The sequence below is a fragment of the Enterobacter sp. SGAir0187 genome, assembly GCF_002952735.2.
Taxonomy (GTDB): Bacteria; Pseudomonadota; Gammaproteobacteria; order Enterobacterales; family Enterobacteriaceae; genus Enterobacter; species Enterobacter quasiroggenkampii.
Genome location: NZ_CP025034.2, coordinates 1,594,386 through 1,651,169, shown reverse-complemented (window position 1 = coordinate 1,651,169; position 56,784 = coordinate 1,594,386). Strand labels below are relative to the sequence as shown.

The window sequence follows — 56,784 nt, the reverse complement described above, 5'->3', positions numbered from 1 at the left end:
CGATTGCTGAGCTGGAAGCGAAAATCGATTCTCTGACAGCGGTAAGCCGTCAGGATGAAAAACTGGATATTAACATCGACGAAGAAGTGCATCGTCTGCGCGAGAAAAGCGTAGAACTGACGCGCAAAATCTTTGCCGATCTCGGCGCATGGCAGGTGGCCCAGCTGGCTCGCCACCCACAGCGTCCGTACACCCTGGATTATGTCCGCCTGGCGTTTGACGAATTTGACGAACTGGCAGGCGATCGCGCATACGCTGACGATAAAGCTATCGTGGGCGGTATCGCGCGTCTGGACGGGCGCCCGGTGATGATCATTGGTCATCAGAAAGGTCGTGAAACCAAAGAGAAAATCCGTCGTAACTTCGGTATGCCAGCCCCAGAAGGCTACCGTAAAGCCCTGCGTCTGATGGAGATGGCTGAGCGTTTCAACATGCCAATCATCACCTTCATCGACACCCCGGGTGCCTACCCTGGCGTGGGCGCGGAAGAGCGCGGTCAGTCTGAAGCCATCGCGCGCAACCTGCGCGAGATGTCTCGTCTGAAGGTGCCGGTCATCTGTACCGTTATCGGTGAAGGGGGTTCCGGTGGCGCGCTGGCGATTGGCGTGGGTGATAAAGTGAATATGCTGCAGTACAGCACCTATTCCGTTATCTCCCCGGAAGGCTGTGCGTCCATTCTGTGGAAAAGTGCCGACAAAGCACCTCTGGCTGCCGAAGCGATGGGCATCATTGCACCACGTCTGAAAGAGCTTAAGCTGATCGATTCCATCATCCCGGAACCGCTGGGTGGTGCACATCGTAAGCCGGAAGTGATGGCCGCGTCCCTGAAAGCGCAGCTGCTGGCCGATCTGGCCGACCTGGACGTGCTGAGCAAAGAAGATCTGCTCAACCGCCGTTACCAGCGTCTGATGACTTACGGCTACGCGTAAGCTTCACAATTATCTGAAAAGCCGCACAATGTTGCGGCTTTTTTTATACCTGCGGTTTAGCCGGACTATGCTTAGCTAATGTTTTTTAAGGAGGAAGCCCATGAATATCATTGCCGTTATGGGGCCACACGGCGTCTTTTATAAAGATGAGCCGATTAAGGAGCTGGAGCAAGCCCTGCAGTCGCGCGGGTATCAGCTAATCTGGCCGCACAACAGCGCCGATCTGCTGAAGTTCATCGAGCATAACCCGCGTATCTGTGGCGTGATCTTCGACTGGGATGAATATGACCTCGAACTGTGCAGCGACATCAACAAGCTGAACGAATATCTCCCGTTGTACGCCTTTATTAATACCCACTCAACCATGGACGTCAGCGCCAATGATATGCGTATGGCGCTGTGGTTCTTTGAATATTCCCTCGGCGTGGCGGAAGACATTGCGACCCGCATTCAGCAGTACACGAATGAATATCTCGATAACATTACGCCACCGTTTACCCGGGCGCTCTTCACCTACGTGAAAGAGGGAAAATATACCTTCTGTACGCCGGGCCATATGGCGGGAACGGCCTACCAAAAAAGCCCGGTGGGCTGTCTGTTCTATGATTTCTTTGGTGGCAACACGCTGAAAGCGGACGTGTCCATTTCAGTCACCGAATTAGGCTCGCTGCTGGATCATACCGGCCCGCATCTGGAAGCCGAAGAGTATATCGCCCGCACCTTTGGCGCCGAGCAGAGCTATATGGTGACCAACGGCACCTCGACCTCGAACAAAATCGTCGGAATGTACGCTGCGCCTGCGGGCAGCACCCTGCTGATTGACCGTAACTGCCATAAGTCGCTGGCGCACCTGCTGATGATGAGCGACGTCGTACCGCTCTGGCTGTCACCCACGCGTAACGCGCTCGGTATTCTTGGTGGTATTCCGCGCCGGGAGTTCATGCATGAAGCCATTGAAAGCAAGGTCGCGGCAGTGCCTGGCGCAAGCTGGCCTGTCCATGCGGTGATCACCAACTCGACCTATGACGGTCTGCTGTACAACACGAACTGGATCAAAAAGACGCTGGACGTGCCGTCGATCCACTTCGATTCCGCATGGGTACCGTACACCAATTTCCACCCGATTTACGCGGGTAAGAGCGGCATGAGCGGTGAGCGCGTGCCGGGTAAAGTATTCTTCGAAACGCAGTCGACGCACAAAATGCTGGCAGCATTTTCCCAGGCTTCGCTTATCCACATCAAAGGTGAGTACGACGAAGACACGTTCAACGAAGCCTTTATGATGCACACTACCACTTCACCGAGCTACCCGCTGGTGGCGTCTATCGAAACGGCCGCGGCGATGCTGCGCGGCAATCCGGGCAAACGTCTCATCAACCGTTCGGTGGAGCGCGCGCTGCATTTCCGCAAAGAGGTTCAGCGGCTGAAAGAGGAAGCCGACGGCTGGTTCTTTGATATCTGGCAGCCGGAAGAGATTGATGAGGCGGAGTGCTGGCCCGTCTCGCCCGGCGAAGACTGGCATGGTTTCCGGGATGCCGATTGCGACCATATGTTCCTCGACCCGGTAAAAGTAACGATCCTGACGCCAGGCATGGATGAGCAGGGAAAGATGAGCGAGGAAGGTATTCCGGCCGCGTTGGTCGCGAAATTCCTTGATGAACGTGGCGTGGTGGTGGAGAAGACCGGGCCCTATAACCTGCTGTTCCTGTTCAGTATTGGTATTGATAAAACCCGGGCGATGGGGCTGTTGCGCGGTCTGATGGAGTTCAAGCGCGCCTACGATCTCAACCTGCGGGTGAAGAACATGCTGCCGGATCTCTATGCGGAGGATCCCGACTTCTACCGTAATATGCGCATTCAGGATCTGGCCCAGGGGATCCACAGGCTGATCCGTCAGCACGATCTGCCGCGTCTGATGCTTCAGGCGTTTGATGTGTTGCCGGAGATGAAGTTTACCCCGCACAAGGCGTGGCAACGCCAGGTGAGAGGGGAGGTCGAAACCGTCGAGCTGGAAAATCTGGTCGGGCGCGTATCGGCCAACATGATCCTGCCTTACCCGCCGGGCGTACCGCTCCTGATGCCAGGAGAGATGATTACCGAGGAGAGTCGGGCCGTGCTCGATTTCCTGCTGATGCTCTGTTCGGTAGGGCGTCACTACCCCGGTTTTGAGACGGATATCCACGGTGCGAAGCGCGACGAAAACGGCGTTTACTGGGTGCGAGTCCTAAAATAAGGGTGACCGCTTGCATGGTGCGGGTTTTCGGTTGTAACGTTCAGGCATCATAAAAAGGAGAAGCTATGCTGGGTTTAAAAGCTGTTCATCATATTGCGATCATTGCGACCGATTACGCGAAAAGTAAGGCCTTCTACTGCGACATTCTCGGCTTTACGCTGTTGAGCGAGGCGTACCGTGAGGAGCGCGACTCCTGGAAGGGCGACCTGGCGTTAAACGGGCAGTATGTGATTGAACTGTTCTCTTTTCCTTTTCCGCCTGCGCGTCCGTCCCGCCCGGAAGCCTGCGGCCTGCGCCATCTCGCCTTCAGCGTCGATGACCTGGATAGCGCAGTAAAACATCTGGAAGCGCACGGCGTGACGTGTGAAGCAATCCGCGTCGATCCGTTCACCGACAAGCGCTTTACCTTTTTCAACGACCCGGACGGCCTGCCGCTGGAGCTTTATCAGCAGTAATCTTCGTCCTGTGTGATAATGCCCGCTCAGTTCGGGCATTTTTTATGTGTAATTCCCTATGACCTTACCCGCTATCGCACACGCCGTTTCACCGTACCGCCAGCTGCTGGTGGGGTTTAGCGGCGGCCTGGATTCCACCGTTCTGCTCCATCGTCTTAAACGCTGGCGCGACCAGGAGCCTGACGTCCAGCTGCGGGCGATACATATTCATCACGGATTAAGTCCTCACGCAGAGGAGTGGGTGGCGCACTGCGAAGCCTTGTGTACGGCATGGGCGATCCCGCTCCTCGTCGAGCGCGTCACGCTTGAGGAGGAAGGGCTGGGCATTGAGGCACAGGCGCGTAAAGCCCGCTATGCCGCGTTTGCCGGGGCATTACGTACAGGAGAAGTACTGGTTACGGCCCAGCATCTGGACGATCAGTGTGAAACCTTTCTGCTGGCGCTTAAGCGGGGAAGCGGACCGGCGGGGCTTTCTGCCATGCCGGCGCGTTCGGCATTTGCCGGCACAACGTTACTGCGTCCGCTGCTTGGCGAGACGCGCGCCTCGCTTGAAGCCTGGGCGCGAGAACATCAGCTGAGCTGGATCGAAGATGAGAGTAACCAGGATGACGGCTATGATCGTAACTTTCTGCGTCTGCGCGTCCTCCCGCTATTGAGCGAGCGCTGGCCGCATTTTGCCGACGCGACGGCAAGAAGCGCTATGCTGTGCGCCGAACAGGAATCGCTGCTTGACGAGCTGTTGAGTGACGAGCTGGCTGAACTGATTTCTGAAGACGGAGCGCTGGCGATTGCACCGCTGACAGCGATGAGCCCGGTACGTCGCGCAGCGCTGCTACGACGCTGGCTGGCCTCTCATCACGCTGCGATGCCGTCGCGGGCGATGCTGAGTCGTATCTGGGACGAGGTTGCCCTTGCGCGGGATGATGCTTCCCCGCGCGTCCATCTGAACGGTTTTGACGTAAGACGCTATAAAGGGGAGCTCTGGTGGGTAAAATCAACGCCCTGCCTGACCGGTATGGTGCTCGACTGGCTTTCTCCTGAGCTTCCGCTGATATTGCCCGCTGAGGCAGGACGTGTCTCTCTTATATCGTCTGGTCATGTGCGGCTGCCGAAGCCAGGTGAAGCGGTCACCGTGCGCTTTAAGGCCGGCGGCATGCTGCATATTGTCGGGCGTAACGGAGGTCGGAAGCTGAAGAAAATCTGGCAGGAGTGCAACGTGCCGCCGTGGCTGCGCGACACCACGCCGCTGTTGTTCTATGGTGAAACGTTGATTGCTGCAGCAGGGGTTTTCATCACGGAAGCGGGATGGGCGGAAGACGGGGTCAGGTTTGAGTGGCAGAAAGCGTAACGGGCAGCCTGGCTGCCCGTTAGTGTCATCAGGATTCGCTCACCACGACGGTGCCGATTTGCGGGTGGCTGAAGCTGGCTATTTTATCCAGACGCAGCTCACGCGTCGCACCGGCATCTTCCACTATCAGGTATTCCACGTTCTTACGTGAAACCAGATCGTTGGCTTTCGCCTTCAACACTTCGCCATCTTTTAGCTCCAGCGTCAGTAATAAATGATGCTGGCAGGCGAGTTCGAGGTTGTCATAGTCATCACAATTGATGGGTTGATAAGTATCATTCATCGACATAATCGCTCACCAGTAAATTCGCCGCAGCATACGCTGCTTTTTCCCTGACCGACTCTGAAAGGCTCTCATCAGAGGCCACTTCATTAAGCACTTTCAATACACAGCCCAACGCATCCGGGACATACCCCAGATCTCCGCTGGCGATTTCCGCATACCGTTTGCGAATTAACTCACAATAATTATTCACATCCCCTCCCGCCAGCGCACTGACTTACTGTGAGATATCATTAAGCCTACGAAGATAAACTCGGTTTAGCAAGGTGACTATACCATACTCATTTAAGCAATATCAGCGCCTTGATAGCGGTGTATTTATCACCCTACAACAGCCTTTTGCCGCGGTTTTCGCTACAATGAGCGCCTGATTCGAATGGAGTTCTCTCATGGCGCTGAAAGCGACAATCTATAAAGCAGTGGTTAATGTGGCCGATCTTGATCGCAACCAGTTCCTGGACGCCTCGCTGACGCTGGCACGCCACCCCTCCGAAACCCAGGAGCGCATGATGCTGCGCCTGCTGGCGTGGATTAAATACGCTGACGAGCGTTTGCAGTTTACCCGTGGGTTAAGCGCAGAAGACGAGCCTGAAGCCTGGCTGCGCAACGATCATCTGGGTATCGATTTGTGGATCGAACTCGGACTGCCGGACGAGCGCAGAATTAAGAAGGCCTGCACCCAGTCCGCTGAAGTGGCCTTATTCGCGTATAATCAGCGTGCTGCAGAGATTTGGTGGCAGCAAAACAAGAGCAAGTGCGGACAGTTTAAAAATCTCACCGTCTGGTATCTGGATGATGAGCAACTGGCGCAGCTGAGCGACTTTGCCAGCCGGACGATGGTGTTACAGGCGACGATTCAGGATGGCGCCATCTGGCTTTCTGATTCTCAGAATAATCTGGAAATTCATTTAACGGCGTGGCAACCGGCCTCATGATCGTCTTGTCCCGAAACGTCAGCATTCCGGACAACGAGCTGGAGATCACCGCCATCCGTGCTCAGGGGGCCGGTGGGCAGCACGTCAACAAGGCCTCAACAGCTATCCATTTGCGTTTTGACATTCGGGCCTCAAGCCTGCCAGAGTATTATAAAGAAAGTCTGTTTGCTGCCAGCCATCACCTCATCACCAGCGATGGCGTGATGGTGATCAAAGCCCAGGAGTACCGCAGCCAGGAGCTCAACCGGGAAGCGGCCATCGCCAGGCTGGTGGCGGTCATCAAAGAATTAACGGCAGTACAAAAAAGCCGCCGGGCAACGCGGCCAACCCGCGCATCGAAAGAGCGTCGGCTGTCCTCGAAGGCCCAAAAATCCACAGTGAAAGCATTACGCGGTAAAGTTCGTCGCCCGACAGAGTGACGAAAGGGAACACAAATTTCATAAGGAATTCATTGTGAAAAAAGCATTATGGTCAGCGCTGGCAGTGAGTACGCTGTTTGCGCTTTTCGGGTGTAACAACCGTTCAGAAACGCAGGTTTTGCAACCCACGCAAACGGAAGAATTAAAACCAATGCAGCAGAGCTGGCGCGGCGTATTGCCTTGCGCGGACTGTGAAGGCATTGAAACGTCCCTGTTCCTGCAAAAAGACGGCACCTGGGTGATGAACCAGCGCTATCAGGGCGGGAAAGAGCCTTCTTCTTTTGCGACTTATGGAACATGGGCGCGAACGGCGGAGAAGCTTGTCCTCACCGATACCACCGGCGAGAAAACCTGGTTCCGCCCTAAAGGTGACAGCATGGAGATGCTCGACCGCGAAGGTAATCCTATTGAATCCCAGTTCAACTACACGCTGGCGCCGGTGAAAGCGGCTCTGCCCGCGACGCCGATGGCAATGCGCGGGATGTACTTCTATATGGCGGATGCGGCGATCTTTACCGACTGCGCAACCGGCAAGAAGGTTAGCGTGGCAAACAATGCCCAGCTTGAGCGTGATTACGCTGTGGCGCGCGGCAATGACAGCAAGCCGATATTGCTGACGGTGGACGGTCACTTTACGCTGGAGCCAAACCCGGATAGCGGAGAGATGGTGAAAACGCTGGTGGCGGACAAAGACGCGAAATTTATTGCGGGCAAAGACTGTAACAGCAAATAAGCTGACGTAGCGCCATTAAAAAACCCCGCCTGAGCGGGGTTTTTTGTTTAGCCTTTGATGGCTTTCACCAGGTAATCAAGAATGTCGCCGGTCTTGATCATCTGTTTTTCGCCGCTGCGACGGTATTTGTATTCAATCTCGTCGCTATCGAGGTTACGGTCGCCGATCACGACGGTGTGTGGGATACCGATCAGTTCCATATCGGCAAACATCACGCCCGGACGCTCTTTACGGTCATCCATCAGCACTTCGATACCCTGCGCACGCAGCTCGGCATACAGCTTCTCGGCCAGCTCCTGCACGCGGTAAGACTTGTGCATGTTCATTGGCAGAATAGCGACCTGGAACGGTGCGATGTTGTCCGGCCAGACGATGCCGCGCTCGTCGTAGTTCTGCTCAATCGCCGCAGCTACCACGCGCGTCACCCCGATACCGTAGCAACCCATGGTCAGGATCTGGTTACGGCCATCTTCACCCTGAACGGCGGCGTTCAGCGCGCGCGAGTATTTATCGCCCAGCTGGAAGATGTGACCCACTTCGATACCGCGCTTGATCATCAGGCTACCCTGACCGTCCGGGCTTGGGTCGCCTGCGACCACGTTACGGATGTCAGCCACTTCCGGCGTCGCCACGTCGCGATCCCAGTTGATGCCGAAGTAGTGTTTACCGTCGATGTTCGCACCAGCGGAGAAGTCGCTCATCGCGGCTACCGTGCGGTCAATAACAACAGGCACCGGCATATTCACCGGACCGAGAGAACCTGGCCCAGCATTGACCACGGCGCGGATTTCCGCTTCCGTGGCGAACGTCAGCGGGCTGGCGACCTGCGGCAGCTTCTCGGCTTTCACTTCGTTGAGCTCGTGATCGCCACGCACCAGCAGGGCAACCAGCGGGTAAGCGCTCCCTTCGGTGGATTTCACCAGCAGGGTCTTAACGGTTTTTTCGATCGGCAGATTGAACTGCTCAACCAGCTCGGCAATGGTTTTCGCGTTTGGCGTATCAACCAGCGTCATCTCTTGCGTTGCCGCAGCACGCGGTTCTTTTGGTGCCAGCGCTTCTGCAAATTCGATGTTCGCCGCGTAATCAGAGGAGTCAGAGAAGATCACATCGTCTTCACCGCTCTGCGCCAGAACCTGGAACTCATGGGATGCGCTACCGCCGATGGAGCCGGTATCAGCCTGCACAGCGCGGAAATCCAGACCCATGCGGGAGAAGATTTTGCTGTATGCCGCGTACATTGCGTCGTACGTCTCTTGCAGGGATTCCTGAGAGGTATGGAAAGAGTAGGCATCTTTCATCAGGAATTCGCGAGAGCGCATAACGCCGAAACGTGGGCGAACTTCGTCACGGAACTTGGTCTGGATCTGGAAGAAGTTCAGCGGCAGCTGTTTGTAAGAGCTCAGCTCATTACGAATCAGGTCGGTAATGACTTCTTCATGCGTTGGGCCGAGAACAAACGGACGCTCGCCGCGATCGACGAAGCGCAGCAGTTCAGGGCCATATTGTTCCCAACGGCCACTCTCCTGCCACAGGTCAGCGGGCTGAACCACAGGCATGGACACCTCGATAGCACCGGCGTTGTTCATCTCTTCACGCACGATGTTTTCGACTTTTTTCAGGACGCGCACGCCGGTCGGCAGCCAGGTGTATAACCCGGAGGCCAGCTTGCGGATCATCCCGGCGCGCAGCATCAGCTGATGGCTGATCACTTCGGCGTCGGCAGGCGTCTCCTTCAGAGTGGAGAGCAGATATTGGCTAGTACGCATGTTGTTACGGTTCCATTTCGACGATTGGAACAGGCTGAAACACCAGCCTGACACAAAAAAAGTGGTTTAGTTTACCAGTGTGGCAAAGATGCCAAAAGAGAGGAGAACAAAATTACCTGGGTTCCAGGGCAAACACTTCAAAACCTGCCCCGGTGACGCGCCAGCGAACGTTAAAATCTAGCAGCCAGACGGCGTACGTTTTTCCCGCTTCCTCTTCTTTACGGTAGGCCGGACGCGGATCCTGTGCCAGCACTTCGGTGATGAAATCCCGTAAGCGAGGATAGCGCTTTTCCAGCTGAACAAGCTGTGCGGTTATCTCAGGCGTAAAATACACCGGCATGTCCGCCTGCGGGGCGTCCTGAGCATAGCTTGCACGCGCGTCCGGGAGGGCTTCGGCGAAGGGCAAATAGGGTTTGATGTCGATAACCGGCGTGCCGTCGACCAGGTCCAGGCTACCTAACTCGAGTATCACCTGATCTTTCTGGCAGCGTATGCCTTTCAGTTCAACCAGCGACATGCCAACCGGATTGGGGCGGAAGGTCGAGCGCGTCGCAAACACGCCCATTCTCGCATTGCCGCCAAGACGAGGAGGGCGCACGGTCGGACGCCAGCCGCCTTCCATCGTCTGGTGAAACACGAACACCACCCAAAGATGGCTGAACGCCTCAAGCCCGCGTACCGCATCGGCCTGATTGTAGGGCGCAATCAGGTGAAGCTCACCGCGTCCGCTGGTGACAAGACCGGGCTGGCGGGGGACGGCGAACTTCTCTTTATAAGGAGAGTGGATAACGCCTATCTGCTCGAACTGAAATGCACTCATTTCGCCGTAATGTTCAGCGCAGAACCGATGCACACCGCCTGACGGTAGCAGCCCGGCGTGCCGCTGGTGACTTCACAACTGTGCAGCAGGACCGCGTTGGCTTTCATTTTTGCGGCATTAATCTGCATGCGTTTACGCGCAGTCGGAATATTCGGTGGTGAGTCCTGATTGGTCGCCTGACAGGATTCGCCGCTCACTTCGCCCAGTTCACGGAACGGTTTACCGACGAGTTCGTCCGCTTTCGTGATAATGCGAACCGGCGAAGGGCGAACCACTTTCGGTTTCGCAGGCTCGGTCTTTGGCGGGGTTGCCGTGCTTTGAACAGGTTCAACGGGAGATCTGCTTAGCATAGAACAGCCGCTCAGCATGAGTGCTAAAAGACAGATCGGTAAAGCACGCATAATATTTCCTCAATGGATAATCAAAACGTCAGATATTGAATCAGTTGACTGCACAAATGACAAGACGGGCATAAGCCCGTCCTGATGATATTACACTGAGGTGAGATTACCAGCCTTTAACAGCGCCGCCGTTAAACACTTTGTTGGCTTCCTGGTAAACTTCATCAGACTGATAAGCCTGAACGAATTTCTTCACGTTTTCCGCGTCTTTGTTGTCTTCGCGAGTCACGATCAGGTTAACGTACGGGGAGTCTTTATCTTCAACGAAGATACCGTCTTTGGCTGGCGTCAGGCCAATCTGGCTGGCGTACGTGGTGTTGATAACGGCCAGAGCAATCTGCGCATCGTCCAGAGAACGTGGCAGCTGCGGTGCTTCCAGTTCAACAATTTTCAGATTTTTCGGGTTCTCGGTGACATCCAGAACGGTTGGCAGCAGGCCGACACCGTCTTTCAGTTTGATCAGGCCCACTTTCTGCAGCAGCAGCAGGGAACGACCAAGGTTAGTTGGGTCGTTAGGCACGGCAACCTGAGAGCCCGGCTGCAGTTCGTCCAGTGATTTAATTTTCTTAGAGTAACCGGCAATCGGATAAACGAAGGTGTTACCGACACCCACCAGTTTATAGCCACGATCTTTGATCTGCTGGTCCAGATATGGCTTATGCTGGAAGGCGTTCGCGTCGATATCGCCTTTGCTCAGCGCTTCGTTCGGCAGAACGTAATCGTTGAAGGTCACCAGCTCCACGTCGAGGCCATACTTCTCTTTTGCCACTTTCTGAGCAACTTCCGCAACCTGCTGTTCTGCACCTACGATAACGCCCACTTTAATGTGGTTTGGATCCTTTTCGTCCTGACCGCAACCCACCAGTGCCAGAGAGCCGATCAGCGCGCCTACTGCTGCGAAGGTCTTTAATTTAAACGCCATGTTTTATCCTTAACTCGTAGAGTTTGTGTTGTGTGTAACGTTATTTATGCGTAACAGCCCGGACGATGCGATCGCCAGAGAACTGGATTAAGTAAACCAGCACAACCAGCAATACCAGAACGGTATTCATCACGGTCGCGTTATATCCAATATAGCCGTACTGGTAACCAATCTGACCTAAACCGCCCGCGCCTACGGCACCGCCCATCGCGGAATAACCGACCAGGGTGATAAGCGTAATGGTTGCCGCATTCACCAGCCCTGGCAGTGCCTCCGGCAGCAGAACCTTGCGGACGATCTGCATCGGCGTGGCACCCATCGCACGGGAAGCTTCGATCAAACCGGTTGGGATTTCCAGCAGGGCGTTTTCCACCATACGGGCGATAAACGGCGCAGCGCCAACGGTCAGCGGAACGATCGCCGCCTGCAGACCGATAGACGTTCCGACGATCACGCGGGTAAACGGAATCATCCACACCAGTAAAATAATGAACGGGATAGAACGGAAGATGTTCACCAGCGCAGAGAGCGTACGGTACAGCTTCGCGTTCTCAATGATTTGACCCGGACGCGTCACGTACAGCAACACGCCGACCGGCAGGCCAATCACAAAACCAAAGAAGCCAGAGACAAAGGTCATTGCCAGCGTTTCCCAAACGCCGCGAACCAGCAGCCACATCATCGGCTCAGACATAACCCAGTACCTCTACTTTTACGTGATGTTCTTGCAGCCAGGCAATCGCAGCCTGGGTTTCTTCTTGTGTGCCGTGCATTTCTGTCAGCATGATGCCGAACTTTACGCCACCGGCGTAATCCATCTGCGCGCTGATGATGTTGTTGTTCACGTTAAAACGACGTGCGGTTTCGGAAAGCAGGGGAGCATCAACGGACTGACCGGTGAACTCCATGCGCAGCATCGGGACGCTGTCTGCCGTTGGTTCGGTTTTCAGGCGTTCCAGATAATCTTCCGGAATATCCAGATGCAGCGTGGACTGGATGAACTGCTGCGCCAGCGGGGTTTTCGGGTGCGAGAACACTTCACTTACCGTGTCCTGCTCGATCAGCTCACCGTTGCTGATGACCGCCACACAGTCGCAGATGCGTTTCACCACATCCATCTCGTGCGTAATGAGGAGGATCGTCAGGCCCAGGCGACGATTAATGTCCTTCAGCAGTTCCAGAATCGAACGCGTGGTTGCCGGATCCAGTGCGCTGGTGGCTTCATCGCACAGCAGTACCTTAGGATTGCTTGCCAGCGCGCGGGCAATGGCCACACGTTGTTTTTGCCCACCGGACAAGTTTGCCGGGTAGCTATCGTGTTTGTCGCCCAGACCCACAAGGTCGAGCAGCTCGGTGACGCGACGCTTCACTTCTTCTTTTGGCGTGTTATCCAGCTCAAGCGGTAAGGCAACGTTGCCGAACACGGTGCGGGAGGCCAGCAGGTTAAAGTGCTGGAAAATCATGCCAATCTGACGACGCGCTTTGGTGAGTTCTTTCTCTGAAAGGGCGGTAAGTTCCTGGCCGCCAACTTCTACGCTGCCCTGGGTTGGGCGCTCAAGCAGGTTAACACAACGGATCAGCGTGCTTTTACCTGCACCTGATGCGCCAATGACGCCATAAATTTGACCAGCAGGAACATGCAGGCTGACGTTGTTCAGCGCCTGAATGGTTCGGTTCCCCTGCTGGAACACTTTGGTGATATTGGAAAGTTTAATCATTAGATTATTTTTATCGTATGTAAGTTAGCCGTGGCATTTTCTTCTGCCAGATACGGGTGATGACCGTAAACAAAACGGATGTTAAGGCATCCAGACGTCTAAATCAATCCAACTCTGTACGATGAGCACTTTATTGCGCTGCGATTCATGAGATACTAGTCGAACATGCCTTTTTCAGGAGCAAACCGGTGGCAAAATCAGTACCCGCAATTTTCCTCGATCGTGACGGCACTATTAATGTGGATCACGGTTATGTCCATGAGATTGATGAGTTCGAGTTTATCGAGGGCGTAATAGATGCCATGCGCCAGTTGAAAGAGATGGGCTATGCGCTGGTGGTTGTGACGAACCAGTCCGGTATTGCACGCGGTAAATTCACTGAAGCGCAGTTTGAGACGCTGACGGAATGGATGGACTGGTCGCTGGCTGACCGCGGTGTGGATCTCGATGGCATCTACTATTGTCCGCATCACCCACAGGGAACCGTAGAAGAATATCGTCAGACCTGTGATTGCCGTAAGCCGCATCCTGGGATGTTCATCTCTGCACAGGAGTTTCTGCACATTGATATGGCTGCTTCTTATATGGTGGGCGATAAACTGGAAGATATGCAGGCTGCAGCAGAAGCGGGTGTAGGGACCAAAATATTAGTGCGCACCGGCAAGCCTGTGACGCCAGAAGCTGAGAATGCGGCGGATTGGGTAATTAATAGTCTGGCCGAACTGCCAAAAGAGATTAAAAAGCACCAAAAATAGCCTTTCTGGTGAAAAGATGAGCGATTGAAATAAAAATGCATTTTTCCGCTTGTCATTCCTCGGCGGCCCCCTATAATGCGCCTCCATCGACACGGCGGATGTGAATCACTTCACACAACAAGCGGTTCGGTTGAAGAGAAAAAATCCTGAAATAACGGGTTGACTCTGAAAGAGGAAAGCGTAATATACGCCACCTCGCAACGGTGAGCGAAAGCCGCGTTGCACTGCTCTTTAACAATTTATCAGACAATCTGTGTGGGCACTCAAAGTGACATGGATTCTTAATGTCTTCGGACAATAAATGAATACCAAGTCTCTGAGTGAACATGCGTAATTCATTACGAAGTTTAATTCACGAGCATCAAACTTAAATTGAAGAGTTTGATCATGGCTCAGATTGAACGCTGGCGGCAGGCCTAACACATGCAAGTCGAGCGGCAGCGGAAAGTAGCTTGCTACTTTGCCGGCGAGCGGCGGACGGGTGAGTAATGTCTGGGAAACTGCCTGATGGAGGGGGATAACTACTGGAAACGGTAGCTAATACCGCATAACGTCGCAAGACCAAAGAGGGGGACCTTCGGGCCTCTTGCCATCAGATGTGCCCAGATGGGATTAGCTAGTAGGTGGGGTAACGGCTCACCTAGGCGACGATCCCTAGCTGGTCTGAGAGGATGACCAGCCACACTGGAACTGAGACACGGTCCAGACTCCTACGGGAGGCAGCAGTGGGGAATATTGCACAATGGGCGCAAGCCTGATGCAGCCATGCCGCGTGTATGAAGAAGGCCTTCGGGTTGTAAAGTACTTTCAGCGGGGAGGAAGGCGGTGAGGTTAATAACCTCACCGATTGACGTTACCCGCAGAAGAAGCACCGGCTAACTCCGTGCCAGCAGCCGCGGTAATACGGAGGGTGCAAGCGTTAATCGGAATTACTGGGCGTAAAGCGCACGCAGGCGGTCTGTCAAGTCGGATGTGAAATCCCCGGGCTCAACCTGGGAACTGCATTCGAAACTGGCAGGCTAGAGTCTTGTAGAGGGGGGTAGAATTCCAGGTGTAGCGGTGAAATGCGTAGAGATCTGGAGGAATACCGGTGGCGAAGGCGGCCCCCTGGACAAAGACTGACGCTCAGGTGCGAAAGCGTGGGGAGCAAACAGGATTAGATACCCTGGTAGTCCACGCCGTAAACGATGTCGACTTGGAGGTTGTGCCCTTGAGGCGTGGCTTCCGGAGCTAACGCGTTAAGTCGACCGCCTGGGGAGTACGGCCGCAAGGTTAAAACTCAAATGAATTGACGGGGGCCCGCACAAGCGGTGGAGCATGTGGTTTAATTCGATGCAACGCGAAGAACCTTACCTACTCTTGACATCCAGAGAACTTTCCAGAGATGGATTGGTGCCTTCGGGAACTCTGAGACAGGTGCTGCATGGCTGTCGTCAGCTCGTGTTGTGAAATGTTGGGTTAAGTCCCGCAACGAGCGCAACCCTTATCCTTTGTTGCCAGCGGTTAGGCCGGGAACTCAAAGGAGACTGCCAGTGATAAACTGGAGGAAGGTGGGGATGACGTCAAGTCATCATGGCCCTTACGAGTAGGGCTACACACGTGCTACAATGGCGCATACAAAGAGAAGCGACCTCGCGAGAGCAAGCGGACCTCATAAAGTGCGTCGTAGTCCGGATTGGAGTCTGCAACTCGACTCCATGAAGTCGGAATCGCTAGTAATCGTAGATCAGAATGCTACGGTGAATACGTTCCCGGGCCTTGTACACACCGCCCGTCACACCATGGGAGTGGGTTGCAAAAGAAGTAGGTAGCTTAACCTTCGGGAGGGCGCTTACCACTTTGTGATTCATGACTGGGGTGAAGTCGTAACAAGGTAACCGTAGGGGAACCTGCGGTTGGATCACCTCCTTACCTTAAAGAACCTGCCTTTGCAGTGCTCACACAGATTGTCTGATGAAAAAACAGCAGTAAAAATCTCTGCAGGCTTGTAGCTCAGGTGGTTAGAGCGCACCCCTGATAAGGGTGAGGTCGGTGGTTCAAGTCCACTCAGGCCTACCAAATTTTCCCTGATACTGCGTTGCGGCAACGCTCACATACTGATGTATGCTTCGCGTTACCACGCCTTGTCTCAGGAAAAATTACCGGTACAGAGATTGCAAAACGATGGGGCTATAGCTCAGCTGGGAGAGCGCCTGCTTTGCACGCAGGAGGTCTGCGGTTCGATCCCGCATAGCTCCACCATCTTTTACTGCGAACCCAAGAAAACTTCAGAGTGAACCTGAAAAGGTGCACTGCGAAGTTTTGCTCTTTAAAAATCTGGATCAAGCTGAAAATTGAAACGACACATCTTAATGGTGTGTTCGAGTCTCTCAAATTTTCGCAATCATGAAGTGAAACATCTTCGGGTTGTGAGGTTAAGCGACTAAGCGTACACGGTGGATGCCCTGGCAGTCAGAGGCGATGAAGGACGTGCTAATCTGCGAAAAGCGCCGGCGAGGTGATATGAACCTTTGACCCGGCGATGTCCGAATGGGGAAACCCAGTGTGATTCGTCACACTATCGTTAACTGAATACATAGGTTAACGAGGCGAACCGGGGGAACTGAAACATCTAAGTACCCGAGGAAAAGAAATCAACCGAGATTCCCCCAGTAGCGGCGAGCGAACGGGGAGCAGCCCAGAGTCTGAATCAGCTTGTGTGTTAGTGGAAGCGTCTGGAAAGTCGCACGGTACAGGGTGACAGTCCCGTACACGAAAACACACAGGTTGTGAACTCGAAGAGTAGGGCGGGACACGTGGTATCCTGTCTGAATATGGGGGGACCATCCTCCAAGGCTAAATACTCCTGACTGACCGATAGTGAACCAGTACCGTGAGGGAAAGGCGAAAAGAACCCCGGCGAGGGGAGTGAAAAAGAACCTGAAACCGTGTACGTACAAGCAGTGGGAGCACCTTCGTGGTGTGACTGCGTACCTTTTGTATAATGGGTCAGCGACTTATATTCTGTAGCAAGGTTAACCGTATAGGGGAGCCGAAGGGAAACCGAGTCTTAACTGGGCGTTAAGTTGCAGGGTATAGACCCGAAACCCGGTGATCTAGCCATGGGCAGGTTGAAGGTTGGGTAACACTAACTGGAGGACCGAACCGACTAATGTTGAAAAATTAGCGGATGACTTGTGGCTGGGGGTGAAAGGCCAATCAAACCGGGAGATAGCTGGTTCTCCCCGAAAGCTATTTAGGTAGCGCCTCGTGAATTCATCTTCGGGGGTAGAGCACTGTTTCGGCTAGGGGGCCATCCCGGCTTACCAACCCGATGCAAACTACGAATACCGAAGAATGTTATCACGGGAGACACACGGCGGGTGCTAACGTCCGTCGTGAAGAGGGAAACAACCCAGACCGCCAGCTAAGGTCCCAAAGTCATGGTTAAGTGGGAAACGATGTGGGAAGGCACAGACAGCCAGGATGTTGGCTTAGAAGCAGCCATCATTTAAAGAAAGCGTAATAGCTCACTGGTCGAGTCGGCCTGCGCGGAAGATGTAACGGGGCTAAACCATGCACCGAAGCTGCGGCAGCGACGCTTATGCGTTGTTGGGTAGGGGAGCGTTCTGTAAGCCGTTGAAGGTGTGCTGTGAGGCATGCTGGAGGTATCAGAAGTGCGAATGCTGACATAAGTAACGATAAAGCGGGTGAAAAGCCCGCTCGCCGGAAGACCAAGGGTTCCTGTCCAACGTTAATCGGGGCAGGGTGAGTCGACCCCTAAGGCGAGGCCGAAAGGCGTAGTCGATGGGAAACAGGTTAATATTCCTGTACTTGGTGTTACTGCGAAGGGGGGACGGAGAAGGCTATGTTAGCCGGGCGACGGTTGTCCCGGTTTAAGCATGTAGGCGGAGGTTCCAGGTAAATCCGGTACCTTTTAACGCTGAGGTGTGATGACGAGGCACTACGGTGCTGAAGTAACAAATGCCCTGCTTCCAGGAAAAGCCTCTAAGCATCAGGTAACATTAAATCGTACCCCAAACCGACACAGGTGGTCAGGTAGAGAATACCAAGGCGCTTGAGAGAACTCGGGTGAAGGAACTAGGCAAAATGGTGCCGTAACTTCGGGAGAAGGCACGCTGATATGTAGGTGAAGCCCCTGCGGGTGGAGCTGAAATCAGTCGAAGATACCAGCTGGCTGCAACTGTTTATTAAAAACACAGCACTGTGCAAACACGAAAGTGGACGTATACGGTGTGACGCCTGCCCGGTGCCGGAAGGTTAATTGATGGGGTTAGCGGCAACGCGAAGCTCTTGATCGAAGCCCCGGTAAACGGCGGCCGTAACTATAACGGTCCTAAGGTAGCGAAATTCCTTGTCGGGTAAGTTCCGACCTGCACGAATGGCGTAATGATGGCCAGGCTGTCTCCACCCGAGACTCAGTGAAATTGAACTCGCTGTGAAGATGCAGTGTACCCGCGGCAAGACGGAAAGACCCCGTGAACCTTTACTATAGCTTGACACTGAACACTGGTCCTTGATGTGTAGGATAGGTGGGAGGCTTTGAAGCGTGGACGCCAGTCTGCGTGGAGCCGTCCTTGAAATACCACCCTTTAATGGCTGGTGTTCTAACGTAGACCCGTGATCCGGGTTGCGGACAGTGTCTGGTGGGTAGTTTGACTGGGGCGGTCTCCTCCCAAAGAGTAACGGAGGAGCACGAAGGTTAGCTAATCCTGGTCGGACATCAGGAGGTTAGTGCAATGGCATAAGCTAGCTTGACTGCGAGAGTGACGGCTCGAGCAGGTGCGAAAGCAGGTCATAGTGATCCGGTGGTTCTGAATGGAAGGGCCATCGCTCAACGGATAAAAGGTACTCCGGGGATAACAGGCTGATACCGCCCAAGAGTTCATATCGACGGCGGTGTTTGGCACCTCGATGTCGGCTCATCACATCCTGGGGCTGAAGTAGGTCCCAAGGGTATGGCTGTTCGCCATTTAAAGTGGTACGCGAGCTGGGTTTAGAACGTCGTGAGACAGTTCGGTCCCTATCTGCCGTGGGCGCTGGAGAATTGAGGGGGGCTGCTCCTAGTACGAGAGGACCGGAGTGGACGCATCACTGGTGTTCGGGTTGTCATGCCAATGGCACTGCCCGGTAGCTAAATGCGGAAAAGATAAGTGCTGAAAGCATCTAAGCACGAAACTTGCCCCGAGATGAGTTCTCCCTGAGACTTTAAGTCTCCTGAAGGAACGTTAAAGACTATGACGTTGATAGGTCGGGTGTGTAAGCGCAGCGATGCGTTGAGCTAACCGATACTAATGAACCGTGAGGCTTAACCTTACAACGCCGAAGATGTTTTGGCGACGAGACGAACAATCAAAATTCAGCCTTGATACAGATTAAACAGAATTTGCCTGGCGGCTTTAGCGCGGTGGTCCCACCTGACCCCATGCCGAACTCAGAAGTGAAACGCCGTAGCGCCGATGGTAGTGTGGGGTCTCCCCATGTGAGAGTAGGGAACTGCCAGGCATCAAATTAAGTAGTAAGCCGGTGCATTAATCCGGTGGTTACAAGCAGTCTTCGGTGGAGCGGTAGTTCAGTCGGTTAGAATACCTGCCTGTCACGCAGGGGGTCGCGGGTTCGAGTCCCGTCCGTTCCGCCACTTATTAAAAGCCCTGAGTTAACGCTCAGGGCTTTTTTCTTATCTGACGTTTAATTATTGCGAAATCAGCAAAAATCCTCTGCGTTTTACGATCTTTTTCTCTATAACACCGCCAGCGATAATCGTCCTCAGTTTACGAACATAATGATTGAGGAAAATTATGACTCTCCCTGCATTTGGTCTGGGCACTTTCCGCCTGAAAGACGACGTTGTTATCGCATCAGTTAAAACCGCACTCGAACTGGGCTATCGCGCAGTTGATACGGCGCAGATCTATGAAAACGAAGCTGCCGTTGGACAAGCTCTCGAAGAGAGCGGTGTACCGCGTAATGAGCTGTTCATTACCACGAAAATCTGGATTGATAATCTCAGCAAAGACAAGCTGATCCCAAGCCTGAAAGAAAGCCTGAAAAAACTGCGTACTGACTACGTCGATCTGACGCTGATCCACTGGCCATCACCAAACGATGCCGTCTCCGTGGAAGAATTCATGCAGGCGCTGCTGGAAGCGAAAAAGCAGGGCTTAACCCGCGAAATTGGGATCTCCAACTTCACGATCCCACTGATGGAAAAAGCCATTGCGGCTGTAGGTGCAGAAAATATTGCGACCAACCAGATTGAACTGTCTCCTTACCTGCAGAACCGCAAAGTCGTGGACTGGGCAAAACAGCACGGGATCCACATCACCTCATACATGACGCTGGCCTATGGTAAAGCGCTGAAAGATGAAGTGATTACGCGTATCGCTGAGAAACATAACGCGACTGCCGCGCAGGTCATTCTGGCATGGGCAATGGGTGAAGGTTATGCCGTGATCCCATCTTCAACTAAACGTGAAAACCTGGCGAGCAACCTGTTAGCAACGGATCTTCACCTGGATGCTGACGATAAAAAAGCGATCGCAGCCCTTGAGTGCAACGATCGCCTGGTCAGTCCGGAAGGCTTAGCCCCTCACTGGGATTAAGTTTGACCCACCCTCTGTAACCTGAACCCTCACACAGCTCCTCCGGGAGCTGTTTTTATATGTTCACTCAGAAAATCAATAAAGGCACGAATGCGCGTACTCACCGCTCTGTCACTGTAATACACCGCGCTAAAAGGCATTTCGACCGGCAGGCGTTTATCGGCCATCAATTCCACCAGTTCACCCCGCGCAATCTCCTTATCGATCATATAGTCTGACAGGCAGGCGATACCATTGCCTTCCAGGCACAACTGCTTCAACGTTTCCCCGCTGTTAGACGACAATCCGCTAGTGATTTCATGAAGTTGCCCATCATGACAGGCGACAGGCCAGGTGTTCAGCGATACCGGCTCCGTAAAGCCCAGGCACAGATGCTGCTTCAGTTCTTCAACCGTCTCCGGTTTACCATGTTCAGCAATATACTGTGGCGACGCGATAATTTTTCGGTAGCTGGCAAACAGAGGGCGGGCACGCAAGCTTGAATCGGTCAGCGTTCCCGCGCGGATAGCTACATCTACCTTTCGCTCGATGAGGTTGATAAACGTCTCTGAGGAGACCAGAGAGAGCGTCATCTCAGGATAACGTTCGCGGAAAGGTTTAATCAGCGGCATCAGAAAGTGAAGCACAACCGGCGTGGCCGCATCAATGCGCAGTAACCCGCGCGGCGTGCTGCGGGTTTCCATAATCTCGGTCTCCGCTGCGGCCATCTCCTGCAGTACCGACTGCACGCGGCGAAAATAACGCTCTCCTTCTTCCGTCAGGCTCAGCTGCCGCGTCGTTCGGTTGAGCAGGCTCACCCCAAGCTTCATCTCCAGCTTTTTTACCGAGCGGCTAATGGCTGAGTTAGCCTGTCCCAGCTGTTCGGCCGCGCGGCTAAAGCTGCCGCTTTCGACGACGGCGACAAAGATTGTCAGCTCTTCCGACGTTGCTTTCATTGTTGCACCATCCGAAAAATTCTATTGATATTTTGACCATTTTTGTTATTTAAGCACTGGCGCATACTGCCTGTCATCTTAATCCTGATGATACGGAGTATTTTATGCCACTGGCGCTTCTTGCCCTGACGATCAGTGCCTTTGCAATTGGCACGACCGAATTTGTTATCGTGGGACTGGTTCCCACCATTGCTAACCAGCTTGCGATCTCATTGCCCTCCGCCGGATTACTGGTGTCCATCTATGCCCTGGGCGTTGCCGTCGGTGCCCCCGTGCTGACGGCGCTGACCGGACGCTTTCCGCGTAAGCAGCTGTTAGTTGCATTAATGGTGCTGTTCACCGCCGGCAACGTGCTGGCCTGGCAGGCACCGGACTACACCACGCTGGTTATCGCTCGTCTGTTGACCGGCCTTGCACACGGGGTGTTCTTCTCGATTGGTTCCACTATTGCAACCAGCCTGGTACCCAAAGAGAAAGCGGCCTCCGCCATTGCGATCATGTTCGGTGGGCTGACCGTTGCACTCGTCACGGGCGTACCATTGGGCACGTTTATTGGACAACACTTCGGCTGGCGTGAAACGTTCCTGGCCGTCTCCTTACTGGGCGTCATTGCCCTGGTGACCAGCCTGCTCCTGGTGCCGTCGAATATTCCTGGCCGGGCCAGCGCCAGCCTGAGCGATCAGCTGAAGGTGCTCACGCATCCGCGTTTGCTGATCATCTACGCGGTTACGGCGCTGGGCTATGGTGGCGTATTCACCGCCTTCACCTTCCTCGCACCGATGATGCAGGACCTGGCAGGTTTCTCCCCCAATGCCGTGAGCTGGATTTTGCTGGGATACGGTATTTCCGTTGCGATTGGCAATATCTGGGGCGGCAAGCTTGCGGATAAGCATGGGGCGGTACCGGCGCTGAAATTTATCTTCGCCGCGCTGGTCGTTCTGTTGATGATTTTCCAGTTTACGGCTTCGATACAGTACGCCGCGCTGGTCACGGTGCTGGTCATGGGGATCTTTGCCTTTGGTAATGTGCCTGGGCTTCAGGTTTATGTTGTACAGAAAGCCGAGCTCTATACGCCCAATGCGGTGGATGTGGCATCGGGTCTGAACATTGCCGCTTTTAATATTGGTATTGCGCTGGGCTCCATCATTGGCGGGCAAACCGTAGCACATGTTGGATTAACCCAGACCCCGTGGATTGGCGCGGTGATTGTCCTGGTGGCCTTCCTGCTGATTGGCCTGAGTGGGCGCCTTGATAAACCCGCCCGCGTCGCGCTGGGTTAACATCAGTAAGCGCTTGCTTACAAAACTGGAAAGCGGTTTCTCAGAAATTGCGTTGAAAGTGTGACCTAAAGTCCCTATAACATTAGAACCAGTCCGTTTTCCGGACTGGTTCATGTTACAGAGGCTGTTTCCAAAAGTGCGAAAAAATACCTATGCCATGCGTTATGTAGCCGGACTGCCCGCGGAGAGGATCTTGCCTCCGGGGTCATTTGCGAGCATAAGCCAGGCATTACCCGCCGGCACACCGTTAAGCAGCGATGAGAAAATCCGTGTACTGGTGTGGAATATCTTTAAGCAGCAGCGTGCCGAATGGTTATCGGTACTCAAGAATTTTGGAAAAGATGCCCACCTGGTTCTGCTCCAGGAGGCGCAAACCACCCCTGAGTTGGTAAGGTTTGCCACCACAAACTATCTTGCCGCCGACCAGGTGCCTGCATTTGTTCTGCCACAACATCCCTCAGGTGTGATGACGCTTTCAGCAGCACATCCGGTCTACTGTTGCCCGCTCCGCGAGCGCGAACCTATTCTGCGCCTGGCGAAATCGGCGCTGGTGACGGTCTATCCGCTGCCGGATACCCGTATGCTGATGGTCGTGAATATCCACGCGGTGAACTTCAGCCTGGGCGTGGATGTGTACAGTAAGCAGTTACTTCCGATTGGCGATCAGATAGCGCATCACAGCGGACCCATCATTATGGCCGGCGATTTCAATGCCTGGAGCCGTCCACGCATGAATGCGCTGTATCGCTTTGCGCGCGAAATGTCGCTGCGTGAAGTTCGTTTTAGCGATGACCAGCGCAAAAAAGCCTTTGGTCGTCCTCTCGACTTTGTCTTCTATCGTGGTTTGAGCGTGCATGACGCCTCCGTGCTGGTGACGCGCGCCTCGGATCATAACCCTCTACTCGTCGAATTCAGTCCCGGCAAACCTGATAAATAATGGTGTGTCAGGTCTGCCGTGGGGCAGGCCTGTGCAGGTGCTGCCCTTTAATTTTTAACCCACAAAGGACAGTACGATGACAACAACACACTCCCATCATGACAACGTAGAAAAACAGTTTGGTTCTCAGGCAAATGCGTATCTGAGCAGCGCCGTACACGCTTCAGGCCGCGATCTGGTGCGTCTCGGTGAGCGCCTGTCGGCATTTCCGCAGGCGCACGTGCTGGATTTAGGCTGTGGTGCAGGGCATGCCAGCTTTACGGCTGCACAGCATGTCGCGCACGTTACCGCGTATGATTTATCCAGCCAGATGCTGGACGTCGTTGCTGAGGCGGCGAAAGCGAAGGGGCTGGACAACATTGATACGCACCAGGGCTATGCCGAATCCTTACCTTTTGATGATGCGTCGTTTGAGGTGGTGATCAGCCGTTACTCCGCGCACCACTGGCATGATGTTGGCCAGGCATTACGCGAAGTCAAACGTGTTCTGAAGCCGGGCGGCATCCTCATTATTATGGATGTGATGTCGCCTGGGCATCCTGTGCGCAATATCTGGCTGCAAACGGTGGAAGCGCTGCGCGACACCTCGCATGTGCAAAACTACGCCAGCGGAGAGTGGTTATCGCTTATCACGGAAGCGGGACTGATTACACGCTCGTTAATCACAGACCGTTTGCCGCTGGAGTTTAGCTCGTGGATAGCGCGTATGCGCACCCCGGAAGCATTAAGCCAGGCAATCAGGCTGTATCAGGAGAGTGCGTCGGCAGAGGTGAAGGCGTACTTTGAACTGCAGGACGATGGTTCATTTACCAGCGATACCATCATGGCGGAAGCGCAAAAAGCGGGATAAACAAAAAAGGCACCGAGGGGAATCGGTGCCTTTTTATCTTTCGGTCGTGTTATCAGGAGTCTGGCGTCGCGCTGTTCTTCACAAACAGCGTCAGCTGGTCGCCTGGTTTCAGATTGTCAGTATCATTGTTCCAGCGCATCACATCTTTTATGTTCACGCCGTGACGTTTTGCGATACTGGACAGCGAATCACCCTTACGCACGCGATAGGTAATGCTATCGCTGTTGTTGGCAAGACGCTGCGCGCTGCTACCTGCGCCAACCGTCAGATTCTGACCCACTTTCAAGCCCGATCCGCGCAGATTGTTCCACTGCTGGAGATCTTTTGCGCTCACGCCAAGACGTGATGCAATGCCTGAAAGCGTATCACCTGAACGAACCTTATAACTGCGGCTGTTGACGGGTGAGGCATCCGCGATCAGCGTTGACTGAACGGCGGCGATTTCACCCGAAGCTAAAGACTCACGTAACTGCTCAGCATGTTTCTGCGGAACCATTACATACTGCGGACCACTCGCCCCCAGCGTTGAGCCTTTAACACCAGCATTAAAGGTTTTTAGTTTACTTACCGACATACCCGTCATATCAGCAACCTGTTGAATATCAACCGGATTGCTGAGGCGAACACGCGCCAGTGCACGACTTTCGTCTGGTGTTGGCAGTTGCACACCGTAACGCTTGCTGTTCTTGAGAATATCGCTCAAAGCCAGCATTTTCGGTACGTAAATCTTTGTTTCCTGTGGCAGTGAGAGCGACCAAAAATCGGTGGATTTACCCCGTGCTTTATTCGCTTTCATTGCCTTCAGTACACGACCTTCGCCGCTATTGTACGCTGCGACTGTTAATAGCCAGTCGCCGTCAAACATCTTGTTCAGACGTTGCATCATGTCGAGAGCGGCTGTCGTTGAAGCGACAACATCACGACGCGCATCATAGTTGCGGGTCTGTTTCAGACCATAGTTTCGCCCGGTGCTCGGAATGATCTGCCAAATGCCTGCGGCATTGGCGCCAGACGTCGCGTGTGGGTCAAAAGCGCTCTCCACTATGGGTAGGAGTACCAGCTCCATAGGCATGTTACGTTTCTTAACTTGCCCGGCTATCCAGTACATATACGGCTCTGCCCGTAACGTTACATCGTGGAGATAGCTCTTATTACTTAAATACTTCTGTTTCTGTTCGCGAATCCGGGTATTTTCCGGAATTCCCATCTTTAGCTCGTCGCCAATAGAGGTCCACAAGTCTTGATCCTGCGCGAAAGATGTTCCATCGTCCATCCAGCGCGCCGAACTTGTAAACTTCCCTGCTTCCCCTTGACCAGCTGCAGAAAGGCTCTGTGCGTGCTGTTGTACGTTGCTGCCGTTCTGGGACTGGCAACCTACAAGCAGGACAGAGGCGAGTAATATCGCTTTTGCCTTCATGTGTGTGTCAATAGTTGCTTAAAAGACGAGCGATGATAACGGCGAAATTTTGAAAAGGCAACCCGCAATTATCTGAAGTTATCTTTCTTTGACCTTAACCATGCAAATCGCTGTTCTGGTTGTTGCAAATTTGTTTCTTGGTTAATTTTATTAATTAAATCAATATCATCTGTTCGTAAAAATAAATTAATTTGGCGCTCGTTTTTCAGAATTACGGGGAGTGTTTTTTGGTTTTTTGCACGTAACTCCTTCACTTTGTGATAATAATCCTGAATCGCCCGATCCTCAGGTAACAGGCTGACGGCAAACTTCATATTTCCTAATGTATACTCATGCGCGCAACAAATAACGGTATCATCGGGTAATGCGTTAATCTTCTGTAAAGACTGATACATTTGTGCTGGTGTGCCTTCAAACAGTCTTCCGCAGCCTCCGGAGAACAGCGTGTCGCCGCAAAAAAGATAAGGCTTACTGTAGAAACACAGATGTCCCAAAGTGTGACCCGGTGTGGCAAATACGGAAAACTCCCACTCACGTATGAGGATTTTTTCGCCTTCTTCGACTACTTGCGTGAGTCCCTTATCTTGTGCCTCTGCCGGTCCGTAAACCACAACATGCGGAAAGTGGGCGCGTAGTTCAGGCACGCCGCCCGTATGATCGTGATGGTGATGCGTCAACAGAATGGCTTCCGGCTGCCAGCCGTTCTCTTTTATTGCGCGCAGTACGGGGGCGGATTCTCCGGGATCGACAATGACGCATCGACGTTCATCGTCCACCAAAACCCAGATGTAATTGTCCTCAAAAGCGGAAATACTGATAAGATTCATACATTACCTCTAATAGCGTGGCGGGTGTGTTGATGAAACCGGCAAGGATACCTCAGACTGTCGCAGCACCGGAACGTTGGGCGGAATTGCCCTGGGGTGAATACTATCGCGAAGCGTTAGAGCAACAGCTGAAGCCCTGGCTGGCGAAAATGTATGGCTTTCACCTGCTTAAGATTGGCAATCTCAGCGCGGAAATCAATACCGAAAGCTGCGCTATCTCGCATCAGGTCAACGTCTCTCTCGGCGGATCGCCGGTTCAGGTGAAAGCAGACCCGTTACATCTGCCGTTTGCGGAAAAATCCGTTGATGCGTGCTTGCTCGCACATACGTTACCCTGGTGCAGCGATCCGCACCGTCTGCTTCGCGAAGCCGATCGCGTGCTGATTGATGACGGCTGGCTGGTACTGAGCGGATTCAATCCGCTGAGCCTGATGGGCCTGCGTAAGCTGGTACCGGTGCTGCGTCGGACGCCGCCTTACAACAGCCGGATGTTCACCATGATGCGCCAGCTCGACTGGCTGTCACTGCTGAACTTCGAAGTGCTCTGCTACGGCGGTTTTCAGGTGCTGCCCTGGGCGCGGCAGGGGGGCGTCTTGTTGAGCACGCATTTGCCTGCGTTAGGCTGCATGCAGTTTATCGTCGCGCGTAAGCGAACCATTCCCCTTACGCTTAATCCCATGAAGCAGAGCAAATCGAAAACGCCAATCCGTCAGACCGTTGGCGCCACGCGGCAATACAAAAAGCCGTGATCAGGATTCAGGCTGATAGCCCGCGTCCTCATGCGCTGGGTTAGCGGCCGCCGCACGCGCCAGCTCGTCACAGCGTTCGTTTTCCGGATGGCCGGCGTGCCCTTTAACCCACTCCCATTTAATCTGGTGCTGGCCCAGCGCAGCATCAAGACGTTTCCAGAGATCGACGTTCTTGACCGGTTTCTTATCGGCAGTCTTCCAGCCGCGTTTTTTCCAGTTATGGATCCACTGGGTAATTCCCTGGCGGACGTACTGACTGTCGGTACTTAACACCACGTCACAATGTTCTTTTAACGCCTCCAGCGCCACAATGGCCGCCATGAGCTCCATCCGGTTATTGGTGGTCAGAAAATAGCCTTCGCTAAAAGTTTTTTCGTGCTGGCGATAGCGCATAATCGCGCCGTAGCCGCCGGGACCTGGGTTGCCGAGACAAGATCCATCGGTGAAAATTTCTACCTGTTTACGCATCTCTGGTAGACTTCCTGTATTTGAAACGTTCAGTTAAACGATAAGTCTGACATAAATGACCGCTATGAGCACTGCAATTACTCGCCAGATCGTCCTCGATACCGAAACCACCGGTATGAACCAGATCGGCGCGCACTACGAAGGGCATAAGATCATCGAGATCGGCGCCGTTGAAGTGGTGAACCGTCGTCTTACGGGGAACAACTTCCACGTCTACCTTAAGCCCGATCGGCTGGTGGACCCCGAAGCGTTTGGCGTTCACGGTATTGCCGATGAGTTCTTGCTGGATAAGCCGACGTTTGCGGATGTGGCTGACGAATTTCTGGAATACATCAAGGGCGCCGAGCTTGTCATCCATAACGCCTCGTTCGATATCGGCTTTATGGACTATGAATTCAGCAAGCTTAATCGTGATATCCCGAAGACGAACACCTTCTGTAAGGTAACAGACAGTCTGGCGCTGGCGAGGAAGATGTTTCCCGGCAAGCGTAACAGCCTGGATGCACTTTGTTCGCGCTACGAGATAGACAATACCAAACGAACGCTCCACGGGGCGTTGCTCGATGCCCAGATCCTCGCCGATGTCTATCTGACGATGACCGGCGGGCAGACGTCAATGAAGTTCAGTATGGAAAATGAGTCTCAGCAGACGCAGGGCGAAGCGGGTATTCAGCGTGTTGTCCGTCAGGCAAGCCGGCTACGGGTTGTTTTAGCCAGTGATGAAGAGCTGCTTAACCACGAATCCCGTCTTGATCTGGTGCAGAAGAAGGGCGGCAGCTGTCTCTGGCGTGCCTGAAAAAACGCCGGAATGCCTGTAAAATCATCGTTTGGGCGATTTTTGCAGCAAACGATTCAAAACGCGAGAAAAAGCGTTGACGAGATCGGAGGCGCACCGTAATATGCGCCTCGTTCCCCAAACGGGAACAGTGGAGCGGTAGTTCAGTCGGTTAGAATACCTGCCTGTCACGCAGGGGGTCGCGGGTTCGAGTCCCGTCCGTTCCGCCACTATTCAGAAGGCCTGAATCAGAAATGATTCAGGCCTTCGTCGTTTCAGCGTTCTGTAATTCCATCCTCTCACTTATCGTTAACAAAAAGTTAATATAAATGGTGCAATTAATTAACAATTGCACGGTTGTAGTGCGTTATTTGCACTGTTGTTGTGCATTTTGCCATCATGCCTCTCTTCAGACCTCATTCAGAATGTGTCTTTCTGTAAAAATAATTCACTCAGAATCATTTGGTTATCTCCCGCTTGCCAAAAAAATACCGAACCAATTACGTATTGGTTTGGTTATTGCTTAATCATTAGCACGATAAGCTTCATTCCATATCAATAACTTATCGTTAATAAAAATAAAGCAATGATGAAAGCGAGCGAACCAATATGGAAAAACTGTCACGGTTTCTGGCCAATTCCAGCACCGCGCTTGAGCAGTTGCGCGGGCTAATCAACCAGCATGAGTCAACACCAGGCATTCCGCTGCCCACGGAACGTGAGCTGTCGGACACTCTCGGCGTAGGGCGACGTGAAGTCCGTCGTGCGCTGGACGTGCTGGAAGAAGAGGGGCGTATCTGGCGTAAGCAGGGCAAAGGGACCTTTATCGGCCCGTCAGCACCTGTTGAACCGCTGGCCCTTCAGGGACTGGTGCAGCAAACCAACCTGCTGGAAGTGATGGAGGCTCGTCTTCAGCTCGAACCCGGCCTGGCCCGGCTTGCGGCACTGCGTGCCACCAGGGAAAACCTCGCGCTTATGCAGCGCATGCTGGAACGCATCGATAAGGTCAGCCCGGACGACCGCGATCTCAATGAACTGTGGGATAGCGCCTTTCACCGGGCGATTGCCGAGGCTGCGGGCAACCGTCTGATGCTCGGCCTGTTTGATGCGATTGATGCCGTCAGACGTGAACCGGGCTGGCAGCATCTGCGCGAATTAGCCCGCACGCCCGAACGTGTCGACAGCTATAACGACCACCACCACAAAATCATGGCGGCGATTATCCATCGCCAGCCTAATGAAGCTGCGGCCGCCATGCGCGAACATCTGCTCAGCCTGCAAACCGCCCTGATTCAGGCGATCCACCTTGAGGACGACTTCACGCCATGACGACAATCCCCTTTAAAGACGCCACGCCCGTTCTGCAAGTACAAAACCTCAACGTTACGTTCGCGGGCTCGCCGGTTAGCGTGCTTGACGGTATCTCATTGACCGTCAGGGCGGGCGAAACGCTGGCGCTGGTGGGAGAGTCCGGCTGCGGGAAAAGTATCACCTCACTGGCGCTGATGGGGTTACTGCCCGCCAGCGCACGGATCGTCAGCGGGGAGATGCAGTTTCGCCGCCACGATCTGCGCAAGCTCTCGCCGCGGGAGTATGCCGATCTGCGCGGCAGCGATCTGGCGATGATTTTCCAGGAGCCGATGACCTCGCTCAATCCGGCGTTTACGCTGGGCGATCAACTGAGTGAAGCGGTCATGCGGCACCAGAACGTCTCGCGCGCAGAGGCGATGAAGGTCGCGCGGCAGATCCTCGAGAAAGTGCAGATCCCGGCGGCAGAGATGCGCCTTAAGGCTTATCCGCATCAGCTTTCCGGCGGCATGCGCCAGCGGGTGATGATTGCCATGGCGCTGATTAATCATCCTAAATTATTGATTGCCGACGAACCGACCACTGCGCTTGACGTCACCATCCAGGCGCAAATCCTCGCCTTGCTCAATACCTTGAAAGAGGAAACCGGCACGGCGGTGCTGATGATCACCCACGATTTAGGCGTGGTGGCCGAAGTGGCGCAGCAGGTGGCGGTGATGTATGCCGGACAGGTGGTAGAGCAGGGCAGCGTCGAGGCGATATTTGCCGACCCGCAGCACCCGTACACTATCGGCCTGATGGGCTCGATCCCCTCCCTTGGCGTACGTAAAGGCCCGCTTTCCACCATTCCCGGTTCGGTACCTCTGCCTGAATCCATGCCGAAGGGCTGTCGTTTTGCCACCCGCTGTCCGTTTGCGCAGGCGCGCTGCCATGATGAAAAACCGCAGCTCGCCACGCTCGGCGCGGGCCATCAGGTTGCCTGCTTCCGCGTGCCGCTCGAACACCACATCGCCCTGGGAGAAATCGCATGACTACGCCCATTCTTGAAGCACGGGACCTCAGCAAGCTGTTCCCCGGCCCTAAAAAACTCTTTACCCCGGCCCGGTTTGTGACGGCGGTCGATCGCGTGTCGCTTGCGGTCATGCCGGGCGAAACGCTGGCGATTGTCGGCGAGTCCGGTTCCGGAAAATCCACGCTTGGCCGCCTGCTGCTGCGCCTGCTGGCCGCCAGCGAAGGGCGCGTGTTTTATCAGGGGGAGGAGATTACCCACGCCACAGGCGCCCGTCTGAACCAGCTCCGGCGCGAGTTGCAGATCATTTTTCAGGATCCCTTCGCCTCCCTGAACCCGCGCATGACGGTGGCGCAGATTGTCGGCGAGCCGCTGTGGCTGCACCAGAACATGAAGAAAGCGGACCGCCAGTACCGCGTTGCCGAGCTGCTTAAAACCGTAGGCCTGCCCGCCGCCTGGGCCGGGCGCTACCCGCACGAGTTTTCCGGCGGGCAGCGCCAGCGTATCGGCATTGCGCGCGCGCTGGCCTCGGGACCGAAGCTGCTGCTGGGCGATGAGCCGGTATCCGCGCTGGACGTCTCCGTCCAGGCGCAGGTGGTCAATTTGCTGGAAAGCCTGAAGCACCAGCTGGGGCTGACGATGGTGATTGTCGCCCACGGTCTGGCGGTGATCCGCCACATGAGCGACCGCGTGGCGGTCATGTATCTCGGGCAAATCGTCGAGCTCGCCACCGTGGATGAGATCTTTGACGCACCGCTGCATCCTTATACGCAGGCGCTTATCGCCTCGGCGCCGCAGATGCAGCCGGGCGCTGAACGCGACGCGCCGCTGCTGCAGGGGGACTTACCGAACCCTGCCAGCCCGCCGTCCGGCTGTCGTTTCCACACCCGCTGCCCGTACGTTACCGACGAATGCCGCCAGGTCGAGCCGATTAATCAGGTGCTCGATGGCGGGCGTCAGGTTGCCTGCCACCGCTGGCAGGAGATCAACCGCGATCGCAGCGTTATCCAGATCGCACCGCCATCCGCCGCTTTTCTGCGCCGCCGCGCGCTGTTTGAACACGCGGCCACCCACTCATCCCTTCCTTCAAGGAACTCATGATAATGACAATGCGTAATTCTCTTTTGACCGTACTGGGAAGTGTTATGTTGCTTGGCGCGGCGCTGCCCGCCCATTCTGAAAGCGTGCTGCGTATTGGCCTGGGGGCAGATCCGGACATGCTCGACCCGCACCTGGCGCGCACCTACTATGGCCGCTTCGTCTTCGCCTCCCTGTGCGACAGGCTGGTGGACGTGGATGAAAACCTGAAGGTTGTCCCCGGTCTGGCCAAAGACTGGGCGTGGAGTGACGACGGTAAAACCCTGACGCTCAATCTGCGCGAAGGCGTCACCTTCCACGACGGTGAGAAATTCGATGCCGCCGCGGCAAAATACAACCTCGACCGCGCCCTGACCCTGAAAGGCTCCCTGCGTAAGAGCGAGATCTCCTCCGTTGAATCGGTCGAGGTCACCGGCCCGATGCAGATTGCGCTGCACCTGAAGACGCCCGATGCCGCGCTGCTGATGCAGCTCACCGACCGTGCGGGCGCGATGATGGCCCCCGAGGCGGCGAAAAAGCCTGACTTTGCTGCCCATCCGGTCTGTTCCGGCCCGTATAAATTCGACAGCCGCGTATCTCAGGACCGCATTGTTCTGACCCGCTTCGACAACTACTGGAACAAAGACGCCTACCACTTCGACAAAATTATTTATCTGCCGATCCCGGATGCCTCCGTGCGTCTGGCGAACCTGCGCGCGGGCGATCTCGATCTGACCGAAGGCATCGCCGCCAGCGACGTGAAAACCGTCGAGGCCGACAGCAAGCTGGCGCTGGCGAAGGTAACGGGCCTGGGCTATCAGGGCATCACCTTCAACATCAACAACGGCAAGGTGCCGGCCAACGACCCGTTCAAAGATGCCCGCGTACGCGAGGCCTTCTCGCAGGCTATCGACCGCGATGCGCTAAACCAGGTGGTCTTTGAAGGACTGTATACGCCAGCCAATCAGGCGTTTTCGACGGTCAGCCCGTATCACGTCAACCTGCCGGTCCCGCCGCGTGACGTCGACAAGGCCAAAGCGCTGCTCAAAGCGGCAGGCGTCAGCGCGCCGCTGACCGTCAACCTGCTGGTGCCGAACAACCCCACCTCACAGCAGGTGGGGCAGGTGCTGCAGGCGATGGTCGCCGAGGCGGGCTTTAACCTCAACCTGCAGATGACCGAATTCGCCACGCTGCTGGACCGCCAGCAGAGCGGGGACTATCAGCTGAGCTTCTCCGGCTGGTCGGGGCGCCCGGATCCGGACGGCAGCATCTACGGCTTTATCAACAGCAAAGGCACCCTGAACGACGGCCGCTACAGCAATGCGCAGGTTGATGAGTGGCTGACCCAGGCGCGTCAAAGCACCGACCAGGCTGCGCGCCAGCCGCTGTACGACAAGGTGGTGAAGCAGCTGCAAACCGACATGCCTATTGCCTACCTCTACTTCGAGCCGCGTATTTTTGGCCTGAACAAAAGCGTGCAGGGCTTCAAGCCTTACCCGGACGGCATCGTGCGTCTGGCGGGTTTGACGCTGGCGAAATAACCGTCCTGAGGAGAGCCCATGCTGGAACTGATTTGCAAACGTCTGCTGCTGGCCGTCCCGACGCTACTGCTGGTGAGCATGATGGTGTTTGGGCTGCAAAAGCTGCTGCCCGGCGACCCGCTGATCGCCATGGCCGGCGAGGAGCGCGACCCGGCAGTTATCGCTCAGCTGCGCGCGGAGCTGAACCTTGATGCGCCCATTCCCGTACAGTATTTCCACTGGCTGACGCGGGCGCTGCAGGGCGATCTGGGCGTCTCCTTACGCACGCATGAGCCGGTGACGCAGCTGATTGCCAGCAAGCTGCCGGTTACGCTGGAGCTGTCGCTGCTGGCGATGATTATCGCGCTGGTGTTTGGCATCAGCATGGGGATCCTCGCGGCGGTGAATAAAAACAGCTGGGTCGATCACGGGGCGAACTTTGTGGCGATCTCGGGGATCTCGATCCCGCACTTCTGGCTGGGGATCCTGCTGATTCTGGTCTTTTCGGTGAACCTGCAGTGGCTCCCCGCATCCGGGTATGTGCCGTTCAGCGAAGATCCGCTCCAGAACCTGCGCACGCTGCTGCTGCCCGCGTCCGTGCTCGGAACGGGCCTCGCGGCAACGCTGATGCGCCATACCCGCGCCTCGATGATTGCCGTTCTGAAAGCGGATTACATCCGCACCGCGCGGGCGAAAGGGCTACTGCCGAAAGCGGTGATCCTGAAGCACGCGTTTCGCAACGCGCTGGTGCCGGTGATTACCCTCACCACGCTGCTGTTTGGCGAGCTGCTGGGCGGCGCGGTGCTGACCGAGCAGGTTTTCACCATTCCGGGCTTTGGCAAGATGATCGTCGATTCGGTATTCAACCGTGACTACGCGGTGGTGCAGGGCGTGGTGCTGATCGTGGCGATCGGTTTCCTGATGCTGAACCTTCTGGCCGACGTGCTCTACGTCCTCATCAACCCGAAAATGCGAGGTTAACCATGGCAGAACTGACGACGCAAACCGTTGTGCCTGCGCTGCCGGGGGCACAAAACCGGGTACTGAAGAAATTCCTCGGCAATAAAAGCGCGGTCATTGGCGCGGTGGTGGTGGGGTTCTTTGTGCTGGTGGCGCTGCTGGCGCCGTGGATCGCCCCGTTCGATCCGGTTAAAGCCAACTTCCTGGCGGTGCGCAAAGCGCCGTCGGCGATGTACTGGTTCGGCACCGACGAGCTGGGGCGCGATATCCTGTCCCGCATTATCTGGGGGGCGCGCACCTCGCTGATGGCGGGCTGCATGTCTGTGGTAATTGCGGTGGTTATCGGCGTTCCGCTGGGGCTGGTGGCGGGCTACTTCCAGAAGATGTGGGACGGGGTGATCTCGCGCGTGATCGAGGCGCTGCTGGCCTGTCCGTTCCTGATCATGGCGATCGCGCTGGGGGCATTTTTGGGCCCGAGCCTGACCAACGCGATGATCGCCATCGGTCTTTCGGCGATGCCGATCTTCGCCCGCCTGACGCGCGGGCAGGTGATCGCCATTCGCAACGAAGAGTATATCGACGGCGCGCGGGCGATTGGCCTGCCGGATCGCTGGATCATCATCAAGTACGTCCTGCCCAACGTGATGTCGCCGATCCTGGTGCAGGCCACGCTGGCCATTGCCTCGGCGATTATCGCTGAAGCCAGCCTGTCGTTTTTGGGGCTGGGACAGCAGCCGCCCAATCCGTCCTGGGGCTCCATGCTCAACACCGCCAAAGGTTTTCTTGAGCAGGCCCCGTGGATGTCCATTTTCCCCGGCGTGGCGATTTTCCTTGCCGTGCAGGGCTTTAATTTACTCGGCGACGGGCTGCGCGATGCGCTCGATCCGCGCCATGACTAAGGAGTCATGATGACCAAAGCGCTTGATTTTACGTCCGGTTACGATTCACGCCGCCCGCCGATGCTGGGCCATAACGCCGTTGCAACGTCTCAGCCGTTGGCGGCGCAGGCGGGTATGAAGATGCTGCAGCTGGGCGGAAATGCCGTGGATGCGGCCATTGCCACCGCGATGGCGCTGACGGTGGTCGAGCCGACCGGCAACGGGATCGGCAGCGACGCCTTTGCCATCGTCTGGGACGGTGAAAAGCTGCACGGCCTGAACGCCTCCGGTCGTTCGCCGGCGAGCTGGCATGCGGATCTGTTTGCCGGAAAAACCGCGGTGCCGGAAATCGGCTGGGACGCGGTGACCGTGCCGGGCGCGGTATCCGGCTGGGTCGCCCTGGCGGAACGCTTCGGCACGCTGCCGCTGACCACGCTGGCGCAGCCCGCCATTGACTACGCGCGCAACGGCTTCCCGGTCTCCCCGCTGATTGGGCATCTCTGGCAGCGCGGCTATCACAAGCTGAAAGATCAGCCGGGCTTCAGCGCCTGCTTCGCGCCGGAAGGCCGCGCCCCGCGCGTGGGGGAGATCTTCCGTAACCCGGCGCAGGCGAACTCGCTGGAGCTGATTGCGAAAACTAACGGCGACGCCTTTTACCGCGGCGAGCTGGCGCAGAAAATTGCCGCCTTCGCCAAAGAACATGGCGCGCACCTGACGGCTGAGGATCTGGCCAACCATCGCGTGGACTGGGTAGAACTGCTGTCGCGCGACTTCGCGGGCGGTTCGGTGCAGGAGCTCCCGCCTAACGGTCAGGGGATCGCCACGCTGATTGCGCTCGGCATCCTTGAGCAGTGCGGCATTGAGAAGCATCATCCGGATTCCGTGCAGTCCCTGCACCTGTCCATTGAGGCGATGAAGCTGGCGCTGGCGGATCTCGACCGCTACGTGGCCGATGAAGAGCACATGGCGTTCGCGGCAAAAGAGCTGCTGAGCGACCATTATCTGAAGTCGCGTGCGGCGCTGATCAACCACGACAGCGCCTCTGATTTTGTCTACGGTTCCCCGACGCAGAGCGGCACGGTCTACATCAGCACCGCGGATGCCAGCGGGATGATGGTCTCGTTTATTCAGTCCAACTATATGGGCTTCGGTTCAGGCATTGTGGTGCCGGAGACCGGGATCAGCCTGCAAAACCGGGGCTGCGGATTTGTGCTGGATCCAAAGCACCCGAACGCGCTGGCGGGCAGCAAGCGCCCGTTCCACACCATCATTCCGGGCTTTGCGATGGACGGCAACGGCCAGCCGCTGATGTCCTTCGGCGTGATGGGCGGCCCGATGCAGGCGCAGGGGCACATGCAGATGGCGCTGCGCATCATGCTGCACGGGCAAAACCCGCAGGCGGCAATCGACGCCCCGCGCTGGCGCGTGGTGCAGGGCAGGGAGGTGATCGTTGAATCGACGTTCGATCGCAACACGATTGCCGCGCTGCGCGAGCGCGGGCATCAGATCGTGGTGGAAGATCCGCTTCAGGATTACAACTTCGGTGGCGCGCAGGTGATTTACCGCCTGCCGGAAGGACACTACGTGGCCGCGACGGAAAGCCGCAAGGACGGGCAGGCGCTGGTGAGTTAAAAGAAGCGAGCAACATTGGTAGGCCGGGTAAGGCGTAGCCGCCACCCGGCTTTTTTTTCACTCAATGCTAAAAGGATCCGCATCCTGCCACGCCGGAAACTTCTCCCGGTACTCCTTCAGCGCCGTTAATGATAATTCGGCATCAATACGCGTTGCCTGATGCGGCTCGGCGGTGGCGATGATCTCCCCCTGCGGATTCACCACCCGGCTGTCGCCGCGATAGTGATGCCCGTTGCCGTCCGTCCCCACGCGGTTACAGCCCACCACGTACGCCTGGTTCTCAATCGCGCGCGCCACCAGCAGCGACTGCCAGTGCAGGGAGCGCGGTGCAGGCCAGTTGGCAACATACAGCGCCAGGTCGTAATCGTTGCGGTTACGCGACCACACCGGGAAACGCAGGTCGTAGCAGACCAGCGGCAAAATACGCCAGCCGCGCCATTCAAACACCACGCGCTCGTTACCGGCCTCATAGTGATGATGCTCATCCGCCATGCGGAACAGGTGGCGTTTATCGTAAAAATGCACGTTCCCTTCCGGCTCCACCAGCAGGAAGCGGTTCACCGGCCCGCGTTCGGTCTGCAGGGCGGCGCTGCCGGCGATCAGCGCATTAGTCTGCTGCGCTTTGGCGTACATCCAGGCGACCACCTCATCCTGAGGCATTGACTGTTTTGCCGCTTCCATGGCAAAGCCGGTGGTGAACATTTCCGGCAGGACAATCACATCACGCCCGGTAATGTCTTCCAGTTGACGATCAAAGTGGCGCAGGTTGGCGGGGCCATCCATCCACACTAAAGGTTGTTGCAAAATAGAAATCTTCAGACCAGGCACGATACAGACTCCTCAAACGACCACTTTTTGACACTGTAGCACGACATAACGAGAAAATGTGGCAATAAAAAACCCCGCGCGAGGCGGGGTTTGTATAAGCGAAACGCGTTATGCCGCTTCAGGTTTGCGGTGCTTCTCCGGCAGCTTTACCGGCTGCGTCGCCAGCTCGTCCGGTTCGAAATCATCCACGTTAATGCTGCGCAGACGGCTCTCTTCGGCTTTCACCAGCAGAGCAGCTTCATCTTTACTGATAATGCCACCGGCCAGCGCCTGTTTTGCCAGTTCGTCCAGACGGGTAAACGGCAGGTTTTTGCCCAGCTGTTTACAGATCTTCTGGTGAATCGGATCGGCGGCCATCACGTCCAGCAGCGCCTCTTCCAGCAGACCCACCGGGTTATGCGGCGTCGGTGCCAGGTACTGACCGCGACCGATGCGGGAGCGGGTTGCGCTCGGAACCTGCAGGATCTTCGCCACTTTGTGGTCCAGCTTGTCGGACGGCGCCAGATGGTGACGACCGGTCGGGAAGATCAACACGCGCAGGGCGCCTGCCACGAAGCGGTTCGGGAAGTTCGCCAGCAGATCGTCAATCGCCTGTTCAGCCTGATACAACGCATCCTGTACGCCCCAGTGCACCAGCGGCAGATCCGCTTCCTGACGGCCTTCGTCGTCGTAACGTTTCAGGACCGCAGAGGCCAGGAAGATCTGGCTCAGCACATCGCCCAGACGGGCAGAGATACGTTCGCGACGCTTCAGGCTGCCGCCCAGCACCGCCATGGAAACGTCAGACAGCAGGGCCAGGTTGGCGCTCAGACGGTTCAGATGCTGATAATAACGTTTAGTTGCATCGCCGGTCGGCGTGGCGCTGGTAAGGCCGCGCGTCAGGCCCAGCCAGAAGCTGCGCACCTTGTTGCTGCCTACGTGACCGATATGTTTGAACAGCAGCTTATCGAAGGCATCCACGTCGTTGTTCTGTGCAGCGGCCATCTCTTCCAGCACGTAAGGATGGCAGCGAATTGCGCCCTGACCGAAGATCATCATGCTGCGGGTCAGGATGTTTGCCCCTTCCACGGTGATGGCAATCGGTGCGCCCTGATAGCCGCGCGCCAGGAAGTTGCCTTCGCCGAGCATAATGCCTTTACCGCCTGCAATATCCATCGCGTCAATGATTGACTGCTGCGCGCGGTGGGTACAGTGGTACTTCACAATAGCGGACAGTACGGCCGGTTTTTCGCCCAGCATAATGCCGTAGGTAATCAGCGTGGCGGCGGCGTCCATCACGTAGGCGTTGCCCGCGATACGCGCCAGTGGCTCTTCGATACCTTCCATCTTGCCGATGGAGATTTTGAACTGACGGCGGATGTGTGCGTAGGCACCAATCCCCATCGCGACCGACTTCAGACCGCCGGTTGAGTTCGACGGCAGGGTAATGCCGCGGCCCACCGACAGACATTCCACCAGCATACGCCAGCCCTGACCGGCCATTTTCGGGCCACCGATGATGTAGTCAATCGGCACAAAGATATCCTTGCCGCGGGTTGGACCGTTCTGGAACGGCACGTTCAGCGGGAAGTGACGACGACCAATTTCGACGCCTGGTGTAGAGGTTGGGATCAGTGCACAGGTAATGCCCAGATCTTCTTCACCGCCCAGCAGTTTTTCCGGGTCAGAGAGCTTAAAGGCCAGACCCAGCACGGTGGCGATAGGTGCCAGCGTGATATAACGCTTGTTCCAGGTCAGGCGCATGCCCAGCACCTGCTCGCCCTGCCACTCGCCCATGCAGACCACGCCGGTATCCGGAATCGCGCCCGCATCGGAGCCTGCTTCCGGGCTGGTCAGCGCGAAGCAAGGGATTTCCTGACCGCGTGCCAGACGCGGCAGGTAGTGATCTTTTTGCTCTTCTGTACCGTAATGCTGCAGCAGTTCGCCCGGGCCTAAGGAGTTAGGCACGCCAACGGTAATCGCCAGGATCCCGGAAACGCCTGCCAGCTTTTGCAGCACGCGAGCCTGAGCGTAAGCGGAGAACTCCAGACCGCCGTACTCTTTCTTAATGATCATCGCGAAGAAGCGATGCTCTTTCAGGTACGCCCACAGCTCTGGCGGCAGATCGGCCATTTCATGGGTGATAGCAAAGTCGTTCGCCATACGACAGGCTTCTTCTACCGGACCGTCAATAAACGCCTGTTCTTCCGCGGTCAGACGCGGCTGCGGGTAGTTATGCAGCTTTTTCCAGTCTGGATTGCCCCGGAACAGGTCGCCTTCCCACCAGGTGGTGCCCGCATCAATCGCCTCTTTTTCAGTGCGCGACATTGGCGGCATCACTTTGCGGAAGCCTTTGAACACCGGTGCAGAGATCATTGATTTACGCATCGGGGCAAAGTTAAACGGCAGAAGGATGATGGCAAGAGGGACTAAAAGCCAGATATTCCAGAGACCTGCGACGCCAAGCGCAGCCGTCCAGGCCAGAAGAATCAGGCTGCTCAGGAATAAACTTACGCGGTGATAGAACAACACACCGAGCAGAACAACGGTTGCGAGAATGCTCAAAATCATCATAAAGAAAAGCTCCCTTGCTTGTAGGAGGTCTGACCACTTGTGATGATATGGTTGTAGTTGATGTTATTTCCTTTAGCAATGTGTTTACAAAATAATTACAACCTGGTTCACATTGTTCGCGTTTTACTCGGCACGAAAAAGCAAAACGCCGGACGTTTCGCATGGCTTTAGCTTCTCGCTTTTCCCGCTATCCGGTACACTCCACTGTGTTATTTCATCAATACTGAAGGATTATCCTCATGTACCAGGATCTTATTCGTAACGAACTGAACGAAGCGGCGGAAACGCTGGCGAATTTTCTGAAAGATGATGCCAATATTCACGCTATTCAGCGCGCGGCGGTCCTGCTGGCCGACAGCTTCAAAGCGGGTGGCAAAGTGCTCTCCTGCGGTAACGGCGGCTCTCACTGCGACGCGATGCACTTCGCAGAAGAGCTGACCGGTCGCTATCGCGAAAACCGCCCGGGCTACCCGGCGATTGCGATTTCCGACGTGAGCCACATCTCCTGCGTAGGCAACGACTTCGGTTACGACCACATCTTCTCTCGCTACGTTGAAGCGGTAGGCCGTGAAGGCGACGTGCTGCTGGGGATTTCTACCTCTGGCAACTCCGGCAACGTGATCAAAGCGATTGCTGCTGCACGTGAAAAGGGAATGAAAGTCATCACCCTGACGGGTAAAGATGGCGGTAAGATGGACGGTACGGCGGATATCGAAATTCGCGTTCCGCACTTCGGTTATGCTGACCGCATTCAGGAAATTCACATCAAAGTGATCCACATCCTGATCCAGCTGATCGAAAAAGAGATGGCTAAGTAAGACTTCGCGGGGGGCATATCCATTGGGGCGCTGCCCCCGCTGTTGTGGAGGTGATGTATGTGCGAACTGCTCGGGATGAGCGCGAATGTGCCAACCGATATCTGCTTTAGTTTCACCGGGCTGGTGCAGCGCGGTGGAGGAACCGGGCCGCATAAAGACGGCTGGGGCATCACCTTCTACGAAGGTAAAGGGTGTCGCACGTTCAAAGATCCACAGCCCAGCTTTAACTCACCGATTGCCAAACTGGTGCAGGACTATCCCATCAAGTCCCGCTCGGTGATCGCCCACATCCGTCAGGCTAACCGTGGCGAAGTAGCGCTGGAAAATACCCATCCGTTTACCCGCGAGCTGTGGGGCCGTAACTGGACCTACGCGCACAACGGGCAACTCACGGGCTATAAGTCGCTGGAAACGGGCAATTTCCGCCCGGTTGGCGAAACCGACAGCGAAAAAGCCTTCTGCTGGCTGCTGCACAAGCTGACGGAACGCTATCCCCGCACGCCAGGCAACATGGCTGCCGTGTTCAAATACATCGCGACGCTGGCGACCGAGCTACGCGAAAAGGGCGTGTTCAACATGCTGCTCTCTGACGGCCGCTATGTGATGGCCTTCTGCTCGACGAATTTGTTCTGGATCACCCGCCGTGCGCCGTTTGGCGTGGCAACGCTGCTCGATCAGGATGTGGAGATAGACTTTCAGAAGGAGACCACACCGAACGATGTGGTCACTGTTATTGCAACGCAGCCGCTGACGGGCAACGAAACCTGGCAAAAGATTATGCCAGGCGAGTGGGTGCTATTTTGTCTCGGGGACCGTGTAATTTGACGCCAGCTGTGGATGGACAACTTCGTGGCTCAGCGGCTTGCTGACCACGTAACGGCCATCCACAACCGAGACAACAGGCGGCTTGTGAGTCTGCTCGAAGTAGTCATAGCCGGGTTTCAGCTGTTTCCAGAAATCCGCGTAGTACGAGTATTTGTGACGCGCCATGTTGGCATCCGTCATGCGGAACGGATAGATGCTGACCTGAACGTTTGGCTGACCAAAGACCAACGCGCCAGTGACAAACTGGAAAATCTCATCAATGCCGGAATCGGTCATCGCGTAGCAGCCGATAGACACGCAGGCACCGTGGATCATCAGGTATTTACCTTCATAACCGTGTGCACGGTCATAGGCATTCGGGAAACCGATATTGATGGCTTTATAGAAACGGCTGTCTGGTTTGAGCTGGCTACGCTGAACGTTGTAAAACCCTTCCGGACTTTTGAAATCGCCCTGACGCTGTTTTGGCCCTAATCCACCGGAGTAGTTACATATTTTGTAGCTATCAAGCAGCTGATACGTCTCACCCATTTTTACAAACAGATCGAGAGTGCGTTCTTCCTTGAAGATCTGAATATAAACCGGCGATCCCATTAACTGCTGTTTATATTCTTTGCTGATCGGCGTCGTTGAGCTATTACTGCTGAGCAGTCCGGCAAACGACATGCACGGAATCAGAAGCATCGCAATGAACAATGCGATTTTACGCATACTACTAGTTCCTTGATAAAACCATGACCAACTTGCCAGGACGGCAAAAGAGACCCGAAATCAGATTATTCTGTTAGGAGCGCTCACATTAGCACCGCTAGAGATTTTCGCAAGAGCCGGGCGGTGAGTTTACAAATTAGTTTTACTTTATAAACCATCAAAATCGCGATGGCTCCAGGAACTTTGCGCATTAGCTCGCAATTTGGCGCGCGCGACGGCGGTTTCCCTGCCCGCGAGAAGGGGAAAATGTTACACTTCGCGGCCACTGGATTGTTGTTCATGGAAACCTGCTAACCACATGTTTAAAATAAAAAAAGGACTTGATTTGCCGATTGCAGGCGTGCCCGCGCAGCACGTTTCGACAGGCGCACGTGTCCGTCATGTCGCCATTGTGGGCGACGACTACCTGGGAATGCGACCTTCTATGCTGGTACAGGAAGGCGATCGCGTGAGCGCAGGACAGGCGCTCTTTGAGGACAAAAAAAATCCCGGCGTGATGTTCACGGCCCCCGCGAGTGGCACCGTTGTGGCGATTAACCGTGGCGAACGACGCGTTCTGCAGTCGGTGGTTATCCGCATTGAAGGCAACGAACAGCGTGAATTCGCCCATTACGATGCCGCAGACCTCGCGTCGCTGAGCCGTGACGCTGTTCAGGCTCAGCTTCTGGCGTCCGGTTTATGGACCGCGCTTCGTACCCGTCCCTTCAGCAAATCCCCGGTTCCCGGTACGGAACCGGCCGCGATTTTCGTCACAGCAATGGACACCAACCCGCTCAGCGTGGACCCGCAGCCGGTTATCCTGGCGCAGCGCAAAGCCTTTGATGCCGGGCTGACCGTGTTAACCCGCCTGACGTCGGGGAAAGTCCACGTTTGCCAGGCCGGCGGCGGCAAGCTCGGCGGACATCCGCAGGGGCAGGTCACGTTTAATGCGTTTGCGGGCCCGCATCCGGCGGGTCTGGTTGGAACGCACATCCACTTTCTTGAGCCGGTAAGTCTGGCGAAACAGGTCTGGCACCTTAATTATCAGGACGTCATCGCCATCGGGAAGCTCTTCACCACCGGAGAGCTGTGCGCAGAACGCGTCATCGCCATCGGCGGGCCGCAGGCTGTAAACCCGCGTCTGGTGAAAACGCTGATTGGCGCGGATATCAATGAACTGCTGAACGACGAAACCAAAGCGGGCGAAAACCGCCTGATTTCCGGTTCGGTCCTCAGTGGCCGCCATGCTGTCAATGCACATGCGTATCTGGGACGTTTCCATCTTCAGGTCAGCATTGTGCAGGAAGGGCGTGAGAAAGAGCTGTTCGGCTGGGTGCTGCCCGGTGCGGAAAAATATTCCGTCACCCGGACCACGCTGGGCCATTTCCTGCGTAATAAGCTGTTTAGCTTCTCGACCAGTACGCACGGTGGCGAGCGCGCCATGGTCCCGATTGGTAACTACGAGCGCGTCATGCCGCTGGATATTCTGCCGACCATGCTGTTGCGCGATCTGCTCGCCGGTGACACCGACAGCGCGCAGGCGCTGGGCTGTCTGGAACTTGACGAAGAAGATCTGGCGCTCTGTACCTATGTCTGTCCGGGAAAATACGAATATGGACCGGTATTGCGCGAGGTGTTAACCCGCATTGAGCAGGAAGGATAATCGATGGGCTTAAAACACCTCTTTGAAAAAATTGAGCCGCACTTTACCGAAGGGAAGCTCAAAAAGTACTACCCGCTGTATGAAGCAACGGCGACCATTTTCTACACGCCGGGGCTGGTGACGAAAGGCGCGGCGCACGTTCGCGACGCCATCGACCTTAAGCGGATGATGATCCTGGTGTGGTTTGCGGTCTTCCCGGCGATGTTCTGGGGGATGTACAACGTTGGCCTGCAGACCATTCCGGCGCTGCACCACATGTACGATGCGCAGCAGCTGGCGCAGGTGCTTCAGTCTGACTGGCACTACCGTCTGGCCCAGTCGTTAGGGGTGAGCTTCGCTGCAGACGCGGGCTGGATCAGCATGATGACGCTGGGCGCGGTGTTCTTCCTCCCGATTTACCTCACGGTATTTATCGTGGGCGGCTTCTGGGAAGTGCTGTTTGCCATCATCCGTAAACACGAGATCAACGAAGGCTTCTTCGTGACCTCGATTCTGTTTGCCCTGATTGTCCCGCCAACCTTACCGCTCTGGCAGGCGGCGCTGGGCATCAGTTTCGGCGTGGTGATTGCCAAAGAGATCTTCGGCGGCACCGGGCGGAACTTCCTCAACCCGGCGCTGGCGGGACGTGCGTTCCTCTTCTTTGCCTATCCCGCGCAAATCTCAGGCGATCTGGTCTGGACGGCGGCAGACGGTTTTTCCGGCGCGACGCCGCTTTCACAGTGGGCGGCCCACGGTGGCGAAACGCTGGTGAACAATGCGACGGGTCAGCCAGTCACCTGGTTTGATGCCTTTATTGGCAACATTCCGGGCTCCATCGGTGAAGTCTCGACGCTGATGATTTTGATTGGTGGAGCGATCATTCTGTTTGGGCGCGTGGCCTCCTGGCGGATTGTGGCGGGCGTGATGATCGGCATGGTGCTGACCGCCACGATGTTCAACCTTATCGGTTCGACCACCAATCCGATGTTCTCTATGCCGTGGTACTGGCATCTGGTGCTGGGGGGCTTCGCGTTCGGCATGATGTTCATGGCGACGGACCCCGTCTCGGCCTCGTTTACCGATAAAGGTAAATGGAGCTATGGCGTGCTCATTGGCGCGATGTGTGTCCTGATCCGCGTGGTCAACCCGGCGTATCCGGAAGGGATGATGCTGGCGATTCTGTTTGCCAACCTGTTTGCGCCACTCTTCGATTACCTGGTGGTGCGGGCCAACATCAAGCGGAGGAAGGCGCGTGGCTGAAGTCAAAAATAACGACAGCATCAGCAAAACGCTGCTGGTGGTGCTGGTGCTCTGTCTGGTCTGCTCCATTGTCGTGGCCGGTTCTGCCGTGGGGTTAAAACCCCTGCAGCAGGAGCAACGTGCCCTGGATAAACAGCGCAACATTCTGGCCGTGGCCGGGCTGATGCAGGAGGGGATGAGCGCAGATGAGGTTTCGGCCGTCTTTGCCGAACGTATTTCCGCGCGTCTGGTGGATTTAAAAACCGGCCAGCTGCTGGATAAAGACCCGGCAACCTTCAACCAGGCGCTGGCGCTGAAAGATCCGCAGATGAGCCTGACGCTCGAGGCATCGCAAGACCCTGCCGGGATTAAGCGCCGCAGCAATCTCGCCGAAATTTACCTGGTGCGTGACCCCCAAAAACGCATTCAGGAAGTGGTGCTTCCTGTCTACGGCAACGGTCTGTGGTCAATGATGTACGCGTTTGTGGCCCTTGATACCGATGGGCGCACCGTAAAAGGCATTACCTATTACGACCAGGGCGAAACGCCGGGGCTGGGTGGCGAAGTTGAGAACCCTAACTGGCGGGCACAGTTTGTCGGCAAGAAAGTGCTCGACGATAACGGTCTTCCTGCGCTGAAGGTGATGAAAGGGGCGGCACGTCCCGGTGACGACTACGCGGTCGACGGGCTTTCCGGCGCCACGCTCACCTCAAACGGCGTGCAGCACAGTTTTGATTTCTGGATGGGCGAGCTGGGCTTTGGTCCTTTCCTGAAAAACGTACGTGAAGGAGCGCTGAACAATGGCTGATACCGGTGAACTGAAAGAAGTGAAAAAGGTGCTCATTGGCCCACTGCTCGCCAATAACCCGATCACGCTGCAGGTGCTGGGCGTCTGTTCAGCCCTGGCGGTGACGACCAAGCTGGAAACGGCGGTGGTGATGACGCTGGCCGTCACGCTGGTTACGGCGTTTTCGAGTATGTTTATCTCGATGATCCGCCACCACATTCCCAACAGCGTGAGGATCATCGTGCAGATGGCGATCATCGCCTCGCTGGTGATCGTGGTCGATCAGCTGCTGCGCGCCTTCGCCTATGAAACCTCCAAACAGCTCTCGGTGTTTGTCGGGCTGATTATCACCAACTGTATCGTCATGGGGCGTGCGGAAGCCTACGCCATGAAAATGCCGCCGCTGGCGAGCTTTATGGACGGTATCGGCAACGGTCTGGGCTACGGCGCGATCCTGCTGACCGTTGGCTTCCTGCGTGAGCTGATTGGCAGCGGCAAGCTGTTTGGCATCACGGTGCTGGACACGGTGCAAAACGGCGGATGGTATCTGCCAAACGGCCTGTTCCTGCTGGCTCCCAGCGCATTTTTCATTATCGGTTTGTTGATCTGGCTGATTCGTACGTTGAAACCAGAACAGCAGGAAAAGGAGTAACCGACGATGGCTCATTACCTGAGTTTGTTTGTGCGCGCGGTGTTTGTTGAAAACATGGCGCTCGCGTTTTTCCTCGGCATGTGTACGTTCCTTGCTGTGTCTAAAAAGGTCTCCACGGCATTTGGCCTGGGCGTGGCGGTCACCGTTGTGTTGGGGCTTTCGGTTCCGATTAACAATCTGGTGTACAACTTCGTGCTGCGGGATGGCGCGCTGGTGGAAGGGGTTGATCTCAGCTTCCTGAATTTCATTACCTTTATCGGGGTGATCGCGGCGCTGGTGCAAATCCTCGAGATGATCCTCGATAAGTACTTCCCGTCGCTGTACAACGCGCTGGGGATCTTCCTCCCGCTGATCGCGGTGAACTGCGCCATCTTTGGCGGCGTCTCGTTTATGGTTCAGCGTGATTACAGCTTCAGTGAATCCGTGGTGTACGGTTTCGGCTCCGGTATCGGCTGGATGCTGGCGATTGTCACCATGGCGGGGATCCGCGAGAAAATGAAATATGCCAACGTGCCTGCGGGTCTGCGTGGCTTAGGGATCACCTTTATCACCACCGGGCTGATGGCGCTGGGCTTTATGTCCTTCTCCGGTGTGCAGCTATAAGGGCTAACAGATGGAAATTATTCTTGGCGTGGTGATGTTCACGCTGATTGTACTGGTGCTGTCAGGACTCATTCTGGCAGCGCGGGCGAAGCTGGTGAATTCCGGTGACGTGGTGATTGATATTAATGACGATCCGCAGAATCAAATCCGCACGCCTGCGGGAGATAAACTGCTCAACACGCTCTCCGGCAACGGCATTTTTGTCTCCTCAGCCTGCGGCGGCGGCGGCTCCTGCGGGCAGTGCCGCGTGACGGTAAAAGAGGGCGGTGGCGATATTCTGCCCACCGAGCTGGCGCATATCACAAAGCGTGAGGCAAAAGAGGGCTGCCGTCTGGCCTGCCAGGTCGCGGTGCGTCAGAACATGAAGATTGCGCTGCCGGAAGAGATTTTCGGCGTCAAAAAATGGGGGTGCGAGGTTATCTCCAATGATAACAAAGCCACCTTTATCAAAGAGCTGAAGCTGCGCGTACCGGAAGGGGAAGATGTCCCGTTCCGCGCCGGCGGATACATTCAGATTGAGTGTCCTGAGCATACCGTGGCGTATGCGGACTTTGACGTTCCGCAGGCGTACCGCGCTGACTGGGACAAATTCAATCTCTTCCGCTTTGTATCAGAGGTAAAAGAGCCGACGCTGCGCGCCTACTCGATGGCCAACTACCCGGAGGAGAAGGGCATTATCATGCTCAACGTGCGTATCGCCACGCCGCCACCGAATGTGCCGGATGCGCCGCCGGGCGTGATGTCGTCATACATCTGGTCCCTGAAGCCGGGAGATAAGGTGACCATCTCCGGTCCGTTCGGGGAGTTTTTCGCGAAAGATACCGACGCGGAAATGGTCTTTATCGGCGGCGGTGCCGGTATGGCCCCGATGCGCTCGCACATTTTCGACCAGCTCAAGCGGCTCGGCAGCATGCGTAAAATCAGCTTCTGGTACGGGGCGCGCTCGCTGCGCGAAATGTTTTACGACGACGAGTTTGAACAGCTGGCACGTGAAAACCCGAACTTTACCTTCCACGTGGCGCTCTCCGATCCGCAGCCGGAAGATAACTGGACGGGCTATACGGGGTTCATCCACAACGTGCTGTATGAAAACTACCTCAAACAGCACCCGGCGCCCGAGGACTGCGAGTTCTATATGTGTGGTCCGCCGATGATGAACGCCGCCGTGATTAAGATGCTGAAAGATCTCGGCGTCGAAGATGAGAACATCATGCTTGATGACTTTGGAGGCTGATGATGCTGACGTTTCTGGCAACCTTTGTGGTTTTTGTGCTTGTTATCTTCGGCATGTCGTTAGGCTGGATCGTTAAGCGGAAAAGCATTCAGGGCAGCTGCGGCGGTATTTCCTCCATTGGTATGGAGAAGGTCTGCGACTGCCCGGAACCGTGCGACGCCCGCAAAAAACGCATGGCGCGCGAGCAGCAGCGCATTATTTAAATTTTTGTAGGCCGGGTAAGGCAAAGCCGCCACCCGGCATTCTTACATCTGCTTCTCAATCCTCATTTATTTACTGTATACTTATCCAGTGATGAGTGAGGGCTTACTATGCGCAAAATAATCCATGTTGATATGGACTGCTTTTTTGCCGCAGTGGAGATGCGAGACAACCCGGCGCTGCGGGATATTCCCATCGCCATTGGTGGCAGCCGCGTTCAGCGTGGTGTCATCAGCACCGCCAACTATCCTGCGCGCAAATTTGGCGTGCGCAGCGCCATGCCGACGGCGATGGCCTTAAAGCTGTGCCCTCATCTCACGCTTCTGCCCGGGCGGTTCGACGCCTATAAAGAGGCTTCCCTTCATATTCGGGAAATCTTCTCCCGCTATACCTCTCTGATAGAGCCGCTGTCGCTGGACGAAGCCTATCTCGATGTGACCGACAGCGTGCACTGCCATGGCTCCGCCACGCTGATGGCGCAGGAGATCCGCCAGACGATTTTCAACGAGCTGAATCTGACGGCATCGGCGGGTGTGGCGCCCGTTAAATTCCTTGCCAAAATTGCCTCGGATTTAAATAAGCCCAACGGCCAGTTCGTCATTACGCCGGAAGAGGTGCCTGCATTTTTAAAAACGCTGCCGCTCGGCAAAATTCCCGGGGTAGGAAAAGTCTCCGCCGCAAAGCTTGAAAGCATGGGGTTACGCACCTGTGAAGACGTGCAGCGAAGCGATCTCGCGATGCTGCTTAAGCGCTTCGGGAAGTTTGGCCGCGTGCTGTGGGAGCGCAGCCAGGGGATTGACGATCGCGATGTGAATAGCGAACGGCTGCGGAAATCCGTTGGCGTCGAGCGCACCCTCATTGAAGATATTCATGACTGGTCCGAGTGCGAATCTATTATCACGGAACAGCTTTATCCGGAGCTGGAGCGACGCTTAAGCAAGGTGAAGCCGGACCTGCTCATCGCCCGTCAGGGCATCAAACTCAAATTCAACGATTTCCAGCAGACCACGCAGGAACATGTCTGGCCGCGTTTGAATAAAGACGATCTTATCGCGACGGCAAAAAAGGCATGGGAAGAGCGCCGGGGCGGACGAGGGGTGAGGCTGGTGGGATTGCACGTCACGCTGCTGGATCCGCAGTTAGAGCGTCAGTTGGTGTTGGGGCTGTAGATTACGCTAATCGTAGGCCCGGTAAGCGTAGCGCCACCGGGCAACAGACGACGAATTATTTCGCTGGGATCGCTTTCAGCAGTTCCGTCAGCAGCGTCCAGTAATGGCCAACGCTTTCGATATGAACCTGCTCATCCGGCGAGTGCGGACCGGTAATGGTTGGCCCGATAGATACCATGTCCATGTCCGGGTACGGTTTCTTGAACAGACCGCATTCCAGACCCGCGTGGATCACCTGAATATTCGGCGTGCTGTTGAACAGACGCTGATAGGTTTCACGCACCAGCGCCATCACCGGAGAGCTTGCATCCGGCTGCCAGCCCGGGTAGCTGCCTTTGGCGGAAGTTTTTGCGCCCGCCAGCGTACCCAGAGATTCCAGCATGCTCACCACATACTCTTTACCGCTGTCGATAAGGGAGCGGATCAGGCAGATGATCTCCGCGCTGTCGTCGCTCATGGTCACCACGCCCACGTTCAGTGAGGTTTCCACTACGCCTTTCGCCACGTCAGAGTTGCGGATTACGCCGTTTGGCGTCGCGTTCAGCAGCTGAACGAAGGTGTCACGAGACTGCACGGTCAGCGCGGCTTTATCCGTGGAGACGGATTCCAGCACCACGGTCAGGTTCTTCTCTTTCGCCGACAGTTCGTTTTTCAGGATATCCAGGTACACGGTGGAGAGTTTTTTCAGCTCGTCGGCTTTTGCCGCTGGAACCGCTACGGTGGCGAAGGCTTCGCGTGGGATCGCGTTGCGCAGGGTACCGCCGTTGAAGTCCACCAGACGCAGATCCAGCTCAGCCGCATGGCCTGCCAGGAAACGGGCCAGCAGCTTGTTGGCGTTGCCCAGACCCAGATGAATATCACCGCCGGAGTGGCCGCCTTTCAGACCTTTCAGCGTCAGCTTGAAGGTCTGGAAACCAGCAGGAATTGCTTCGCGTGACAGCGGCAGGGTAGAGATGAAATCAATCCCGCCCGCGCAGCCCATGTAGATCTCGCCTTCTTCTTCTGAGTCGGTGTTGATCAGAATATCCGCCTGCAGCCAGTTCGCCTGCAGACCGAACGCCCCGTCCATGCCCGCTTCTTCGGTCATGGTCAGCAGCACTTCCAGTGGACCGTGCTCAACGCTGTCGTCAGCCAGTACCGCCAGCGCAGAGGCCATACCGATGCCGTTATCCGCGCCCAGGGTGGTGCCGCGCGCTTTCACCCAGTCGCCGTCGATGTACGGCTGGATCGGGTCTTTGGTGAAGTCGTGAACGGTGTCGTTGTTCTTCTGTGGCACCATGTCCAGGTGCGCCTGCAGCACAACCGGTTTACGATTTTCCATGCCTGCTGTGGCGGGTTTGCGGATCAGAATGTTGCCAACCTGGTCACGTTCCGCATGCAGACCTTTTTCCTTCGCCCAGCCCATAATATGTTCGGCAAGCTGTTCTTCATGGTAGGAAGGGTGTGGAATGGAGCAGATTTTGGCAAAAATATCCCACAGCGGCTGCGGAGATAGTTGAGACAGTTCAGACACGATAAGTCTCCTTGTCGAGGCGCTGCAAACAGGGTTGCAGATCACAGGGTTAGCAGGTTAATAGTTACCACAAGTCAGGCTTGCGAGATGAAACTGAGAATACCACTTTCTCTGCCGGCTGGTAGCATAAAGCATGTAAAAACTCAGGCTGAGGGCGCTAAACACTGGTTTTTAGTGCGTCAGATCTCTATAATCTCGCGCAACCTATTTCCCCCTCGAACACTTTTTAAGCCGTATAAAAACAGGCTGGGACACTTCACATGAGCGAAAAATACGTCGTCACCTGGGACATGTTGCAGATTCACGCACGCAAACTGGCTGCGCGTCTGATGCCTTCCGAACAGTGGAAAGGCATTATTGCCGTCAGCCGTGGCGGTCTGGTACCGGGGGCGCTGCTGGCACGTGAGCTGGGTATTCGTCATGTCGATACCGTCTGCATCTCCAGCTATGACCATGATAACCAGCGTGAGCTGAAAGTGCTGAAACGCGCGGAAGGCGACGGTGAAGGCTTCATCGTTATTGATGACCTGGTGGATACCGGCGGTACCGCGGTGGCTATCCGTGAAATGTATCCGAAAGCCCATTTCGTCACTATCTTCGCGAAGCCTGCTGGCCGCCCGCTGGTTGACGATTACGTGATTGATATCCCGCAGGATACCTGGATTGAACAGCCATGGGATATGGGCGTGGTCTTCGTACCGCCAATCTCTGGTCGTTAATCACGTTCCGCAATTAATTTAACGCCCGGTGATGCCGGGCGTTGTTTTTTTTAGTCTGACGCGCGTTACAATAGTCTCTATACGACGTATTCATGGAGGCAATGCAATGACGCAGGCGAATCTCACCGAGACTCTCTTCAAACCCCGTTTCAAACACCCTGAAACGTCGACGCTGGTGCGTCGCTTTAATCCGGGGACCCAGCCTGCCGTCCAGTCCGCGTTAGACGGTAAAAACGTGCCTCACTGGTATCGTATGATTAACCGCCTGATGTGGATCTGGCGCGGTATCGACCCCCGTGAAATCCTGGATGTGCAGGCACGTATCGTGATGAGCGAATCTGAACGGACCGACAGCGAGCTTTACGATACGGTGGTGGGCTACCGTGGCGGAAACTGGATCTACGAGTGGTCTAAACAGGCGATGCTCTGGCAGCAAAAAGCCAGCCAGGAAGAGGATGCCACGCGCAGCGGCAAGCACTGGCTGCATGCGGCCAATCTCTATGCCATTGCCGCGTACCCGCATTTAAAAGGGGATGAACTGGCGGAGCAGGCTCAGGCGCTGGCGAATCGCGCTTATGAAGAGGCGGCGCAGCGTTTGCCGGGCCAAATGCGCGAGCTTGAGTTCAGCATTCCAGGCGGCGCACCCGTCACCGGGTTCCTGCATATGCCGGAAGGTGAAGGTCCGTTCCCGACCGTGCTGATGTGCGGCGGGCTGGACTCTCTGCAAATTGACTATTACAGCCTGTATGAGCGCTACTTCGCACCAAAAGGGATCGCGATGCTGACGCTGGATATGCCCTCAATTGGCTTCTCCTCCAAATGGAAACTGACTCAGGATTCCAGCCTGCTGCACCAGCATGCGCTAAAAGCGCTGGAAAACATCCCGTGGGTTGACCACACCCGCGTGGCGGCATTTGGCTTCCGCTTTGGTGCAAACGTCGCGGTGCGTCTGGCTTACCTTGAATCCTCCCGCCTGAAAGCCGTCGCTTGTCTTGGTCCGGTCGTTCACGCCCTGCTCAGCGATCCCGCCCGCCAGGGGAGCGTGCCTGAAATGTACCTTGATGTGCTGGCCAGCCGTCTTGGCATGCATGATGCATCAGACGAAGCGCTGCGCGTGGAGCTCAATCGCTACTCGTTAAAAACGCAAGGGTTACTGGGACGTCGCTGCCCAACGCCGATGCTGTCGGGTTTCTGGAAAAACGATCCGTTCAGTCCGGAAGAAGAGTCGCGCTTAATTACGTCGTCATCTGCGGATGGCAAATTACTTGAGGTGCCGTTCAGCCCGGTCTATCAGAATTTCGATAAAGCTCTGAAAGAGATTACGCGCTGGATCGCTCAGAGATTGTGTTAATAGATTGCTAAATTTCGCTGGTTTGGTAAAACAGTGGCTTCACAAAAGGAGATCGCAATGACGTTACCGAGTGGACACCCGAAAAGTAGATTGATTAAGAAGTTCATGGCTCTTGGCCCGTATATTCGAGAAGAGCAGTGTGAAGAGAATCGCTTTTTTTTCGACTGCCTGGCTGTATGCGTCAACGTGAAGCCTGCACCCGAAAAACGTGAATTCTGGGGCTGGTGGATGGAAATGGAAGCAGAGGAAAAACGCTTTACGTATAGCTACCAGTTTGGCCTGTTTAATAAAGACGGTAACTGGCAGGCCACCACCATTAAAGATCAGGAAGTGATCGATCGCCTGGAATATACCCTGAAAGAGTTCCACGATAAGGCACACGCGCTGCTGGCGACCCTGGACCTTAAGTTCGAGCCAGCGGATGACTTTTCCAGCGAAGCGGTGAAGCTGACTGCCTGATAGCGTCACAGCGCCGGGTGGCGGCTTCGCCTTACCCGGCCTACAAAAATGATGGTTTTCTCCCTCTCCCCATGGGAGAGGGCCGGGGTGAGGGCACCAGCCCGCATTAATCCCCGAAATAAAAAAAACCGGCACCAGGCCGGTTTTTTATTTCGCATCATTAGAACTGGTAGGTCATACCCAGAGCAACAATGTCATCGCTGCTCACGCCCAGTTTATTATCGTCGTCAATCTGGTTAATTTTATAATCAACAAACGCGGACATATTTTTGTTGAAGTAATAGGTCGCGCCAACGTCAATATATTTCACCAGATCTTCGTCACCAATACCTTCGATATCTTTGCCTTTAGACTGGACATAACCCAGGGACGGACGCAGACCGAAATCGAACTGATATTGTGCGACCACTTCAAAGTTCTGCGCTTTATTGGCAAATCCGCCAGAAATTGGCGTCATATTGCGGGTTTCTGAATACATCGCTGCCAGATAAATATCGTTCGCGTCATATTTCAGACCGGTAGCCCAGGCTTCGGCTTTCTGCCCCTGGCCACGCGCCAGCAGGTTCTGCGCATTGGTGCGGTCAGAGTTAGTGTAAGCACCGCTGACGGCGAAATCGCTGCCGCCGAAGTCATAGCTCAGAGAGGTACCAAAACCGTCACCGTTCTGTTTCTTGGCGTCACGGTTTTCGTTTTTGCCCTGGTACTGCAGGGTCATGTCCAGGCCGTCAACCGCGCCGAAGAAGTCGGTGTTACGGTAGGTAGCAAGACCGGTCGCACGCTTGGTCATGAAGTTATCGGTCTGCGCGGAAGAGTCGCCACCGAACTCAGGGAACATGTCGGTCCATGCTTCAACGTCATACAGGGCGCCCAGGTTACGACCGTAATCCAGAGAACCAAAGTTTTTCAGCTTCAGGCCCGCGAACGCCAGACGGGTTTTCTGAGAGGAGTCGCTCTCGGCTTTGTTACCTGCAAATTCAGACTCCCAACGGCCATAGCCCGTCAGCTGATCGTTAATCTGCGTTTCGCCTTTGAAACCGAAACGAACGTAAGTCTGATCGCCATCTTTGGTGGCATCATCGCTGATGTAGTGCATGGCTTTCACTTTGCCGTACACGTCCAGCTTATTACCATCTTTATTATAAACTTCAGCTGCGTGAACGGATGCAGAAGCCACTACGCCCATAACCATTAATGCCAGAGTGCTCTTTTTCATTTTCGATCCTGTCTTATAAACGCGCTAAAAAATTCGCTGGACGATAAGCTCATGCTTAAGTCCCGTGAAAAAACAGGAAGGGTTTTATCGTTCTGGAATGAAACTTTTATGACAAACTAAGAATAATTTTAAAAAACTGTGATTTATTATTTCGGTAATAAAAGTGTCAAATTCTCCCGCTACGCTTCCTGATCCCGCGCAACAAAGTGTTTCGCGATGTGCTAAGGCAGTTGGCAACGGGGCTGACTCCTGCTAAAACGTTCGTTCGACATTACTTTCCCTTATCGTTGAACGGCAGAGAATCATGAGTGACAGCCAGACGCTGGTGGTAAAACTCGGTACCAGTGTTTTAACAGGCGGATCGCGCCGCCTAAATCGCGCCCACATTGTTGAGCTTGTACGTCAGTGCGCTCAGTTACATGCCGCAGGGCATCGTATTGTAATTGTGACCTCCGGGGCGATTGCCGCCGGGCGTGAACACCTGGGTTACCCCGAACTCCCCGCGACGATCGCCTCCAAACAGCTGCTGGCCGCCGTGGGACAAAGCCGACTCATTCAACTCTGGGAACAGCTGTTCTCTATCTATGGCATCCACGTCGGGCAGATGCTGCTGACGCGTGCGGATATGGAAGACCGAGAGCGCTTCCTGAACGCCCGCGATACCCTGCGCGCGCTGCTGGACAACAATATCGTTCCGGTCATTAATGAGAACGATGCCGTTGCTACCGCTGAAATCAAAGTGGGTGATAACGATAACCTCTCTGCGTTGGCCGCCATTCTGGCCGGCGCCGATAAATTACTGCTTCTGACCGATCAGCAGGGGTTGTTCACCGCCGATCCGCGCTCCAACCCGGAAGCTGAGCTGATTACCGACGTTCATGGTATCGACGATGCGCTGCGCGCCATCGCCGGTGATAGCGTGTCCGGCCTCGGAACGGGCGGGATGGGGACCAAGCTGCAGGCCGCCGACGTGGCGTGCCGCGCCGGTATCGACACCATCATTGCCGCGGGCAGCCGTCCTGGCGTGATTGGCGACGTGATGGAAGGCATCTCCGTTGGCACCCGCTTCCACGCTCAGGAATCTCCTCTGGAAAACCGTAAGCGCTGGATATTTGGCGCGCCGCCTGCGGGTGAACTCGTCGTCGATGAAGGGGCAACCGCCGCGATTCTGGAACGAGGAAGTTCATTACTTCCTAAAGGAATTAAAAGCGTGACAGGCAACTTCTCCCGTGGTGAAGTGATCCGTATCCGTAACCTCGAAGGCCGCGACATCGCCCACGGCGTAAGCCGCTATAACAGCGATGCCCTGCGCCGCATCGCGGGTCACCATTCGCAGCAGATCGACGC

The 56,784-nt window shown here is 55.5% G+C and carries 52 protein-coding genes, 4 tRNA genes and 3 rRNA genes (2 of these 59 running past the window's edge); 42 read left to right on the top strand and 17 right to left on the bottom strand.

Annotated features, from left to right (window positions below; genetic code table 11):
* From accA to tilS, 4 genes are all read left to right on the top strand, one after another.
* Positions 1–929: the 3' portion of an acetyl-CoA carboxylase carboxyl transferase subunit alpha gene (gene accA / locus CWR52_RS08010; protein ID WP_008501895.1), read on the top strand. The gene continues 31 nt to the left of window position 1, outside the view; 929 of the gene's 960 nt are visible here — the last part of the coding sequence; its start codon lies beyond the left edge, outside the window; the stop codon is at positions 927–929.
* Positions 930–1,029: 100 nt separating this feature from the next.
* Positions 1,030–3,162: a lysine decarboxylase LdcC gene (locus tag CWR52_RS08005; RefSeq protein WP_104949341.1), complete on the top strand. Its 2,133-nt coding sequence runs from the start codon at positions 1,030–1,032 to the stop codon at positions 3,160–3,162.
* 65 nt (positions 3,163–3,227) lie between these two features.
* On the top strand, positions 3,228–3,617 hold the full coding sequence (locus tag CWR52_RS08000; protein ID WP_008501893.1) for a VOC family protein: 390 nt from the start codon (positions 3,228–3,230) through the stop codon (positions 3,615–3,617).
* A gap of 58 nt (positions 3,618–3,675) precedes the next feature.
* The gene (gene tilS, locus CWR52_RS07995) at positions 3,676–4,965 is read left to right on the top strand and encodes a tRNA lysidine(34) synthetase TilS (protein ID WP_104949340.1); all 1,290 of its coding nucleotides are present in this window, start codon (positions 3,676–3,678) and stop codon (positions 4,963–4,965) included.
* Between the two features lie 28 nt (positions 4,966–4,993).
* Here tilS and rof read toward each other — a convergent pair whose 3' ends face one another.
* Both rof and CWR52_RS07985 read right to left on the bottom strand, forming a co-directional pair.
* Complete coding sequence (gene rof, locus CWR52_RS07990; RefSeq protein WP_024907532.1) at positions 4,994–5,254, bottom strand: Rho-binding antiterminator; 261 nt, start codon at positions 5,252–5,254, stop codon at positions 4,994–4,996.
* A complete protein-coding gene (locus tag CWR52_RS07985) occupies positions 5,241–5,441 on the bottom strand; it encodes a YaeP family protein (RefSeq protein ID WP_008501889.1) in 201 nt (66 codons plus the stop codon). Before CWR52_RS07985 ends, rof begins: the two co-directional genes overlap by 14 nt.
* A gap of 196 nt (positions 5,442–5,637) precedes the next feature.
* Here CWR52_RS07985 and CWR52_RS07980 point away from each other — a divergent pair, with 196 nt between their 5' ends.
* From CWR52_RS07980 to nlpE, 3 genes are read left to right on the top strand one after another with little or no spacing between them, the layout of a single operon-like run.
* Positions 5,638–6,183: a YaeQ family protein gene (locus CWR52_RS07980; protein WP_021240481.1), complete on the top strand. Its 546-nt coding sequence runs from the start codon at positions 5,638–5,640 to the stop codon at positions 6,181–6,183.
* Positions 6,180–6,602, top strand: a complete 423-nt coding sequence (arfB, locus tag CWR52_RS07975) for an alternative ribosome rescue aminoacyl-tRNA hydrolase ArfB (protein ID WP_104949339.1) — start codon at positions 6,180–6,182, stop codon at positions 6,600–6,602. Before CWR52_RS07980 ends, arfB begins: the two co-directional genes overlap by 4 nt.
* A gap of 34 nt (positions 6,603–6,636) precedes the next feature.
* Entirely contained in the window at positions 6,637–7,335 is a 699-nt protein-coding gene (gene nlpE / locus CWR52_RS07970; RefSeq protein ID WP_104949338.1) for an envelope stress response activation lipoprotein NlpE, read from the top strand.
* A 47-nt stretch (positions 7,336–7,382) separates the two neighbouring features.
* Here the strand turns inward: nlpE and proS are convergent, their stop codons facing one another.
* From proS to metN, 6 genes are all read right to left on the bottom strand, one after another.
* The gene (gene proS, locus CWR52_RS07965; protein ID WP_104949337.1) at positions 7,383–9,101 is read right to left on the bottom strand and encodes a proline--tRNA ligase; all 1,719 of its coding nucleotides are present in this window, start codon (positions 9,099–9,101) and stop codon (positions 7,383–7,385) included.
* A 112-nt stretch (positions 9,102–9,213) separates the two neighbouring features.
* A complete protein-coding gene (tsaA, locus tag CWR52_RS07960) occupies positions 9,214–9,921 on the bottom strand; it encodes a tRNA (N6-threonylcarbamoyladenosine(37)-N6)-methyltransferase TrmO (RefSeq protein WP_104949336.1) in 708 nt (235 codons plus the stop codon).
* Complete coding sequence (rcsF, locus tag CWR52_RS07955) at positions 9,918–10,322, bottom strand: Rcs stress response system protein RcsF (protein ID WP_104949335.1); 405 nt, start codon at positions 10,320–10,322, stop codon at positions 9,918–9,920. Before rcsF ends, tsaA begins: the two co-directional genes overlap by 4 nt.
* A gap of 106 nt (positions 10,323–10,428) precedes the next feature.
* On the bottom strand, positions 10,429–11,244 hold the full coding sequence (gene metQ, locus CWR52_RS07950) for a methionine ABC transporter substrate-binding lipoprotein MetQ (protein WP_014168729.1): 816 nt from the start codon (positions 11,242–11,244) through the stop codon (positions 10,429–10,431).
* A gap of 40 nt (positions 11,245–11,284) precedes the next feature.
* Positions 11,285–11,938: a methionine ABC transporter permease MetI gene (locus CWR52_RS07945; protein WP_003856130.1), complete on the bottom strand. Its 654-nt coding sequence runs from the start codon at positions 11,936–11,938 to the stop codon at positions 11,285–11,287.
* Positions 11,931–12,962 (bottom strand): methionine ABC transporter ATP-binding protein MetN, encoded by a 1,032-nt coding sequence (gene metN / locus CWR52_RS07940; protein WP_023334590.1) that lies wholly within the window; start codon positions 12,960–12,962, stop codon positions 11,931–11,933. The genes CWR52_RS07945 and metN overlap by 8 nt, the downstream gene beginning before the upstream one ends.
* A gap of 188 nt (positions 12,963–13,150) precedes the next feature.
* Between metN and gmhB the strand changes: the two genes are divergently transcribed.
* The 8 genes from gmhB (at position 13,151) to dkgB (ending at position 20,319) form a co-directional block, all read left to right on the top strand.
* Positions 13,151–13,717, top strand: coding sequence for a D-glycero-beta-D-manno-heptose 1,7-bisphosphate 7-phosphatase (gene gmhB, locus CWR52_RS07935; RefSeq protein WP_104949334.1), 567 nt, complete (start codon positions 13,151–13,153; stop codon positions 13,715–13,717).
* 369 nt (positions 13,718–14,086) lie between these two features.
* Positions 14,087–15,628 (top strand): 16S ribosomal RNA (locus CWR52_RS07930).
* Positions 15,629–15,698: 70 nt separating this feature from the next.
* A tRNA-Ile gene (locus tag CWR52_RS07925) sits at positions 15,699–15,775 on the top strand.
* Positions 15,776–15,882: 107 nt separating this feature from the next.
* Positions 15,883–15,958: transfer RNA gene (locus CWR52_RS07920), tRNA-Ala, on the top strand.
* Positions 15,959–16,129: 171 nt separating this feature from the next.
* Positions 16,130–19,033 (top strand): 23S ribosomal RNA (locus tag CWR52_RS07915).
* 73 nt (positions 19,034–19,106) lie between these two features.
* Positions 19,107–19,222 (top strand): 5S ribosomal RNA (gene rrf, locus CWR52_RS07910).
* Together the 16S, 23S and 5S rRNA genes with 3 tRNA genes alongside form the textbook arrangement of a ribosomal RNA operon.
* A 56-nt stretch (positions 19,223–19,278) precedes the next feature.
* Positions 19,279–19,355: transfer RNA gene (locus CWR52_RS07905), tRNA-Asp, on the top strand.
* Positions 19,356–19,515: 160 nt separating this feature from the next.
* On the top strand, positions 19,516–20,319 hold the full coding sequence (gene dkgB / locus CWR52_RS07900) for a 2,5-didehydrogluconate reductase DkgB (protein WP_104949333.1): 804 nt from the start codon (positions 19,516–19,518) through the stop codon (positions 20,317–20,319).
* Positions 20,320–20,348: 29 nt separating this feature from the next.
* Here dkgB and yafC read toward each other — a convergent pair whose 3' ends face one another.
* A complete protein-coding gene (gene yafC / locus CWR52_RS07895) occupies positions 20,349–21,254 on the bottom strand; it encodes a DNA-binding transcriptional regulator YafC (RefSeq protein WP_045909864.1) in 906 nt (301 codons plus the stop codon).
* Positions 21,255–21,358: 104 nt separating this feature from the next.
* Between yafC and CWR52_RS07890 the strand changes: the two genes are divergently transcribed.
* The 3 genes from CWR52_RS07890 to CWR52_RS07880 all read left to right on the top strand — a co-directional run bounded on the left by CWR52_RS07890 (position 21,359) and on the right by CWR52_RS07880 (position 24,321).
* On the top strand, positions 21,359–22,534 hold the full coding sequence (locus tag CWR52_RS07890; RefSeq protein WP_104949332.1) for an MFS transporter: 1,176 nt from the start codon (positions 21,359–21,361) through the stop codon (positions 22,532–22,534).
* 136 nt (positions 22,535–22,670) lie between these two features.
* The gene (locus tag CWR52_RS07885; protein WP_104950901.1) at positions 22,671–23,471 is read left to right on the top strand and encodes an endonuclease/exonuclease/phosphatase family protein; all 801 of its coding nucleotides are present in this window, start codon (positions 22,671–22,673) and stop codon (positions 23,469–23,471) included.
* A 76-nt stretch (positions 23,472–23,547) separates the two neighbouring features.
* Entirely contained in the window at positions 23,548–24,321 is a 774-nt protein-coding gene (locus CWR52_RS07880) for a class I SAM-dependent methyltransferase (RefSeq protein ID WP_104949331.1), read from the top strand.
* 52 nt (positions 24,322–24,373) lie between these two features.
* Here the strand turns inward: CWR52_RS07880 and mltD are convergent, their stop codons facing one another.
* Both mltD and gloB read right to left on the bottom strand, forming a co-directional pair.
* Positions 24,374–25,738 carry a murein transglycosylase D gene (gene mltD, locus CWR52_RS07875; protein WP_045909861.1) on the bottom strand — a complete coding sequence of 455 codons (1,365 nt, stop codon included), beginning with the start codon at positions 25,736–25,738 and terminating at the stop codon, positions 24,374–24,376.
* 68 nt (positions 25,739–25,806) lie between these two features.
* The gene (gloB, locus tag CWR52_RS07870) at positions 25,807–26,565 is read right to left on the bottom strand and encodes a hydroxyacylglutathione hydrolase (protein ID WP_045909860.1); all 759 of its coding nucleotides are present in this window, start codon (positions 26,563–26,565) and stop codon (positions 25,807–25,809) included.
* 32 nt (positions 26,566–26,597) lie between these two features.
* Between gloB and CWR52_RS07865 the strand changes: the two genes are divergently transcribed.
* Positions 26,598–27,314 carry a class I SAM-dependent methyltransferase gene (locus tag CWR52_RS07865; RefSeq protein WP_045909859.1) on the top strand — a complete coding sequence of 239 codons (717 nt, stop codon included), beginning with the start codon at positions 26,598–26,600 and terminating at the stop codon, positions 27,312–27,314.
* Here the strand turns inward: CWR52_RS07865 and rnhA are convergent, their stop codons facing one another.
* Positions 27,315–27,782, bottom strand: a complete 468-nt coding sequence (rnhA, locus tag CWR52_RS07860) for a ribonuclease HI (RefSeq protein WP_008500276.1) — start codon at positions 27,780–27,782, stop codon at positions 27,315–27,317.
* 64 nt (positions 27,783–27,846) lie between these two features.
* On the opposite strand from rnhA, the gene dnaQ reads away from it, so the two are divergent.
* The 9 genes from dnaQ to CWR52_RS07815 all read left to right on the top strand — a co-directional run bounded on the left by dnaQ (position 27,847) and on the right by CWR52_RS07815 (position 36,941).
* Entirely contained in the window at positions 27,847–28,578 is a 732-nt protein-coding gene (dnaQ, locus tag CWR52_RS07855) for a DNA polymerase III subunit epsilon (protein WP_048029949.1), read from the top strand.
* Positions 28,579–28,710: 132 nt separating this feature from the next.
* Positions 28,711–28,787: transfer RNA gene (locus CWR52_RS07850), tRNA-Asp, on the top strand.
* 379 nt (positions 28,788–29,166) lie between these two features.
* Positions 29,167–29,886 carry a FadR/GntR family transcriptional regulator gene (locus CWR52_RS07845; RefSeq protein ID WP_104949330.1) on the top strand — a complete coding sequence of 240 codons (720 nt, stop codon included), beginning with the start codon at positions 29,167–29,169 and terminating at the stop codon, positions 29,884–29,886.
* Positions 29,883–30,896, top strand: coding sequence for an ABC transporter ATP-binding protein (locus tag CWR52_RS07840; protein WP_104949329.1), 1,014 nt, complete (start codon positions 29,883–29,885; stop codon positions 30,894–30,896). Before CWR52_RS07845 ends, CWR52_RS07840 begins: the two co-directional genes overlap by 4 nt.
* Positions 30,893–31,975 (top strand): ABC transporter ATP-binding protein, encoded by a 1,083-nt coding sequence (locus CWR52_RS07835; RefSeq protein WP_104949328.1) that lies wholly within the window; start codon positions 30,893–30,895, stop codon positions 31,973–31,975. Before CWR52_RS07840 ends, CWR52_RS07835 begins: the two co-directional genes overlap by 4 nt.
* A gap of 2 nt (positions 31,976–31,977) precedes the next feature.
* Complete coding sequence (locus tag CWR52_RS07830; RefSeq protein WP_074167081.1) at positions 31,978–33,492, top strand: ABC transporter substrate-binding protein; 1,515 nt, start codon at positions 31,978–31,980, stop codon at positions 33,490–33,492.
* 18 nt (positions 33,493–33,510) lie between these two features.
* Positions 33,511–34,452 carry an ABC transporter permease gene (locus CWR52_RS07825; RefSeq protein WP_008500268.1) on the top strand — a complete coding sequence of 314 codons (942 nt, stop codon included), beginning with the start codon at positions 33,511–33,513 and terminating at the stop codon, positions 34,450–34,452.
* Between the two features lie 2 nt (positions 34,453–34,454).
* On the top strand, positions 34,455–35,330 hold the full coding sequence (locus CWR52_RS07820; protein ID WP_104949327.1) for an ABC transporter permease: 876 nt from the start codon (positions 34,455–34,457) through the stop codon (positions 35,328–35,330).
* A 9-nt stretch (positions 35,331–35,339) separates the two neighbouring features.
* A complete protein-coding gene (locus CWR52_RS07815) occupies positions 35,340–36,941 on the top strand; it encodes a gamma-glutamyltransferase family protein (RefSeq protein ID WP_104949326.1) in 1,602 nt (533 codons plus the stop codon).
* 57 nt (positions 36,942–36,998) lie between these two features.
* Here the strand turns inward: CWR52_RS07815 and CWR52_RS07810 are convergent, their stop codons facing one another.
* Together CWR52_RS07810 and fadE are read right to left on the bottom strand one after the other, a co-directional pair.
* Positions 36,999–37,769, bottom strand: a complete 771-nt coding sequence (locus CWR52_RS07810) for an amidohydrolase (RefSeq protein WP_104949325.1) — start codon at positions 37,767–37,769, stop codon at positions 36,999–37,001.
* A 108-nt stretch (positions 37,770–37,877) separates the two neighbouring features.
* Positions 37,878–40,322 (bottom strand): acyl-CoA dehydrogenase FadE, encoded by a 2,445-nt coding sequence (fadE, locus tag CWR52_RS07805; protein ID WP_104949324.1) that lies wholly within the window; start codon positions 40,320–40,322, stop codon positions 37,878–37,880.
* A 239-nt stretch (positions 40,323–40,561) separates the two neighbouring features.
* Between fadE and lpcA the strand changes: the two genes are divergently transcribed.
* Both lpcA and CWR52_RS07795 read left to right on the top strand, forming a co-directional pair.
* Positions 40,562–41,140, top strand: coding sequence for a D-sedoheptulose 7-phosphate isomerase (lpcA, locus tag CWR52_RS07800; RefSeq protein ID WP_104949323.1), 579 nt, complete (start codon positions 40,562–40,564; stop codon positions 41,138–41,140).
* A 57-nt stretch (positions 41,141–41,197) separates the two neighbouring features.
* Entirely contained in the window at positions 41,198–41,965 is a 768-nt protein-coding gene (locus CWR52_RS07795; RefSeq protein ID WP_008500262.1) for a class II glutamine amidotransferase, read from the top strand.
* On the opposite strand, the gene dpaA is transcribed toward CWR52_RS07795, so the two are convergent.
* The gene (gene dpaA / locus CWR52_RS07790; protein ID WP_008500261.1) at positions 41,936–42,676 is read right to left on the bottom strand and encodes a peptidoglycan meso-diaminopimelic acid protein amidase; all 741 of its coding nucleotides are present in this window, start codon (positions 42,674–42,676) and stop codon (positions 41,936–41,938) included. The two genes, CWR52_RS07795 and dpaA, sit on opposite strands and share 30 nt — an antisense overlap.
* 298 nt (positions 42,677–42,974) lie before the next feature.
* Between dpaA and CWR52_RS07785 the strand changes: the two genes are divergently transcribed.
* From CWR52_RS07785 to dinB, 8 genes are all read left to right on the top strand, one after another.
* Positions 42,975–44,318 (top strand): Na(+)-translocating NADH-quinone reductase subunit A, encoded by a 1,344-nt coding sequence (locus CWR52_RS07785; protein ID WP_104949322.1) that lies wholly within the window; start codon positions 42,975–42,977, stop codon positions 44,316–44,318.
* A 3-nt stretch (positions 44,319–44,321) separates the two neighbouring features.
* Complete coding sequence (locus CWR52_RS07780) at positions 44,322–45,557, top strand: NADH:ubiquinone reductase (Na(+)-transporting) subunit B (protein WP_104949321.1); 1,236 nt, start codon at positions 44,322–44,324, stop codon at positions 45,555–45,557.
* Positions 45,550–46,344, top strand: coding sequence for a Na(+)-translocating NADH-quinone reductase subunit C (locus CWR52_RS07775; protein ID WP_045909847.1), 795 nt, complete (start codon positions 45,550–45,552; stop codon positions 46,342–46,344). Before CWR52_RS07780 ends, CWR52_RS07775 begins: the two co-directional genes overlap by 8 nt.
* Entirely contained in the window at positions 46,337–46,975 is a 639-nt protein-coding gene (locus tag CWR52_RS07770) for an NADH:ubiquinone reductase (Na(+)-transporting) subunit D (RefSeq protein ID WP_024909466.1), read from the top strand. The genes CWR52_RS07775 and CWR52_RS07770 overlap by 8 nt, the downstream gene beginning before the upstream one ends.
* A gap of 6 nt (positions 46,976–46,981) precedes the next feature.
* Positions 46,982–47,578: an NADH:ubiquinone reductase (Na(+)-transporting) subunit E gene (gene nqrE, locus CWR52_RS07765; protein ID WP_104949320.1), complete on the top strand. Its 597-nt coding sequence runs from the start codon at positions 46,982–46,984 to the stop codon at positions 47,576–47,578.
* A gap of 10 nt (positions 47,579–47,588) precedes the next feature.
* Complete coding sequence (gene nqrF, locus CWR52_RS07760) at positions 47,589–48,812, top strand: NADH:ubiquinone reductase (Na(+)-transporting) subunit F (RefSeq protein WP_104949319.1); 1,224 nt, start codon at positions 47,589–47,591, stop codon at positions 48,810–48,812.
* A complete protein-coding gene (nqrM, locus tag CWR52_RS07755) occupies positions 48,812–49,015 on the top strand; it encodes a (Na+)-NQR maturation NqrM (RefSeq protein ID WP_023615899.1) in 204 nt (67 codons plus the stop codon). Before nqrF ends, nqrM begins: the two co-directional genes overlap by 1 nt.
* 108 nt (positions 49,016–49,123) lie before the next feature.
* On the top strand, positions 49,124–50,182 hold the full coding sequence (dinB, locus tag CWR52_RS07750) for a DNA polymerase IV (RefSeq protein ID WP_104949318.1): 1,059 nt from the start codon (positions 49,124–49,126) through the stop codon (positions 50,180–50,182).
* A gap of 55 nt (positions 50,183–50,237) precedes the next feature.
* Here dinB and pepD read toward each other — a convergent pair whose 3' ends face one another.
* On the bottom strand, positions 50,238–51,695 hold the full coding sequence (gene pepD, locus CWR52_RS07745) for a cytosol nonspecific dipeptidase (protein WP_047748040.1): 1,458 nt from the start codon (positions 51,693–51,695) through the stop codon (positions 50,238–50,240).
* A 260-nt stretch (positions 51,696–51,955) separates the two neighbouring features.
* Here pepD and gpt point away from each other — a divergent pair, with 260 nt between their 5' ends.
* From gpt to crl, 3 genes are all read left to right on the top strand, one after another.
* Positions 51,956–52,414 (top strand): xanthine phosphoribosyltransferase, encoded by a 459-nt coding sequence (gene gpt / locus CWR52_RS07740; RefSeq protein WP_003863205.1) that lies wholly within the window; start codon positions 51,956–51,958, stop codon positions 52,412–52,414.
* Between the two features lie 106 nt (positions 52,415–52,520).
* A complete protein-coding gene (gene frsA / locus CWR52_RS07735) occupies positions 52,521–53,765 on the top strand; it encodes an esterase FrsA (RefSeq protein ID WP_104949317.1) in 1,245 nt (414 codons plus the stop codon).
* A gap of 57 nt (positions 53,766–53,822) precedes the next feature.
* Positions 53,823–54,224, top strand: coding sequence for a sigma factor-binding protein Crl (gene crl, locus CWR52_RS07730; RefSeq protein WP_104949316.1), 402 nt, complete (start codon positions 53,823–53,825; stop codon positions 54,222–54,224).
* Between the two features lie 160 nt (positions 54,225–54,384).
* On the opposite strand, the gene phoE is transcribed toward crl, so the two are convergent.
* On the bottom strand, positions 54,385–55,437 hold the full coding sequence (gene phoE, locus CWR52_RS07725; protein ID WP_008501878.1) for a phosphoporin PhoE: 1,053 nt from the start codon (positions 55,435–55,437) through the stop codon (positions 54,385–54,387).
* A 304-nt stretch (positions 55,438–55,741) separates the two neighbouring features.
* Between phoE and proB the strand changes: the two genes are divergently transcribed.
* Positions 55,742–56,784, top strand: partial view of a glutamate 5-kinase gene (proB, locus tag CWR52_RS07720; RefSeq protein WP_008501877.1) — the 5' portion only. The gene runs 61 nt beyond the window's last position; only the first 1,043 of its 1,104 coding nucleotides appear in the window; its start codon is at positions 55,742–55,744; its stop codon lies beyond the right edge, outside the window.

What these genes read in the sequence shown, in the direction of transcription:
- CWR52_RS08005 (WP_104949341.1), top strand. Translation starts at nt 1,030, where the DNA reads ATGAATATCATTGCCGTTATGGGGCCACACGGCGTCTTTTATAAAGAT.
- CWR52_RS08000 (WP_008501893.1), top strand. Translation starts at nt 3,228, where the DNA reads ATGCTGGGTTTAAAAGCTGTTCATCATATTGCGATCATTGCGACCGAT.
- tilS (WP_104949340.1), top strand. Translation starts at nt 3,676, where the DNA reads ATGACCTTACCCGCTATCGCACACGCCGTTTCACCGTACCGCCAGCTG.
- rof (WP_024907532.1), bottom strand. Translation starts at nt 5,254, where the DNA reads ATGTCGATGAATGATACTTATCAACCCATCAATTGTGATGACTATGAC.
- CWR52_RS07980 (WP_021240481.1), top strand. Translation starts at nt 5,638, where the DNA reads ATGGCGCTGAAAGCGACAATCTATAAAGCAGTGGTTAATGTGGCCGAT.
- arfB (WP_104949339.1), top strand. Translation starts at nt 6,180, where the DNA reads ATGATCGTCTTGTCCCGAAACGTCAGCATTCCGGACAACGAGCTGGAG.
- proS (WP_104949337.1), bottom strand. Translation starts at nt 9,101, where the DNA reads ATGCGTACTAGCCAATATCTGCTCTCCACTCTGAAGGAGACGCCTGCC.
- tsaA (WP_104949336.1), bottom strand. Translation starts at nt 9,921, where the DNA reads ATGAGTGCATTTCAGTTCGAGCAGATAGGCGTTATCCACTCTCCTTAT.
- rcsF (WP_104949335.1), bottom strand. Translation starts at nt 10,322, where the DNA reads ATGCGTGCTTTACCGATCTGTCTTTTAGCACTCATGCTGAGCGGCTGT.
- metQ (WP_014168729.1), bottom strand. Translation starts at nt 11,244, where the DNA reads ATGGCGTTTAAATTAAAGACCTTCGCAGCAGTAGGCGCGCTGATCGGC.
- CWR52_RS07945 (WP_003856130.1), bottom strand. Translation starts at nt 11,938, where the DNA reads ATGTCTGAGCCGATGATGTGGCTGCTGGTTCGCGGCGTTTGGGAAACG.
- metN (WP_023334590.1), bottom strand. Translation starts at nt 12,962, where the DNA reads ATGATTAAACTTTCCAATATCACCAAAGTGTTCCAGCAGGGGAACCGA.
- dkgB (WP_104949333.1), top strand. Translation starts at nt 19,516, where the DNA reads ATGACTCTCCCTGCATTTGGTCTGGGCACTTTCCGCCTGAAAGACGAC.
- yafC (WP_045909864.1), bottom strand. Translation starts at nt 21,254, where the DNA reads ATGAAAGCAACGTCGGAAGAGCTGACAATCTTTGTCGCCGTCGTCGAA.
- CWR52_RS07890 (WP_104949332.1), top strand. Translation starts at nt 21,359, where the DNA reads ATGCCACTGGCGCTTCTTGCCCTGACGATCAGTGCCTTTGCAATTGGC.
- CWR52_RS07880 (WP_104949331.1), top strand. Translation starts at nt 23,548, where the DNA reads ATGACAACAACACACTCCCATCATGACAACGTAGAAAAACAGTTTGGT.
- mltD (WP_045909861.1), bottom strand. Translation starts at nt 25,738, where the DNA reads ATGAAGGCAAAAGCGATATTACTCGCCTCTGTCCTGCTTGTAGGTTGC.
- gloB (WP_045909860.1), bottom strand. Translation starts at nt 26,565, where the DNA reads ATGAATCTTATCAGTATTTCCGCTTTTGAGGACAATTACATCTGGGTT.
- CWR52_RS07865 (WP_045909859.1), top strand. Translation starts at nt 26,598, where the DNA reads ATGAAACCGGCAAGGATACCTCAGACTGTCGCAGCACCGGAACGTTGG.
- rnhA (WP_008500276.1), bottom strand. Translation starts at nt 27,782, where the DNA reads ATGCGTAAACAGGTAGAAATTTTCACCGATGGATCTTGTCTCGGCAAC.
- dnaQ (WP_048029949.1), top strand. Translation starts at nt 27,847, where the DNA reads ATGAGCACTGCAATTACTCGCCAGATCGTCCTCGATACCGAAACCACC.
- CWR52_RS07845 (WP_104949330.1), top strand. Translation starts at nt 29,167, where the DNA reads ATGGAAAAACTGTCACGGTTTCTGGCCAATTCCAGCACCGCGCTTGAG.
- CWR52_RS07840 (WP_104949329.1), top strand. Translation starts at nt 29,883, where the DNA reads ATGACGACAATCCCCTTTAAAGACGCCACGCCCGTTCTGCAAGTACAA.
- CWR52_RS07835 (WP_104949328.1), top strand. Translation starts at nt 30,893, where the DNA reads ATGACTACGCCCATTCTTGAAGCACGGGACCTCAGCAAGCTGTTCCCC.
- CWR52_RS07830 (WP_074167081.1), top strand. Translation starts at nt 31,978, where the DNA reads ATGACAATGCGTAATTCTCTTTTGACCGTACTGGGAAGTGTTATGTTG.
- CWR52_RS07825 (WP_008500268.1), top strand. Translation starts at nt 33,511, where the DNA reads ATGCTGGAACTGATTTGCAAACGTCTGCTGCTGGCCGTCCCGACGCTA.
- CWR52_RS07820 (WP_104949327.1), top strand. Translation starts at nt 34,455, where the DNA reads ATGGCAGAACTGACGACGCAAACCGTTGTGCCTGCGCTGCCGGGGGCA.
- CWR52_RS07815 (WP_104949326.1), top strand. Translation starts at nt 35,340, where the DNA reads ATGACCAAAGCGCTTGATTTTACGTCCGGTTACGATTCACGCCGCCCG.
- fadE (WP_104949324.1), bottom strand. Translation starts at nt 40,322, where the DNA reads ATGATGATTTTGAGCATTCTCGCAACCGTTGTTCTGCTCGGTGTGTTG.
- lpcA (WP_104949323.1), top strand. Translation starts at nt 40,562, where the DNA reads ATGTACCAGGATCTTATTCGTAACGAACTGAACGAAGCGGCGGAAACG.
- CWR52_RS07795 (WP_008500262.1), top strand. Translation starts at nt 41,198, where the DNA reads ATGTGCGAACTGCTCGGGATGAGCGCGAATGTGCCAACCGATATCTGC.
- dpaA (WP_008500261.1), bottom strand. Translation starts at nt 42,676, where the DNA reads ATGCGTAAAATCGCATTGTTCATTGCGATGCTTCTGATTCCGTGCATG.
- CWR52_RS07785 (WP_104949322.1), top strand. Translation starts at nt 42,975, where the DNA reads ATGTTTAAAATAAAAAAAGGACTTGATTTGCCGATTGCAGGCGTGCCC.
- CWR52_RS07780 (WP_104949321.1), top strand. Translation starts at nt 44,322, where the DNA reads ATGGGCTTAAAACACCTCTTTGAAAAAATTGAGCCGCACTTTACCGAA.
- CWR52_RS07770 (WP_024909466.1), top strand. Translation starts at nt 46,337, where the DNA reads ATGGCTGATACCGGTGAACTGAAAGAAGTGAAAAAGGTGCTCATTGGC.
- nqrE (WP_104949320.1), top strand. Translation starts at nt 46,982, where the DNA reads ATGGCTCATTACCTGAGTTTGTTTGTGCGCGCGGTGTTTGTTGAAAAC.
- nqrF (WP_104949319.1), top strand. Translation starts at nt 47,589, where the DNA reads ATGGAAATTATTCTTGGCGTGGTGATGTTCACGCTGATTGTACTGGTG.
- nqrM (WP_023615899.1), top strand. Translation starts at nt 48,812, where the DNA reads ATGATGCTGACGTTTCTGGCAACCTTTGTGGTTTTTGTGCTTGTTATC.
- dinB (WP_104949318.1), top strand. Translation starts at nt 49,124, where the DNA reads ATGCGCAAAATAATCCATGTTGATATGGACTGCTTTTTTGCCGCAGTG.
- gpt (WP_003863205.1), top strand. Translation starts at nt 51,956, where the DNA reads ATGAGCGAAAAATACGTCGTCACCTGGGACATGTTGCAGATTCACGCA.
- frsA (WP_104949317.1), top strand. Translation starts at nt 52,521, where the DNA reads ATGACGCAGGCGAATCTCACCGAGACTCTCTTCAAACCCCGTTTCAAA.
- crl (WP_104949316.1), top strand. Translation starts at nt 53,823, where the DNA reads ATGACGTTACCGAGTGGACACCCGAAAAGTAGATTGATTAAGAAGTTC.
- phoE (WP_008501878.1), bottom strand. Translation starts at nt 55,437, where the DNA reads ATGAAAAAGAGCACTCTGGCATTAATGGTTATGGGCGTAGTGGCTTCT.